This is a genomic window from Streptomyces vastus, assembly GCF_039532825.1.
Lineage (GTDB): Bacteria > Actinomycetota > Actinomycetes > Streptomycetales > Streptomycetaceae > Streptomyces > Streptomyces vastus.
In genome coordinates this window covers 325,090-382,215 of record NZ_BAAASJ010000125.1, presented here as the reverse complement: position 1 = coordinate 382,215, position 57,126 = coordinate 325,090, and the positions used below count along the sequence as shown (strand labels likewise).

The window sequence follows — 57,126 nt, the reverse complement described above, 5'->3', positions numbered from 1 at the left end:
CGTTCGCCGCCCGTCGCGGCGACGGCCGCCGGTGCGGCCAGGGCCAGGGCGCCGGCGCCCAGCAGTGCGGCCGAAGCGACGCATATCGCGCGCATGGTGAATCCTCCGGGTCCCGAGGAGCAGCCGCGGACCTTTTCCGCTTGCGCCGTACATGCACCTCGATGGTCGAAACGCTAAAAAGGTCCGCCCGCGGGCGCGATCGCAGTGGACCGAATGGGGCACCGGCCGCCGTCGCGACAGTGCGAGAACGGCGAGAACAAGCCATTCCGGCGATGGCGAGCTACGCGCGAGTCACATACGGCGACGGTGCACGGGCGTCACTCAAAGAATCTTGCGATCCGGTTGAACGCTCGCGGCGTTCTCACCCGTACCTAGGGCCATACGCGGCGCAGTGGTGCGCCGCAACATCTGAGTGATTAGCGGGGAGTTACCCAAATGAAGACCTCCTGGCGGAGCGCCTCCCTCGTAGCGGCCGCTGCGGCCCTGGCGCTGACGACTGCGTGCGGCTCGGACACCCCTCAGACGGGAAGTCAGAGCGTGGGGGCGGCGCCCGCCGCCAATGGGGTTGGCAATGACTACGGGGCCGGTACGAGCACGCCCACTCCCGGTGCGGGGCAGGCCGGCGCCGGTGCGCAGGCCCAGACCGCCGGCCAGCTTGCGGTGAAGAAGAACAAGGCCCTCGGCGAAGTGGTCACGGACAGCGCCGGTATGACGCTCTACCGCTTCGACAAGGACACCGCCTCACCGCCGAAGACGAACTGTGAAGGCGACTGCGCCACGGCCTGGCCCCCGGTCCCGGCCTCGGACGCCACCGCTCCGGCGGGCATGGACAAGACGCTGCTCGGTGAGGTCACCCGTGCCGACGGCACGAAGCAGCTGACGCTCGACGGCTGGCCGCTGTACCGGTACGCGAAGGACACCAAGGCCGGTGACACCAAGGGCCAGGGTGTGCAAGGGACTTGGTACGCGTCGGCCCCCGACGGCAAGAAGGCGGCAGCGGACGGCTCAGAGGCCGGAGCCGGTGACGAAGCCGGGGCGGGGGCGGAGGCCGGCGGCGACCTGCCCGGTCTTTCGACCCGTCAGGACCCCGAGCTGGGCGAGGTCGTCGTCGACAAGAACGGCATGACGGTCTACCGCTTCGAGAAGGACGTCCAGTGGCCGATGAAGTCGAACTGTGTCGGTGAGTGCCTGGAGAAGTGGCCGGTCGTCGAGCCGGTCGACGCCGCCGACACCAAGGGCATCGACACCGAGGTGGACGGCCGACGGGGCTACGTCATCAACAAGCGTGAAGACGGACTCAAGCAGCAGAGCATCGACTGCTGGCCGATGTACACCTTCGCGGGCGACAAGAAGCCCGGCGACACCAACGGCCAGGGCGTGGGCGGCACTTGGTACGCCATGGCCCCCGACGGCAGCGCGATCAAGAAGTAGACAGCAACCGAGCACGACAGACCACGCAGCACGCAACCCACGGAAGGGAGTGATCGCCAGGAAGCAGACAACTGACACGCCGCGAGGAACCGAGTAACCGCTCAACCCCCGGTCCACCCCCTCCGCACCGCACGGAGGGGGTTGGCCGTTTTTCACCGCTCTCAGGGCTTCGGAGCGATTTCGTACGAGTCATTGCGCATGTGCCCCGGGCAGTGACCGGGAACGGATGGTCAATTTCCGTTTCTGCTCGCCCCGTTGGCGGGCGATCAGTAGCCTCAGCTCGAACACCGGATCGCCTACGGTTGGAGAGACAGATGGAGCGTCCCGCCTGGGCCCCACGTGGCATCGACATCTCGGTGCCGAGCGTGAGCCGTATCTACGACTACTACCTGGGCGGATCGCACAACTTCGACGTCGACCGGGAGGCAGCCCGCAAGGCGATGGAGTTCATGCCGGGCCTTCCGAAGATCATGCAGGCGAACCGCGCTTTCCTGCGCCGGGCCGTCCGTTTCGCGGCGGACGAGGGCATCACCCAGTTTCTGGACATCGGCTCCGGCATCCCCACCTTCGGCAACGTCCACGAGGTCGCCCAGAGCGCCAGTCCCGGAGCGCGCGTTCTGTACGTCGACAACGACCCGGTCGCCGTCGCCCACAGCGAGGCCGTCCTGGAGGGCAAGGAGGACGCGGACGTCGTCGCCGCCGATCTGCGCAACCCCCGGGAGATCCTGGCGAGTTCTCAGTTTCAGCGCCTGATCGACCAGAATCGGCCAGTAGCACTCCTCCTCGTTGCCATACTTCACTTCGTGGAGGACGAGGACGACCCGTACGAGGCGGTGGCACAGCTGCGCGACGCGCTCGCGCCGGGCAGCCTGCTCATCGTCACGCACGCCTCCTACGAGGGCATCCCGCTTCCCCCAGAGCGGGCCGAAGGTGCGGTCGACGTCTACAAGGACATTCGCAATCCGCTGATCATGCGCTCGCGCGACGAGATCGCGCGGTTCTTCGAGGGGTACGACATGGTGGAACCCGGACTGGTGCCGATGCCGGAATGGCGGCCCGACACGGCACTCGAGGACGAGGATCCGTATGCCTATGCCGGGTTCGCCGGCGTGGGGCGCACGGCGTGACCGCGGAGCCGGACGGGCCGGAGGACAGACTCCGCAGATTCGCGACGATCTGGAGCCGGGCGGTCTTCCCGCACACGGCGACATCGCTGACCCGCCCCGAGCTCGAGCGGGAACTGCTGCCGCTCGCCCGGCGGTTGAGTGAGGCGTTGCGGGCCAGGACGTTCGACGCGGCCGAGGGCCGGGCGGTCGGCGCCGCGCTGATCGACGCCCACTGCACCGAGCCGGAGACGCTCAGCCGCGCACTCGACTGCGTGGACGCCTATCTGGTGCTCTACTGCGGCGGGGACGGACCCCAGGAGGACCTGCGCAGCCGTTCGGCGCGGTTGCAGCACGCCATGGCCGCCGGGTTCGCCGAGGCGCTGCGGGAGCGGACGCTGGCCGAACAGGAAGCCATCGCGCGAGCGGCCCTCCAGGCCCAGGGGGTGGTCGCTCAGGCGCTGCACGCGACCGAGGCGCGGCTGCGCGCCGTGTTCGAGGGCGCGGCCATCGGAATCGGCATCGCGGACCTCGACGGCAACATCCTGCAGGTGAACAAGGCCCTGCTGCGGATGTTCGGCGGCACCGAGGAATCGGTGCGCGGCCGTAACGTGGTCGACTGGACACACCCCGACGACGCTCCTCAAGTCTGGCATCTGTACGAGGAGTTGGTGCGCGGCGAGCGTGAGCACTACCACGTGGAGAAGGCCTTCTACCGACCTGACGGAACGGTTCTGTGGACCAATCTGACGGTCTCCCTGCTGCGTGACGCCGACGGCTGTCCCCAGTACCAGCTCGCCCTCATGGAGGACACCACCGAACGCCGACTGCTCAATCTGCGGCTGCGGTACGAGGCGACCCATGACGCCCTCACCGGACTGCCCAACCGCACCCTGTTCTTCGAGCGGCTCGAAAAGGCGCTCTCCGCGGGTGAAGGCATGCGCTTCGGGCTCTGCTATCTCGACATCGACGGCTTCAAGACCATCAACGACAGCCTCGGGCACGCCGCCGGTGACCGGCTGCTCGTCGAGGTCGCCGACCGGCTGCAGTCCTGCGCGACCGCGCCCGGCGAGATGGTCGCCCGGCTCGGCGGCGACGAGTTCGTGGCGCTGACCACCGGGCCCGACACCGAGACAGAGGTCGACGCGCTCGCCGACCGCATCATGAACGCCCTCGTCACCCCGATCCGTATCGACGGCCGGGAACTGACCGTCCGCGGCAGTATCGGCATCGTCGAGGGCCCGGCCGGAGAACGCGGCCCTGCGGAGGTGCTGCGCAGCGCCGACATCACGATGTACCGCGCCAAGTCGGCGGGCGGCAACCGCTACGAGCTCGCGGACCCAGAGGCCGACGCCCGGGCCATCACCCGCCACGGACTGACCACGGCGCTGCCCGCGGCCCTGGACCGCGGCGAGTTCTTCATCGAGTACCAGCCGCTCGTGCACCTCGGCGACGACAGCGTACGAGGCGCCGAGGCCCTCGTCCGCTGGCTGCACCCCCAGCACGGCGTGCTCGGCCCCGACCGGTTCATCCCGCTCGCCGAGCACACCGGCCTCATCGTCCCGCTCGGCCGCTGGGTGCTGGAGCAGTCGGTCCGCCAGGCCCGCGACTGGCAGGAACGTCACGGCGACCAGGCGGGCCCGTTCCGTATCAACGTGAACCTCTCGCCCTGCCAGCTGACCCACCCCGGCCTGGTCGCGGACACGGTCGACATCCTGGAGCGGGCCGGCCTCGAACCGGCCTCCCTCTGCCTGGAAGTCACCGAATCCGCCCTGATCGGCGCCGACGACGACCTCCTCAAGCCACTGCGCCGCCTGGCCGAGATGGGCGTCGACATCGCCCTCGACGACTTCGGCACCGGCTACTCCAACCTCGCCAACCTCCGCCGCCTCCCGGTCAGCATCCTCAAGCTGGACCGCTCCTTCACCCAGAGCATGCAGCAGTTCCCGGCGGACCCGGTCGACCTGAAGATCGTCGAGGGCATCGTCTCCCTGGCCCACAGCCTCGACCTCAAGGTCACGGTAGAGGGCGTGGAAACAGGCGCCCAGGCAGAACAACTGAAGCTCCTGGGCTGCGACACGGCCCAGGGCTGGTACTACGCCCGCCCGGGTCCGCCGGACCGCCTGCACGAGTTGGCGCTGGTGGACGCGACGGGCTGACAAGAGACGCGACCTCGTAGGGCCGCGGGGCCGTGTCGATTTGCGGCTCCGCCGCGTGGGCGCGACGGACTGACGGTTCCGTGAAACCGCGCGGCTCCCGGTGCCCCTTTAGGGGCGCGGGGAACTGCGCGACCAGCCACGACGGACCCGCAGCCCCCAACGGCGCGTTCCGTGCCACGGCGCCCCCGGAGGCGGCACGACCAGCGAAGGATCACCGTTCGAGCAGCATCCGCTGCAACTCCCGAGCCGCCCGAGGCGGAGCCACGTCGCTCCGGTGCGCCAGCGCGATCGTCCGATGCAACCCCGGCCGCGCCAACGGAGTCACCCGCAGCCCACGCCCCGCCCGAGTAGCCACCATCCGCGGCACCACAGCCACCCCGAGCCCCGCCCGCACAAACCCCAGCACCGCGTCCATCTCCCCACCCTCCACCGCGAAGTCCGGCTCGAACCCAGCGGAGCGACACGCGGCGACGGTCAGTTCCCGCAGGTCGTACCCGTGCCGGAACATGACCAGCCGCTCACCCTCCAGGTCGGGAATCCGCACCGTACGACCCCGCCCCGGCGAGGGTGCGTCCGGGGACGACACCACCACCAGGTCCTCCCGCAGCACCTCGACCGTGGTCAGCGCGGGCGACGGCGAAGGCAGAGGCAGCACCACGAGGGCGAGATCGAGCGCACCGCGAGCGAGCTCCCGTACGAGATCATGCGAGCCTCCCTCCTCGATCAGCAGCCGGATGCCCGGATACCGGTCGTGGAAGGCACGCAGCACATCGGGCAGCAGCCCCGTGCACACGCTCGGAGTGGCACCGAGACGAATCCGCCCGCTGCGCAGCTGCACGAGTTCCCCCACCTCGTGCCTAGCCGTCTCCGCGTCGGCCAGGATGCGGCGGGCCAGCGGCAGCAGTGCCTCGCCCGCGTCCGTGAGTGTGATGTTGCCGCGTGCGCGCAGGAACAGATCCGCCCCCAACTCCCGTTCCAGCGCCTTGATCTGCTGGGAGAGGGACGGCTGCGCGACATGGACGAGATCCGCGGCCCGGGTGAAGTGCCGGGTCTCGGCGACCGCCACGAAGTACTGGAGCTGCTGGAACTGCATCCCGCAATCATAGGTAGTGTCTATTGAAACCAGCCATTCCATGTCTTGGACCGATCGGGACCTCTGGCCCTAGCGTGCGTCCCATGGCGCTGCTAACGCGGACGGACCGAAAACCGTCCATGACCCGCACGATGTGGGACTCCTCCGTCGGCAAGAAGACGGTCATGGCCGTGAGCGGTCTGATCATGCTGGCGTACCTGGTCGTCCATATGCTGGGCAACCTGAAGATCTTCTTCGGATCCGACGAGTTCAACGAGTACGCGCACGCCCTGCGCACCCTCGGCGAGCCCTTCCTGCACTACGAATGGGCGCTGTGGATCATCCGCGTCGTCCTGGTCGCCGCCGTCGTCGGGCACGCCGTCTCCGCGTACCAGCTGAGCCGCCGCGACATCAAGGCGCGGCCCACCAAGTACGTGCACAAGAAACCGCGGGCCAGTTACGCGACACGGACGATGCGCTGGGGCGGGATCATCCTCGGACTGTTCATCGTCTGGCACATCCTCGACCTGACGACCGGCACCGTGCACTCTGGCGGCTTCGAGGCCGGACACCCGTGCCAGAACGTGATCGACACCTTCTCCACCTGGTACGGCAACGTCGTCTACATCGTCGCGGTGCTCGCGCTCGGCCTGCACATCCGGCACGGCTTCTGGAGCGCGGCGCAGACCCTCGGGGTCGGCAGCCGCACCCGCGACCGTGCCTTCAAGACCATCGCCAACGTGCTCGCGCTGGTGCTGACGGTGGGCTTCGTCTCCGTACCCGTGGGCGTGATGACCGGAGTGGTGAGCTGACATGACCGCTGAGTACGCCGACTACACGACCGGGGAGCCGGTCGTCGACGCCAAGGCCCCCGAAGGGCCGGTGAACGAGCGTTGGGACACCCGCCGCTTCGAGGCCAAGCTGGTCAACCCCGCCAACCGCCGCAAGCACACGGTGATCGTCGTCGGCACCGGCCTCGCGGGCGGTTCGGCGGGTGCCACGCTCGCCGAACAGGGCTACCACGTCGTGCAGTTCTGCTACCAGGACTCACCGCGCCGCGCCCACTCGATCGCCGCGCAGGGCGGCATCAACGCCGCGAAGAACTACCGCAACGACGGCGACTCCATCCACCGGCTGTTCTACGACACCGTCAAGGGCGGCGACTTCAGGGCCCGCGAGTCCAACGTCCACCGCCTGGCGCAGATCTCGGTGGAGATCATCGACCAGTGCGTGGCCCAGGGCGTGCCCTTCGCCCGCGAGTACGGCGGCCTCCTCGACACCCGGTCCTTCGGCGGCGTACAGGTCTCCCGGACCTTCTACGCCCGCGGGCAGACGGGCCAGCAGCTGCTGCTCGGCGCGTACCAGGCGCTGTCCCGGCAGATCGCCGCCGGCAACATCGAGATGCATCCGCGCACCGAGATGCTTGACCTGATCGTGGTCGACGGACGGGCGCGCGGGATCGTGGCCCGCGATCTGATCACGGGCCGTATCGACACGTATTTCGCGGACGCCGTCGTCCTGGCGAGCGGCGGCTACGGCAACGTCTTCTACCTGTCGACGAACGCCATGAACTCCAACGCCACCGCGATCTGGCGGGCGCACCGGCGCGGCGCGTACTTCGCGAACCCCTGCTTCACGCAGATCCACCCCACGTGCATTCCGCGCACCGGCGAGCATCAGTCGAAGCTCACGCTGATGAGCGAGTCGCTGCGCAACGACGGCCGGATCTGGGTGCCGAAGGCGAAGGGCGACCAGCGCCCCGCGAACGAGATCCCCGAGGACGAGCGCGACTACTACCTGGAGCGCATCTACCCGTCCTTCGGCAACCTCGTGCCCCGTGACATCGCCTCCCGGGCCGCCAAGAACGTCTGCGACGAGGGCAGGGGAGTGGGCCCAGGCGGCCAGGGCGTTTACCTGGACTTCGCGGACGCCATCAGGCGCATGGGCCGCAAGGCGGTCGAGGCCAAGTACGGCAACCTCTTCGACATGTACCAGCGGATCACCGACGAGGATCCGTACGAGGTGCCGATGCGGATCTATCCCGCCGTCCACTACACGATGGGCGGGCTGTGGGTCGACTACGACCTCCAGACCACCATCCCCGGCCTGTTCGCGATCGGCGAGGCCAACTTCTCGGACCACGGGGCGAACCGGCTCGGCGCCTCGGCGCTGATGCAGGGGCTCGCCGACGGCTATTTCGTACTGCCGTCGACGATCAACGACTACCTCGCCCGCAATCCGCACCACGAGAAGGTCACGGCCGAACACCCCGTCGTCCAGGAGGTGCTGGCCGAGACCGAGGACCGGCTGAGCCTGCTCCTCGCCGTCGACGGAGACCGCACCCCCGACTCCTTCCACCGTGAACTCGGCGAACTGATGTGGGAGTTCTGCGGAATGGCGCGTACGGAGACGGGGCTGCGCAAGGCCCTGGAGCGTATCCCGCAGATCCGCGAGGAGTTCTGGCGGCGCATCAAGGTCCCCGGCACCGGCGAGGAGTTCAACCAGTCGCTGGAGAAGGCGAACCGCGTCGTCGACTACCTGGAACTCGCCGAGCTGATGTGCCTCGACGCACTGCACCGCGAAGAGTCCTGCGGCGGCCACTTCCGGGAGGAGTCCCAGACCCCGGACGGTGAGGCGGAGCGCAAGGACGAGGAGTTCTCGTACGCGGCGGCCTGGGAGTTCACCGAGACCGGCCAAGCGCCCGTCCTGCACAAGGAAGACCTCGTCTTCGAGTACGTCCACCCCACTCAGCGGAGCTACGCATGAAGCTCACCCTGCGCGTCTGGCGGCAGCGGAACGCCGACGCCGACGGAGCGATGTCCACGTACGAAGTGGACGGCATCTCGCCCGACATGTCCTTCCTGGAGATGCTCGACACCCTCAACGAGGAGCTCATCCTCAAGGGCGAGGACCCCGTCGCCTTCGACCACGACTGCCGCGAGGGCATCTGCGGCGCCTGCTCGCTCGTCATCAACGGTGACGCGCACGGCCCGGAGCGCACGACCACCTGCCAGCTGCACATGCGGTCCTTCAGGGACGGCGACACGATCGACATCGAGCCGTGGCGGGCCTCGGCGTTCCCGGTGGTCAAGGACCTCGTCGTCGACCGGAGCGCCTTCGACCGGATCATCCAGGCCGGCGGCTACATCACCGCGCCGACCGGCGCCGCGCCCGAGGCCCACGCCACGCCCGTACCGAAGCCGGACGCGGACTTCGCGTTCGAGCACGCCGAGTGCATCGGCTGCGGGGCCTGCGTGGCGGCCTGCCCGAACGGGGCCGCGATGCTGTTCACCTCGGCGAAGATCAACCACCTGAACGTCCTGCCGCAGGGCGCCCCCGAGCGCGAGACCCGCGTGCTCGACATGGTGGCGCAGATGGACGAGGAGGGCTTCGGCGGCTGCACGCTCACCGGCGAATGCGCCACCGCCTGCCCCAAGGGCATCCCGCTGGTCTCCATCACCGGCATGAACAAGGAGTGGCTGCGCGCGACCCGCAAGTCGGGAAGGCGTTAGCCGTACGTCGTTCGCCGTCAAGGTGCGGACGGGCGGGGCCGGGAGTGGTGCTCTCCGGCCCCGCCAAGCTTTGTTCGGGCCGCCGCACCCGGGCATTCAACAAGCCCACATCCCACCTCTCTGCGTAGGTTACGCGCCGGTCAGCCGGCGTCGGGAGAACAGGAGCGAGCACGCCGTACCCAACCGGCCTGCTCACCTTCCGCTCCGCTCACCTCCCGCCGCACACCGGCCAACGTCCCCAGGAGAGAGCCAGCCATGACCGGCGTAACCACGCTCGACAGCCCGCCGCAGGCGACCGCACCCACCCGCTACACCGTCACCCTGGCCCGCGACGAGGCGGATGTGCGGGCCGCGCAGCGGCTGCGCCACGACGTCTTCGCGGGAGAGATGGGAGCCCTGCTGACCACCCCGCAGCCGGGCCTCGACATCGACGCCTTCGACGCCTACTGCGACCACCTGCTCGTCCGCGACACGGTGAGCGGGCAGGTCGTCGGCACCTACCGGCTGCTGCCGCCGGAGCGCGCCGCGGTCGCCGGACGGCTGTACTCGGAGAGCGAGTTCGGCCTCGGGCCGCTCGCCGGTATCCGCTCCGGGCTCGTCGAGGTCGGCCGCTCCTGCGTCCACCCCGACCACCGGGACGGCGCCGTCATCGGTCTCATCTGGGCCGGTATCGCGCGCTACATGGTCGAGGGCGGCCACGAGTGGCTCGCGGGCTGCTGCTCGATCCCGCTGGCCGACGGCGGCACGCTCGCCGCGGGCACCTGGGACCGCGTACAGGAGAAGTACCTGGCGCCCGAGGAGTACCGCGTACGCCCGCTGCTGCCCTGGAACCCTGAGGGCATCCAGCGCCCGGCCCGCACCGAACTCCCCGCGCTCCTGCGCGGCTACCTCCGCCTCGGCGCCTGGGTCTGCGCGGAACCCGCCCACGACCCCGACTTCGGCGTGGCCGACCTGTACGTGCTGCTGCCGATGCACCGCGTCAACTCCCGCTACCTGCGGCACTTCCTGTCGCTCGTCCCCGCCTGATGAACGCCTCCCGGGTGAATGTGACGAGTGCGCTGCGCCTCGCGGTGCTGGTCCGCCCGCGGCGCGGCGCGGCGGCGCTCGCGAGCCCCGGCGCGGGCACGGCCGCATTCCCGGGCCGTCGGCCGGCGCCCCGCGCAGTCCGTACGCGGACGCAGGTCGCGGACCGCCCCGGTGCCACGCCCTCCGGCGCCGCCCCGGCCAGTGCCTGGCTGCCCAGCGCCCCCTGTACCCCGGGGGCCTGCGTGGAGTCCATGGGGTCCCTGGCCGCCGTTCCGCGGGCCGTGCTGCGGCTGACCGTGGTCGTGGCCGTGCTCCTCGTCGGGATCGTGCTGATCCCGGTCGTCGGACGGCTCGCGGGTATGCGGCGCGACCGCGCCATCCGGCTCTGGTGCCGGACGATCGTGCGCGTGGTGGGCGTACGCGTACAGACCACCGGAGCCGCGCCGCCCACCGGCGGGCTGCTGCTGGTGGCCAACCACATCTCCTGGCTGGACATACCGCTGCTCGCGGCCGTCCGTCCCGGGCGGATGCTCGCCAAGGCCGAGATCCGGCAGTGGCCCGTCGCGGGCGCGCTGACCGCGAGCAGCGGGGCGCTGTTCATCGAGCGGGACCGGCTGCGCGCGCTGCCGACGACGGTCGCGCGGATCGCGGACACCCTGCGCGACGGCGCGGCGGTCGTGGTCTTCCCCGAAGGCAGCACCTGGTGCGGCCGGGCCCAGGGGCAGTTCCGCAGGGCCGTCTTCCAGGCCGCACTGGACGCCGCCGTACCCGTCCAGCCGATACGCCTGCACTACCGGCTCGACGGGGGAGAGGCGACCACGGCACCCGCGTTCGTCGGGAGCGACTCGCTGCTCGCCTCGGTGTGGCGGGTCGTTTCGGCGCGCCGCCTCGTGGCCGAGGTACGCGTACAGCCGGTGCTCGCGCCGGGCAGCGCACCCGACCGCCGGACCCTGGCCCGCGCCGCCGAGACGGCCGCCACCCACCGGAGCTGCGCGAACTCGGAAGGGGCCCACAGGCCGGCATCCTAGGTGGGGCCCGCGCCGTCCAGTCCCGCGATCCGGGCCAGCCTCTCGTACGAGTCCAGGAGGGCGTCGCGGTCGTACGTACTGGTCGTGACCAGGACCTCGTCCGCGTCGGTCTCCTTGAGCACCGTCTCCAGTTCGTGGGCGACCTGCTCCTCGGTGCCGGCGATATGACCCCTGAGCCCGGACTCGTAGAAACCGCGCTCCTTGTCGCTCATCCTCAGCGTCTCCACGCGCTCGGCGGGCGGCAGCGGCGGAAAGGTGCCGCGGGTGCGGGAGTGCGCCATCGACCAGGCCTCCGGGAGCAGCAGCCGGCGGGCCTCCTCGGGGCTGTCCGCGACCGCGATCGTGCCGGAGATGACGACGTACGGCTCGCTCGCCCAGGCCGAGGGTTGGAACGTCGCGCGGTAGTGATCGATGCCGCGCCGCATCTTCTCGCGGCCGCGGAGGTCGCCGATGACCATCGGCAGGCCCGCCCGGGCGGCGATGGTGGCGCCCTCACCCATGGCCAGCACGAACGGCGGCACGGTCAGCCCCTCGGCCGGACGCGCGTGCACTCCCGTCGGAGAGGTGCCGCGGAACCAGCCCAGCAACTCGTCGAGCTGCCCCGCGAAATCCTCGGCGACGTCCTTGTCCCGGCCCAGCGCCCTGCGTACGCCGTCGGTGAAGCCAACGGAGCGGCCCAGGCCCATGTCGACACGTCCCGGGAAGAGGGACTCAAGGACGCCGAACTGCTCGGCGACGACGAGGGGTTGATGATTCGGCAGCATCACCCCGCCTGTGCCGACCCGGATCGTGCGCGTCGCGGCGGCGACCGCGGCGGCCAGCACGGTCGGCGCGGAACCGGCGACTCCGGGCACGCCGTGGTGTTCCGAGACCCATATCCGGTGGTAGCCGAGCCGCTCCAGCTCCTGGGCCAGCCGCACTGTGTCACGCAGCGCCTCGGGTCCGTCGTGCCCCTCCCGGGTGCGCGAACGGTCGAGGACGGAGAAACGGGTCGCTGCTATCACTGGACTCACATGAACTTCAACGCCCGCGTCGCGCCAGGATTCCCGGCGCGGGGCGTGCGGACGTCCGCGTAAGCCGCGTACCTGTCCCCGCGAGCCTGAGCAGAATGGGAAGTCCCGTTGAGTACGCCCTCCCATGGGGCCATGCTGAGGGCATGGCCGCGGGGTGTGCCCGTGGTGGGCGAGAGACGTGTTCATGGACCCAGACGTGTTCGGCTCGGGGTGGGAAGCGACCGCCGTCGTGGACGGAGGCGGGAGGATCCTCGCCTGGAGCGAGGGCGCCCGGCGGCTGCTCGGCCACGACTCCGCGGACGCCGTGGGCCGTGACGCCCGGGAACTGCTGGCCGCCGAGCTTCCGTACGCGGTCCGCGGCGCCTGCGCGTCCCGTACGCCGTGGAGCGGGGGCGCCGTGGTCCGCACCCGCGAGGGGCGGCGCCTCGAGCTGCTCGCCCATCTCCGGCCGCTGACCGGCGCCGATGACGACCCGCTGTGGATCGTCGCGGCCACTGCGGCGGACGAACCCGCCCCCGAGACCCTGAATCGCTGGGCGATCGAGCAGCTGCCCATCGCCGTGGTCGTGTGCGACGACGACGTCAGAGTCGTACGTGCGAATGACGCCTTCACCGCCATGTCGGGAGCGACGGAGGACCAGCTTCGGGGCCTCGGCCTCGCCGAGCAGATCACCGGCGAGGTCCTCGACGGAGCCGAGGAGATCCCCCGCCTGGCCGAACAGGCCATGCGGACCGGAGACGTCGTCCGCCACCAGGCCTATCTGCGGACCCCGGGAACGAGACGTGAGCGCTCCTGGTCCTCCCTGCTGTACCCGCTCAAGGACCCGCAGGGCCGCGTCCGGGGCGTCGCCTCCGCCGTGTACGACACGACCGAGCAGTACTGGGCGCGGCGGCGGATGTCCGTGGTGAACGCGGCGAGCCTCAGCGTCGGAACCACCCTCGACGTCACCCGCACCGCCCAGGAACTCGCCGAGATCGGCACCGAGGGGTTCGCCGACTTCGTCATCGTCGATCTGCTCGACGACCTCTTCCAGAACGTCGAGCCGGACCCCGCGCCGAGCGCGGACCGGCCGGTCTTCCGCCGGTGCGCCCAGGCGTCCGTACTGCCGGGCTGCCCGGAGGCCACCGTCGAGATCGGCCAGCGGCACGTCTACGCCACCGACTCACCGCAGGCCTCAGCCCTCGCCGTCGGCCGCCCCGCCCAGTACCGACTCGACAGCGCGAGCTTCCCCGCGTGGCTGACCGCGGATCCGGACCGTGCGCGCAGCGTCCGCACCCACGGGATCCATGCTCTGCTGGTCGTTCCATTGCAGGCCCGGGGCGTGACGCTCGGGCTGGCCCAGTTCCATCGTCACCGCATCACCGAGCCCTTCGACGACGAGGATCTGCTGCTGGCGCGGGAGATCGCGACCAGGGCCGCGCTGAGCATCGACAACGCCCGCCGCTACAGCCGTGAGCGTGCCACCGCGGTGACCCTCCAGCGCAGTCTGCTGCAGCGCGGCACGCCGGAGCAGTCCGCCGTGGACGTGGCCACCCGCTATCTGCCGGCCGGTGCGCGGGCCGGGGTGGGCGGCGACTGGTTCGACGTGATCCCCCTGTCCGGTGCCCGGGTGGCGCTCGTGGTGGGCGACGTGGTCGGTCACGGGTTGCGAGCCTCGGCCACGATGGCGCAGTTGCGGACCGCGGTGCGTACGCTGGCCGATGTCGACCTGGCGCCGGACGAGTTGCTCACGCAGCTCGACGATGTGGTGATCCGGCTGGCCCGGGAGGGGCCCGACGTATCCGGCTCAGTCGCCGAGGTCCGGCCGGTCCCCGAGTTGAGCGCCACGTGTCTGTACGCGGTGTACGACCCGGTGTCCCGGATCTGCTCGCTCGCCAGCGCGGGCCATGTGCTGCCCGCCGTGGTGACGCCCGACGGCACGGTCGCCTTTCCGAATCTGCCCGTCGGCCCGCCGCTCGGCCTCGGTGGACTGCCCTTCGAAATCTCGGAGTTCGAGCTTCGGGAAGGCAGCCTGCTCGCCCTCTACACCGACGGCCTGATCGAGGCGAGGGACCGGGACGTCGACACCGGCATGGCTGTCATGGGCCGGGTGCTCGGCCAACCCGTCCGGTCCCTGGAGAAGTTGTGCGACGACCTGCTGGACGAACTGCTGCCCGGCCGTCCCATGGACGACGTCGCCCTCCTCCTGGCCAGGACTCGTGTCCTCGACGCCGCCCGGGTGGCGACCTGGGACCTGCCGAACAACCCTCAGATCGTCGCCGAGGCCCGCAAGTTCGCGTCCGCTCAACTCGCTGCCTGGGGGCTGGAAGAGGCCGTGTTCACCACGGAACTGGTGGTCAGCGAACTCGTCACCAACGCCATCCGTTACGGCGGCGACCCGATACGGCTCCGTCTGATCCGCGACGCGGTCCTGATCTGCGAGGTCTTCGACGGCAGTAACACGGCACCCCATCTGCGCCGTGCGCGCGCCTACGACGAGGGTGGCCGGGGCCTCCTCCTCGTCGCTCAGCTCACCGAGAGCTGGGGCACGCGTCAGACTCCGTCCGGCAAGATCATCTGGGCGGAGCTGAGTGTGGCTCCTGAGCTTTGATGGGGCTTGCGGGGGTTCCTTTCCCCAAGCCCGCCCCTTCCCGAAACTGGGGGCTGCGCCCCCAGGCCCCCCGCCAGGGGGTGGGGGGGTGACACTGCGTGTCGCGGCTGCGGGTGCGTTGTGGCTGGTCGCGCCCCGCGGCGGAGCCGCAAATCGACACAGCCCCGCGCCCCTGAATCGTAAATAGATGGCGTCCAAGGTCAACAAGGCTCTGTCGCCATCGATTTACAAGATCACAGGGTGGCCGTCAGGCGACCGGACTACTGAAAAGCCAAAGCCTGCGACTTTCCGGCGCCCTGAGCAACCCTGGGCCCCGGGGAAGCCCGTACCCCCGACTACCCGCAGCCTTCTACCGGGCCGCGGCCCCGCACCCACGCACGCACCCCAGGGGCGGGGCTGTGACATTAACGGCTCCGCCGCGGGACGTGACCAGCCACAACGCATCCGCAGCTTCAAACTGCCCCTCCCAGCGGAGCGCCTACGCTGGTCGGCGTGACAGACAACGACCACCAACCACTCGCCGTGTTCGACCTCGACAACACGCTCGCCGACACCGCACACCGGCAGCGGTTTCTGGAGCGCAGGCCGCGCGACTGGGACGCCTTCTTTGCGGCGGCGCCGCAAGATCCGCCGCTGACCGAGGGCGTGGCGCTGGCGCTGGCGCACGCCGAGGAGTGCGAGGTCGTCTACCTCACGGGGAGGCCGGAGCGGTGTCGTAAGGACACCGTGGAGTGGCTGGCAGCGCAGGGGCTGCCCGAGGGCCGCATCTGGATGCGCCGCGACAACGACCGCCGACCCGCCCGGCGCACCAAGCTGGAGATCCTCCGCGGGCTTGCCCGGAGTCGCGAGGTCCGGGTGCTTGTGGACGACGACGAGCTGGTGTGCGAGGACGCCGAGCGGGCCGGCTTCACGGTCGTACGGGCGCGGTGGGCGAGCCAGTCCGCTGTGCTGAAGGTGGCCCAGGAGCGGGAGGGGCGCACCTGAGTCGGTCCGGCTGCTGACTCCCTCTTCTACTCCCCGTCCTCCAGCCGGAACCCCACCTTCAGACCGACCTGGTAGTGCTCGATCTGGCCGTTCTCGATCTGGCCGCGGACCTCCGTGACCTCGAACCAGTCCAGGTGGCGCAGGGTTTGCGAGGCCCGGGCGATGCCGTTGCGGATTGCCTGGTCGACTCCCTCGGTCGAGCTGCCGACGATCTCGGTGACCCGGTATGTGTGGTCAGTCATGCGGGTGCTCCTCTCCGCGGGTGGCGGGTGTGCCACGCGTCATTTCCACGGTGCCGCACGAGGCAGCGGCACGCGACCCGTCACCGGGCCATGCTCAGCGACAGTGCGAACCGTCCCTCCTGGTCCGTCCACCAGTGCGTCATCTCCAGCCCGGCGGCCGCCATTTCACCCCGTACGCCTTCCTCGCGGAACTTCGCCGACACCTCCGTCCGCAACTCCTCACCGGCCGCGAAGTCGACGGCGAGATCGAGCGCGGGGATCTTCACGGTCAGCCGCGAGCGCGCGCGCAGCCGCATCTCGATCCACTCCTCCTCGGCGTCCCAGAGGGCGACATGGGCGAAGTCGTTCGGGTCGAAGTCGGCGCCGAGTTCGCGATTGACGACGGAGAGAACGTTCTTGTTGAACGCCGCCGTCACTCCCGCCGCGTCGTCGTAGGCGTCGACCAGTACTGATTCATCCTTCACCAGGTCGGTGCCCAGCAGCAGGGCGTCGCCGGGGGAGAGGAGGGTGCGTACGGAGGCCAGGAACGTGGCCCGTTCGGCGGGGAGCAGGTTTCCGATCGTGCCGCCCAGGAACGCGACGAGCCGCGGTCCGGGGGTGCCGGGCAGCGTGAGACCGCCGGTGAAGTCGGCGATCAGCGCGTGTACGGCGAGCGACGGGCGCTCGGCGATCAGCGCCTGCCCGGCCTGCGTGAGCGCGCTCTCGCTCACGTCGACCGGCACGTACGTGTGCAGAGCGGGCAGTGCGTCGAGCAGGTGCCGGGTCTTGTCCGAGGAGCCGGAGCCCAGTTCGACCAGGGTGCGCGCGCCGGTCGCCGCGGCGATCTCGGCGGCCCGGGCGAGGAGGATCTCGCGCTCCGCGCGCGTGGGGTAGTACTCGGGCAGTTCGGTGATCTTCTCGAAGAGCTCGCTGCCATGGGCGTCGTAGAACCACTTCGGCGGGAGCGTTTTGGGCATGCGGGTCAGGCCGTGCAGGACGTCGGCGCGCAGCGCGGCCTCGGTGGCGTCCTCGGGCAGGGTGCGGGTGACCAGGAACGGGCTCACGTACTGGGCTCCTTGTGCGATGGGGGTCCCCCCGCTCGAGCGGAGCCGAGAGTGGGGGAGGATGCCAGGCGTTCTGCCATGGGTTCGTCGACGTCCTTGAGCGGTGTGAGCAGGACGTCCGTGCGGCTCGCGGCCAGCAGGGTGCGGTCGGGCACTTCCTGCCAGTGCGGATCGTCGTCGTACGGCTCGGAGGCCACGACGGTGCGTCGGCCGGGTTCCGTGAGATACCAGAGGGTGTCGCCCCAGGTGGTCGCGGCGATCGTCTCGCCGTTGGTGAGCAGGAGGTTGAGCCGCGAGCCGGGGGCGGCGGCCGCGATGTCCAGGACCGTGTCGGCGAGCGCCTGTCCTTCCTCGTCGCCGGTGCGCAGCCGCTTCAGGATCAGGGCCCAGACGAGGGCCGAGTCGCAGCGCGCCTCCAGTGACAGCAGTTCGGCGGGCGGCAGGGTCTGTGCGAGCGGTGCCAGGGAGCGCGGCCAGCCGCTGATCGCGCCGTTGTGGCTGAACAGCCAGGGGCCCGCGGTGTACGGGGCTGCCGCGGCCTCCCCGTCGGCGCCCGCCACGGTCGCGTCGCGCACGGCGGCGAGCAGCGCGCCCGAGCGCACCACCCGCGCCAGGTCGGCGAAGGACTGGTCGCCCCAGATGGGGCCCGTACGCCGGTACCGCGCGGGTACGGGGTCCCCTTCGGCGTACCAACCGATCCCGAAACCATCGGCGTTGACGGTCCCGTGCCGCTGCCGGCGCGGCGCCCACGACTGGCGGAACAGGCTGTGCGCCGGTTCCACGAGGAGTCGGCCGAGCGGCTCCTCGGGGCCCAGGTAGGCGAGGTGACGGCACATCAGGTCATCTCCGTGGCAGCGTCGCGCGCCGTACGGAATCCGGAGAAGATCTGCCGCCGTATCGGATAGTCCCAGTTGCGGAACGTCCCCCGGCAGGCCACCGCGTCGACGGCGAACGAGCCGCCGCGCAGCACTTTGTGCTCCGGCCCGAAGAACACCTCCGAGTACTCCTTGTACGGGAAGGCCGTGAACCCCGGGTACGGCATGAAGTCGCTCGCCGTCCACTCCCAGACGTCGCCGATCAACTGCCGCACGCCCAGCGGTGATTCACCCGCCGGATAGCTCCCGGCGGGGGCGGGCCGAAGATGACGCTGACCGAGGTTGGCGTGCTCGGGCGTGGGGTCGGCGTCGCCCCACGGGTACCGCGTGGAGCGGTCGGCCGCCGGGTCGTGGCGGGCTGCCTTCTCCCACTCGGTCTCGGTGGGCAGCCGCCGCCCGGCCCAGCGTGCGTAGGCGTCCGCCTCGTACCAACTGACGTGCAGCACAGGCTCGTCGGGTGGTACGACCTCGGTGACGCCGAAGCGCCGCCGCAGCCACTGACCGCCCTCGCGGCGCCAGAACAGCGGTGCCTCGATGGAGTGCGACCGGATGTGGGTCCAGCCGTCGGGGGACCACCAGCGCGGGTCGCCGTAGCCGCCGTCCGCGATGAACGCCTGGTACGCGGCGTTCGTCACCGGCGTGGTGTCGATGAAGAACGGCGGGACGAGACGCTGGTGCGCGGGCCGCTCGTTGTCCAGCGCCCATGGCTCGGCCGAGGTGCCCATCGTGAACGGGCCGCCCGGTACCAGGACTTCGGCCGGTCCCGTGAACTGCGGCGCGGGCGCGGGATCCGGTGCCGTCAGGGCCGCGGGTCCCTTGCGCAGCTGATGGGTGATCAGCATCGTCTCGTCGTGCTGCTGTTCGTGCTGGGCGATCATGCCGAAGGCGAAGCCCGCCTCGGTCAGCGGCGTACCGCGGAAGCGGGTGCCCTCCAGGACGTCGAGCGCCCGGCCGCGCACCTCGGCGGCATAGCGGCGTGCCTCGTCCGGCGGCAGCAGCGGCAGGGAGGGCCGTTCGGCGCGTGGGTGCTCGAACGCGTCGTACAGTCCGTCGATCTCGGGGCGCATCGCGTCACGTCCCGCGACCTCCCGCAGCAGCCACATCTCCTCCTGGTTGCCGATGTGCGCGAGGTCCCAGACCAGCGGGGACATCAACGGCGAGTGCTGCGCGGTGAGATCGGGATCCTCCACGCACGAGGTCAGCAGCGCGGTGCGGTCGCGGGCGGTGGTCAGCGCCGCCAGCGCGCGCTCCCTGAGTGTCTCCGGGTCGGTGAGGTCGGGGGCGGTCATGTGCGGATGTCCTTCCCGTGGAGCGGGTGTTGCGTGCCGTGGGCGCGGTCGATCAGGCCGGCGATGTTCAGGTCGACGGCCTCCGGTTCGGTGGCGCCCAGGCCGACGGCGTCGAGCAGGTCGTCGGCGGGGCAGCGGCCCCGGGCCACGTAGCGGTCGGTGAACTGAGCGACGGCTTCCTGGACTTCGTCCGTGGCCCCAAGCCTGGGCAGGGCCTCGGCCGCCGCCGCGAAACAGGTGACCGCCGCCTCGCGCAGCTCGGGATCGGCGAGGCCCGACCGGGCGGCCGCGATCCACAGCGGATTACGCGGAGCGGTGAGCGAATCCGCCCGCTCCGCCAGGGGTTTGACGGTCCGGTAGGCGATCTCAGCGGCCTCCGCGTCGTCGAACAGCGCCGCCGTCACGGCGAGCGGAACGATCCATCCGTCGTCGCCCGGCTGCGCGTCGATCATGCGGAGTTCCAGATGGCCGCGCGGACGGACCGGCGGGAACAGGGTCGTCAGGTGGTAGTCGAGATCCTCCCGGTCCGGCGGCGCGCCGGACCGGGTCCACGCCCGGAAACTCATGTCCTCCGGTACGTCCCAGGCGTCGCCGCCCCGTGCCCGGACACACATCACCGGTGCGTCGAGCACGTGCCGTGCCCAGGCCGCCCGTGGATCGCCGTCCAGGGGCGGGGCACCCGAGCGCCCCGGGTCCATCGCGGTCCACAGGGACTGCCGGGTCGAGCGCCAGCCCGTGTGCCGCCCCCGGGCCAGCGGCGAGTGGGCGAAGGCGGCCACCAGGACCGCGCCCAACTGGTGCGCCAGCCACCAGCGCCGTCCGTGTCCGAGCGGCCCCGGCTCCTCGTACCCGGCGTCCAGGCACACCTGGACGGAGGCCGAGCTGCACATCATGGCGCGGCCTTCGGGGCCCGTACGGTCGAGGTATCTCTCCATGGCGTCATAGCGCGGCTCATGGAGGAAGCGGGTGGGTGGGTGCCAGGGATCCTGGCCTATTCCGGTGAGGCCGAGACCCGCCTCGCGCAGTACCGCGCGTACGGCGTCGAGGTCGGCGGAGACGGACCCGATGCACTCCATCAGGGAGGCGGCGGCGGGGGAGCTGAGCTCCAGCTGGCCGCCGGGTTCGACGGTGAGCGTCGACCGCAGGGACAGGGTCCGCAGTGCGGCGTACGCCGCTTCGAGTCGTTCCGGTCTTACGGGGAGCCGCGGTAAGCGCAGCTCGCGGATGAACCATTCCACTTCGACACCGAGGAAACGCGGTGGTCCGGTCTTGAAGCAGATACCCCTGACCAGGGCCTCCACCTCGGCCTCGGTGACAGCGGAGCGGCTCTCCGTACCGTCACTTTCCGAATCGGACATGTCGGGATCCTCCTGAGATTCCACCATGCCGCCGGCCCGGTGTCGGATGGGCCGGCCCGGCAATCACCCGTCCACCCAAGACGCTCGCGCCGCTTCGCACAAGGGTGCGTATCGACGCTCTTGGGGCCGGGTAACTCTGTTGCGGCGCAGTACAAGGATCGCTCACGATGCGTTCACGAGCACGACGGGAGGTTTTTGGGGCTTCGCCCCCAGAGCCCTACCAGGGGCTGCGCCCCTGGACCCGCTCGGGGCTTCGCCCCGGACCCCTTTTCCGGGGCCGGCCCCCGGACCCCCGCTCATCAAGCGCCGGAGGGGCTGATTTTTGTGTGGCCGAACTTTGTCAGCACAAACTTTGTCATTGTAGGCCCGCATCAATCAGCCCGTCTGGGGGCACCTCCCAGCGGTAGCTGGGGGAGGAGTTTGAGGACGAGGCCGTTCAGGCCGATGGGGGTCTGGGGGCGCAGCCGTCAGTGGGGTCCAGGGGCGGAGCCCCTGGTGGGGTTCGGGGCCGGCCCCGGGATGGGACGGGTAGGGGCGGCGGGGGCGAGAAAAACAGCCGAGCTCAGCGCCAGCCGTAGCGCTCTCGAAGCCGGTGCACCACGGAATTGAACCGCATCCGGTCCAGCGCGCACGCCTCCCGCCGCATCCCCGCCTCATGGAGCCGCAGCACCCGGTCCACGGAAACCCACGAGTCGCGCCCCGAGCGGTCCCACGGCCCGCTGCCGATCGGGACCCACTCGCGGTCGCCGTCGTGCCGCTTGCTCGACAGTTGCACGGCGAGGAACGTACCGGCGGCCTCGCGGGCGACCACGAGCACGGGGCGGTCCTTGCCCCGGCCGTCGTTCTCCTCGTAGGGCACCCAGGTCCAGACGATCTCGCCGGGATCGGGGTCGCCGTCGTGCGCGGGTGAGTACTCGGTGCGGACCCGGCCCACCTCGCGGGGCTCCGCCTCGGTGGTCGCCGACGGACCGTGGCGGCCGGGGACGTCGGAAGCGTGGGCGGCGTCATCGGTGAAGGCAGTCACGCGAGTCACGGTAGAGCCCCCACGTCCCCGCCCGCCGAGCGGGGCGCCTACGAAGCGGCGGGCGGCCTGAACTCCCGTAGAGCGCCGTCGGCCTCAACCGCCGGCCACCGCTCGTGCCAGCGCAGCTCCGCCTCCAGCTGCGCGGCCAGCGACACGAGGAGCGGTTCGCTGTTCGCCGGGCCGAGGAGCTGCGCACCCACGGGCAGAGCGTCGTCGACGAAGCCCGCGGGGACGTTCACACCGGGCCAGCCGAGCACGTTCCACGGCCAGGCATACGGGCAGGCGGCGATCATGGCACGGTCGGTGCCCAGGCCGTTCAGCTGCGCGAGGGCACCGATCCGCGGCGGGGGAGCGGCCGTCGTGGGCGCGAGCACCACGTCGTACGTTTCGAAGAGCGCGCCGATCCGCCGGTGCAGCATCGCCTCGGCGCGCCGCGCCATCCGCAGCGGAGTCCCGCCGAGCAGCCGTCCCACGCGGGCCGCGTCGCGCGTGCGCCGGTCGAGCAGATGGGGATGGGGCGCCTCGCGCACCCGTTCGGCGATCCCGGCGGTGGCACGCGGGACGAACGTCAACCCGATCTGCCCGTACGCCGGATCGGCCTCCTCGACGTCGTGGCCGAGCGCGGCCAGCCGCTCCGCGAGCGCGACGACCTGCGCCCGTACGTCGGGCCGCAGCCGCGCGGGCAACGCCGTGAACGGCGGCTTCAGCGAAAGCGCGATCCGCAGCCGGCCAGGCTCCCGGCCCACTGCGTCCGACACGCGCAGCGCGGGCGGCCGGTGCAGGTCACGTGCGTGGGAGCCGCTCGCTGCGTCCAGGAGCAGCGCGGCGTCCTCGACGGTGCGGGCCAGCGTCCCGTTCACCGTGATCCCCTGGAAGGCTTCCGCGCGCGGCCAGGTCGAGATCCGGCCGCGCTGCGGCTTGATCCCGATCAGGTGCGTCCACGAGGCCGGGATCCGTACCGAACCCGCCCCGTCCGAGCCCAGCGCGGCCGGCACCAGGCCCGCCGCGACCGCCGCCGCCGAACCGCCGGACGAGCCGCCCGGCGTGTGCCCGGTGTGCCACGGGTTGCGGGTCTCCCCGAAGGCGGGTCCCTCGGTGAACGGCCACTGCCCGAACTCGCAGGTGTTCGTCTTGCCCACGACGATCGCCCCGGCCGCCCGCAACCGCCGTACCGCCTCACCGTCCTCGGCCACCGGCTCGAACTCCCCGCGGCAGCCGAACGCCGTCGGCTCGCCCGCCACGTCCATGTCGTCCTTCACGGCCACCGGCACCCCGAGCAACGGCCGCCGCACCCCCGCCGCCAGCTCCTTGTCCGCCGCCTCGGACTCGACAAGCGCCGCCTCGGCCCGCACCAGCCGGAAGGTGTTCAGCGTGCCCTGCGTGGCCTCGATCCTGGCCAGCGCCTCCTCGACGAGCACCCGTGACGAAACCTCGCCGTCGGCCAGGGCGCGAGCGCACTCAGCCAGTCCTGGGGCACGGTCGGCAGCCATTCGAGACACCTCCGGAAGCACAACGAATACCGAACGGTAACCTCCGGGCGCGCGATCCGGTACAGGATGCGCAACTTCCCTCGTCCACAGGGGACTACGTACGCGCCACTGCGCCCCGGAGGCGAACCGAGACCCACGACAGGCGCCACGGAGGGCTTCTGCAAAGATGCGTTACGTCATGGTGCAGATACCGGAACAGCCCGCCCCGTCCCTGCCCGCGCAGCGCTCCGTGCCGACGAGCGCCGACGTTGCCCGCGTGGCGGGCGTCTCGCGCGCGACCGTCTCCTACGTCCTGAACAACACGGGCGCCGTACGGATCAGCGAGCCCACGCGGCGCCGCGTCCACCAGGCCGCCAGGGATCTCGGATACGTCCCGCACGCCGCCGCCCGCAGCCTGCGCGCCGGGCACAGCCGCATGGTGCTGATGCCCGCGCCGACCGTGCCGGCGGGCCCGCTCTACAGCCAGTTCTTCAACGAACTCCAGTGGGCGCTCAGCCGCCTCGACTACACCGTCGTGCAGTACGGCAGTGTCGGCCTCCAGGGCGACGAGGCGGCCCGCGCCTGGGCGGAGCTGCGACCGGTCGCCGTTCTGGTGCCCGGCAGCGGACTCGGCCCGCAGGGCGTGGCCGTCCTCAAACGCTCCGGTGCCCGCGCCGTCGTCACGCTCGGACCCGAGCGCGTCGAGGGCGCCCACGCACTGCTCATGGACCACAGCATCGTCGGCCGCTGCGCCGGCGCGCACCTGCTGGCCCGGGGCCGCCGCCGCGTCGGCGTCGTGATGCCCGAGGACCCCGAACTGGAACTCTTCTCCAAGCCCCGGCTCGAAGGCGTACGCCAGGCGCTGCACGGGCAGGACGCCACGGTCACCGAGGTGCCGCTGGCCTACGAGGAGGAGGCCGCGGCCCAACTCGCCAAGAGCTGGCGCACCTTGGGCCTGGACGCGGTGTTCGCGTACAACGACGAGTACGCCATGCTGCTGATGCGCGCCCTGAAGGACGAGGGCGTCCGCATCCCGGACGACACGGCCGTCATCGGCGCCGACGACCTGATGCTCGGCCGGCTGCTGCGCCCGCGTCTGAGCACCGTCCACATCGAGCTGCCTTCCGGGCAGGAGCTCGCCGAACTGGTCGACCGTGCGGTGCGTGCCGCCGGCGCCGTGCCCGAAACGCACGAGGTACTGGGAGCGACCGTCGTACACCGTGCGTCAACCTGACAACTCGCGTACGTGGGAGGCATGTTCATGCGAACCACGATCGGCATCATCGGCGGCGGCCCCGCCGGCCTGCTGCTCGCCCGGCTGCTGCACCGGGCAGGTCTTGACTGTGTCGTCCTGGAGAGCAGAACACGCGCATACGTCGAGCAGCGCCAGCGTGCCGGAATGCTGGAGCAGGGCACGGTGGACGCGCTGCGCGAGTGCGGAGCCGCCGACCGGCTGGAGGTCGACGGCCTGGTCCACAACGGCATCGAGCTGCGCTTCGACCGCGAGCGGCACCACATCGACTTCCCGGTCCTCACCGGCGGCCGCACCGTCACGATCTACGCCCAGACGGAGATCGTGAAGGATCTCATCGCGCTCCAACTCGCCGACGGGCCACAGCTGTTGTTCGAGGCGGAGGCAGTCGCGATCGAGCGGCCGGAGAGCGACACACCCGTCGTACGCTTCGTACACCAGGGCCGGGAACAGAGCCTCACCTGCGACTGGGTGATCGGCTGCGACGGCTTCCACGGCATCGCGCGCGACACGTTCCCGGACGCCGTGAGCCGCACGTACGAGCACGACTACCCGTACTCCTGGCTCGGCATCCTGGCCGATGTGCCGCCCTCCTGCGAGGAGTTGATTTATGCGCGCGGGGACGGAGGCTTCGCACTGCACAGCATGCGCTCCCCCTCAGTCTCACGCCTCTATCTGCAGGTCCCCAACGACACCTCCCCGGACGACTGGCCGGACGACCGCATCTGGGACGAGCTGTCCGCACGCTTCGCCATCGACGCCGACTGGCACCTGGAGCGCGGGCCGATCACCTCCAAGTCCGTTACCCCGATGAGGAGTTACGTCCACGAGCCGATGCGCCACGGACGGCTGCTGCTCGCCGGGGACGCCGCGCACATCGTGCCGCCGACCGGCGCCAAGGGGCTCAACCTCGCGGTGTCCGACGTACGCCTCCTCGCCCGCGGCCTGATCGAGCTGCACCGGACAGGGTCGGGTCAACTCCTCGACCGCTACTCGGACTTGTGCCTGGACCGGGTCTGGCAGGCGATGCGTTTCTCGTACGACATGACCCGGATGCTGCACGCCGATCCGGACGGGGACGCCTTTGAACACCGGCTGCAACTCGCCCGGTTGCGCCGGATCACGGCGTCCCGCCCAGCGGCCGCGGAGCTGGCCGCGAACTACACGGGGCTGCCACTGCCTCTGTGACCGGCTCGGTCACTGCTCCGGCTGGGCCTGCTGCTCCTCGATGGACTTGCGGACCTCGTCCATGTCCAGCTTCCGGGCCTGTCCGATGACGTCCGTCAGCGCGGCCTCGGGCAGCGCCCCGGGCTGGGCGAAGATCGCGACCTGGTCGCGGACGATCATCAGGGTCGGAATCGACTGGATGTCGAAGGCCTGGGCGAGCTCCGGCTGCGCCTCGGTGTCCACCTTGCCGAAGACCAGGTCGGGGTTGGCCTCCGCGGCCTTCTCGTAGACGGGCGCGAACTGCCGGCAGGGCCCGCACCAGGACGCCCAGAAGTCGATCAGGACGAATTCGTTGTCCGTGACCGTCTGGTCGAAGTTCTCCTTGGTGAGCTCCACGGTGCTGCTCATGGCGTTGATTCCCACTTCCTGGTTTCGGGGCGTGGCCGCTGTGCACAACGGTGCCTGTCGGTGGCGTATTCCGCGCGCGTACCCGTGTGGCTTCGGCGCACACCACCCAGCAGACTGAGGTCATGAACCAGACTGGGCCCATGACGGAAACGGAAACCATCGCGTACGACGTCGTGGTGCTCGGGGCCGGTCCCGTGGGGGAGAACGTCGCCGACCGCACGCGCGCGGCCGGCCTCTCCACGGCGGTCGTGGAGAGCGAACTGGTCGGCGGCGAATGCTCGTACTGGGCGTGCATGCCCAGCAAGGCCCTGCTGCGTCCGGTCATCGCCCGGGCCGACGCGCGCAGGGTGCCCGGCCTGCGGCAGTCCGTGCAGGGGCCCCTCGACGCCGCAGCGGTCCTCGCCCACCGGGACTACTACACCTCGAACTGGAAGGACGACGGCCAGATCGCATGGCTGGACAGCATCGGCGCCGACTTCTACCGCGGACACGGGCGGCTCTCCGGGCCGCGCCGGGTCACGGTCACCGGACCGGGGGGTGAGCAGCATGTGCTCACCGCCCGGCACGCCGTGGCCGTCTGCACGGGCAGCCGTGCCGTTGTGCCCGAGCTGCCGGGAATCGCCGAGATCAAGCCGTGGACGAGCCGCGAAGCCACCAGTGCGCAGGCGGTGCCGGGCTCTCTCGTGGTCGTCGGCGGCGGTGTCGTCGGCGTCGAGATGGCCACCGCCTGGCAGGCCCTCGGCGCCCGCGTCACGGTCCTCGTCCGCGGCAAGGGCCTGCTGCCCCGCATGGAACCCTTCGCCGGGGAACTCGTCGCCGAGGCACTCACGGAGGCGGGCGCGGACGTGCGGACCGGCACATCGGTGGAGTCGGTGACGCGCAACGGCTCGGCGGTCGTGGTCGTGACGGACAAGGGCGACCGTATCGAGGCCGACGAGATCCTCTTCGCCACCGGCCGGGCTCCGCGTACCGACGACGTCGGCCTGGACACGGTCGGTCTGGAGCCCGGCTCCTGGCTCACCGTCGACGACAGCTGCCGGGTGGCGGGCAGCGAGTGGCTCTACGGGGTGGGTGACGTCAACCGCCGTGCGCTGCTGACCCACCAGGGCAAGTACCAGGCCCGTATCGCGGGCGCCGCGATCACCGCGCGCGCCGCGGGCGTCCCCCTCCTGGAGTCCAACTCCTGGGGCGCCCACGCGGCGACCGCCGACCACGCCGCCGTCCCCCAGGTCGTCTTCACCGACCCGGAGGCCGCCGCGGTCGGCCTCTCCCTCGCCGAGGCCGAGCAGGCAGGCCACCGGGTCCGCGCGGTCGACATCGACCTCGCCTCGGTGGCGGGCGCCGGCCTCTACGCCGACGGCTACCGCGGCCGGGCCCGCATGATCGTCGACCTCGACACCGAAACCCTCCGCGGCGTCACCTTCGTCGGCCCCGGCGTCGGCGAACTCCTCCACTCGGCGACGATCGCGGTGGCCGGGGAGGTCCCGGTGGACCGGCTCTGGCATGCGGTGCCGGCTTATCCGACGGTGAGTGAGGTGTGGCTGCGGCTGCTGGAGGCTTATCGGGACGCGTAGTCGCGCCTTTGGGGGCCGTCGGTCCCGGTTGGGTCCGGTGACCGGCGGTCTCTGCGGTATGACCCACGCCACACGTGCGCGCGGGAACTCGCATCCCCCTCCGGCCGACTTCTGGACCGCCGCGACCGAACACGGCCGCACGGCCCGTCCCCGCACGACCGGAGAAGCCCGCCGATGACCACCGCTCCCTCGACCGAGACGGACGACTCCCCGGACCCGGAATCCCCGGACTCCCCGGAATCCGGCACCCCCGCACCGCGGCGCAGCATCTGGTCGCCGCTGCGCCCCCTGGTGCTGCGGCTGCACTTCTACGCCGGAGTGCTCGTCGCCCCGTTCCTGCTCGTCGCCGCCACGACCGGGCTGCTGTACGCGGCTTCGTTCCAGGCCGAGAAGATCGTGTACGCGCATGAGATGACCGTTCCCGTGGGCGAGGACAAGCTGCCGATCTCCGAGCAGGTGGCCGCCGCGCGCGAGGAGCACCCGCAGGGCACGGTCGCCGCCGTACGCCCCTCACCGGAGGCGGATGCGAGCACCAGGGTGCTGCTGTCCGGTGTCCTGGGCGTCGACCCGGAGCACAAGCTCGCCGTGTTCGTCGACCCGTACACCGGGGAGGTGCGCGGCGCGCTCGAGCAGTACGGCTCCACCGGGGCGCTGCCGCTGCGCACCTGGATCGACGAGTTCCACCGCGATCTGCACCTCGGCGAGACCGGCCGGCTCTACAGCGAACTGGCGGCCAGCTGGCTGTGGGTGATCGCGGGCGGCGGTCTGGTGCTGTGGTTCAGTCGCCGCCGTAAGCAGCGGAAGGTGCGCGGCACCAGCGGTCGCCGCCGCACACTGGGTCTGCACGGCACGGTCGGCGTCTGGGCGGCGGCCGGATTCTTCTTCCTGTCGGCCACGGGCCTGACCTGGTCCGCGTACGCCGGATCCCACATCGACGCCTTGCGCACATCCCTCAACCAGGCCACCCCGGCGGTGTCGGCGTCGTCGGGCGGCGAGCACGCCGAGCACGGGTCCGCCTCCGCCGAGTCGGGAGCCGACCACGGCGTCGGCCTCGACAAGGTCCTGGCCGCCGGCCGCGCCGAGGGCCTGGGCGACCCGGTGGAGATCGTGCCGCCGGCCGACCCCTCGTCTGCGTACGTGGTACAGCAGGTCCAGCGCAGCTGGCCCACCAAGCAGGACGCGGTCGCCGTGAACCCGACGAACGGCCAGGTCATGGATGTGGTGCGGTTCGCCGACTACCCGGTGCTTGCGAAGCTGAGCCGCTGGGGCATCGACGCGCACACCGGCGTCCTGTTCGGCATCGTCAACCAGATCGCACTGATGGGCCTCGCGCTCTGCCTGATCCTGCTGATCCTGTGGGGCTACCGCATGTGGTGGCAACGCGGCCGCACCTCCGCCTTCGGCCGCCCGATCCCACGCGGCGCCTGGCAACAGGTCCCGCCGTACGTCCTCGTCCCCCTGATGGCGACCGTCGCCGTGGTTGGCTACTTCGTCCCCCTCCTCGGCATCCCCCTGGCGGCCTTCATCGCCGTGGACGTGGTCCTGGGCGAGATCGCCTATCGGCGGGGAAAGCGGACGTACGCGCGGTAGTTGTGGCGAAGAATCCGGCCGTCGCCGAAGAAGGGCATGAGGAAGACAAGTCGCGCTGCCTGTTTGCTCGGGTGCTCGGGCCGGGTCCCGTCAGCCGGGACCCGGCCCGCTGTTCTCAGCGCGGAAGTCCGTCGCGTACGCGCCGTGCCGCCGCCGTCATCCGTTCCAACGTCGGCCCGGCCTCGGCCCAACTCCGGGTCTTCAGGCCGCAGTCGGGATTGATCCACAGTCGCTCTGCCGGTACGGCGAGCAGCGCCCGGTCGATCAGATCGGTCAGTTCCCGCTCTTCCGGGACACGGGGCGCGTGGATGTCGTACACGCCAGGTCCGACCGCCTGCGCATAGCCGGCCGCGGCGAGTTCGTCCGCGATCTGCATCCTCGAGCGGGCCGCCTCCAGGCTGATCACATCGGCGTCCAAATCCTCGACGGCGCCCAGGATTTCACCGAACTCCGCGTAACACATGTGCGTATGGACCTGGGTGTCCGCGCGTACGGCTGAGGTGGCCAGCCGGAACGCCTCGGTGGCCCAGGCCAGATACGCGGGCCGGGTGGCCTGGCGCAGCGGGAGCGCCTCGCGCAGCGCGGGTTCGTCGACCTGTACGACGGCGGTTCCGGCGGCCTCCAGGTCGGCCACCTCGTCGCGCAGCGCCAGCGCCACCTGGCGCGCGGTGTGGGCGAGCGGCTGGTCGTCGCGTACGAAGGACCAGGCCAGCAGCGTGACCGGCCCGGTGAGCATGCCTTTGACGGGGCGCTCGGTCAGCGACTGCGCGTACGCGGTCCACGCCACCGTCATCGGCGCGGGACGCGAGACGTCACCGGCCAGGATCGGCGGCCGCACGTAACGGGTGCCGTACGACTGGACCCAGCCGTGCCGCGTGGCGAGGTATCCGGTGAGCTGTTCGGCGAAGTACTGCACCATGTCGTTGCGTTCGGGTTCGCCGTGTACGAGGACGTCGAGCCCGGCCTTCTCCTGGAAGGCGATCGTGTCGTGGATCTCGGCGCGGATACGCTCCTCGTACGCCGCCTCGTTGATCCGTCCGGCCCTCAAGTCGGCCCGAGCCAGGCGCAGTTCGCGGGTCTGCGGGAATGAGCCGATGGACGTGGTGGGCAGCGGGGGCAGTTGGAGCCGGGCCTGCTGGGCGGCCGACCGTTCGGCGAACGGCTTGGACCGCCGGGCGTCCTCGGGTGTGACCGCCGCGCAGCGGGCCCGTACGGCGGGATCGCGGGTGAGCGAGGAGGCGGCACGGGAGGCCAACGCGGCGCGGTTGGCGGCGAGTTGAGGAGCGATGGATCCCTCGGTGAGACCGCGCGCCAGTGTCACCACCTCTGCCGTCTTCTGCCGCGCGAAGGCCAGCCAGCGGGCCACCTGCGGATCGAGGTCACGCTCGACCGCGACGTCGAGCGGTACGTGCAGCAGTGAGCAGGAAGGCGCCACATCCACCCGCTCGGCGAGCCCGAGGAGCGTGGCCAGGGTGGCCAGTGACCGCTCCAGGTCATTGATCCATACGTTGCGGCCGTCGACCACGCCCGCGACGAGCCGCTTGCCGGGCAGCCCGCCCACCGACGCGAGCGCGTCCAGGTTCGCGGCGGCCGGCCCGGTGGAGTCCATCGCCAGCCCCTCGACGGCGGACCGGGCGAGCACGGGCAGCGCCTCGCCCAGCCGGTCGAAATACGAGGCGACGAGCAGCTGCGGCCGGTCGGTGAGCGAGGTGAGATCGCGGTACGCGCGGGCCGTGGCGTTCAGGACGGCGGGGGACAGGTCCTGCACCAGCGCGGGCTCGTCCAGCTGTATCCAACTCGCGCCCGCCGCACGGAGATCGGCGAGCAGCTCGGCGTACACGGGAAGCAACCGGTCCAGGAGTGTGAGCGGCTGGAAGTCGGCCGGGGCGCCGGGCGCGGGCTTCGACAGGAGCAGGAAGGTGATCGGGCCGACAAGTACGGGCCGCGCGGTGTGGCCGAGTGCAACAGCCTCGCGCAGTTGGCCGACCGGCACGCGCGCGTCGGCCGTGAAGACCGTGTCGGGGCCCAACTCCGGTACGAGGTAGTGGTAGTTGGTGTCGAACCACTTGGTCATCTCCAGCGGCGCCACAGTGTCGGCACCGCGTGCCATGGCGAAGTAGCCGTCGAGCGGGTCCGCGTCGAAGGCGAGGCGATGGCGGGCGGGGACGGCACCCGTCATGACGACGGCATCGAGCACGTGGTCGTACAACGAGAAGTCCCCGGTGGGCACTTCGGAGATTCCGGCGTCGGCGAGCCATCGCCAGGCGTCGCGGCGCAAGTCGGCCGCGGTCGTGCGCAGCTGGTCGTCGGTGACTCGGCCGGCCCAGTAGCCCTCGATGGCTTTCTTCAGCTCACGGGACGGGCCCTGCCGGGGCCAGCCGTGCACGGTGGCACGGACCTGTGGGGTGGGGGAGGGGCCGGTCACGTTACTCTGCCCTTCGCGAGTCGCGGTGAGGATCCCGGGACGTCCGACGCGAAGGAACGGCAGATCGGCGAAGCCTGGTCACACGCTGCCCGCCTGCTCCGCCGGCCCTCCCACGAGGCCGCCGAGATCGCCGTACGCACCGGTGGCGCACGGGCAGTTGGCAGGTCTTCGGACTCGCGAGCTCGCCGTGCCCTCCGTACGAGGACACGACACCTACTGGCCGTCGCTTCCCGGATCCGTCGGGCGGATCCAGTGCGTATGACGACGTTCGTTCCCACTCACCGCTGCGGGGCAGTCCCGGATTCCCACCGGGTTCCCTCTTACGACGCCTCCCGCCTGGCGGACGGGGCGAACCAGCTGCTCGGACATCGTACGCACACAACGCGAGTGGAACGCGAGTCAGTTGTTGATGCAGCGTTGATGAAGAGACGCTCGCGAAGAAATGTTCGCGAACAAATCTTCCGGAAGGGTTGTTCGCGTTCTACGCTGCGCGTCATGGCGGACGACGGCACGACCGACATCACCCTCGACACGGCCGCGCTGCGCGTGCTCGCGCACCCCACGCGGCTCGCGTTGCTGAACCGGCTGCGACAGCAAGGACCCGCCACCGTGCGTCAGTTGGCCGCGCACTTCGAGCTGGACTCCGGCGCGGCCAGCTACCACCTGCGGCGGCTCGCGGCGGGCGGGCTGATCGAGGAGGACACGGAGCGGGGAACGAAGCGGGACCGGTGGTGGCGGGCCTTGCACCGGATCTCCGTGCACGATCCGGCCACGGCACCGGACTCCGCAGACAGCCGTGCGTACGCGCAGGCCTTGGCCCTGACTGACGGGGAGACCTTGCGCAGGGTGGCCGCCGAGGTTGTGCCGGTCATGCCCGACGAATGGTTCGGCGTCAGCGGCTTCATGAGCTACATGCTGCGTATGACACCCGGTGAACTTGACGCGATGAAGGGTGAGTTGTTGCGGGTGGTCGAGAGCTACCGGGAGCGCGAGCCCGCAGACGGGGCCGAACGAGTAGCCGTACAGCTGCAGTTGTTCCCGCTGCTCGCCGACGAGGCATGACTGCGCGGCCCGCCTTCCGCGACCCGAACGTCCTGCGCTGGCTGGGCGCCTACACCACGTCGGTCACCGGTGACGTCGCGTACTTCCTGATCCTTTCCTGGACCGCCATCCGCGCCGCCGGTCCCGCACAGGTCGGCGCCGTTCTCGCCGTCGGAGCAATACCCCGCGCCGTCCTCATGCTCGGCGGCGGCGTACTCGCCGACCGCTTCGGCCCACGCCGCGTTCTCCTTGCCAGCGACGTCGTACGGTGCGCGGCGGTACTGGGCGCCGCCGCGCTGACCGGGATCGACGGCCCTCGACTGTGGCCGCTGTACGTCGTGGCTCTGCTCTTCGGCGTCGTCGACGCGGTCTTCCTGCCGGCGGTGGGTGCCCTCCCACCAAGGCTCACGGAACAAGACCAGCTGGCCCGAGTGCAGGGGATGCGAGTGCTGGCGGTGCGCTTCAGCAACGCGATCGGGCCGCTGATCGCGTCCTTCCTGCTGGCGGCTCAGGGGGCAGCAGGCGCGTTCGCTTTGGTGGGGGTGCTGTTCGGGGTGTCGGTGGGGTTGCTGCGGGCGGTGCGGGTCGGGCCGGTGGAGGCAGCGGGGCGGGCGGGGACCGGCGAATGCGCGCCGCGCGGACGCCTGTTGGGCGAGCTGCGGGACGGCCTTCGGCACCTGCGTGGGCATCGGCGGCTGCGTCGTCTCGTCTGGGTCATCGGGCTCGGCGAGATGTGCTTCAGCGGGCCGCTCTTCGCCGGGCTCGTGCTGCTTGCTGACGAACGGGGCTGGGGCACTGCCGCGCTCGGCTGGATTCTGTCCGCATTCAGTGTCGGCGGAGCCGTGAGTGCGCTGACGATGGTGGTCGCGCGCCACGTGGCCGGAGCTGGGGCCGTACTGGCGGGATCGTTGCTCGCGACCGCCGTAGTGGTCACGGCGTTGGGCCGGATCGGCTCACCCGGAAGCGCCATCGCGCTGGGTGGGCTGCTCGGTGCCCTCAGTGGTGTCGCGATGGTGCTCGGCAATGCCCTGCTGCAAAAGGAGGCCGAGCCCCGGTACCTAGGGCGCCTCACCTCGGTGACGACGCTGTGCACGCTGGGGCTCAGCCCTCTTCTCTACCCGCTCACTGGCCTCGTCGCCGCGGCCTGGGGCGCCGCGACCTGCTTCGCGGCGTGCGGAGCGATCTGCGCACTCGCGGCGGCGGCCGCACTCACGGCATCCCTGCGCGGCGCACGCCTTTGAGCCGTGTGCCCCTTGACGGGCGGGCCGATGGCATGACGGAAAGTCGCCCACAGGGCTAGGTTGAGGGCCATGAGCAATCTTGATCGCGAGGCAGTTCCCGCTCTCTGCGGTGGCCGGGGTTTCGTGGTGGCCGAGCCGGTGCGTGAGCTCCTCAGCCCGCGCAAGGTCAAGCTCGGCGAGTCCAGTGAAGTTCGGCGGCTGCTGCCCAACCTGGGGCGACGGATGGTCGGCGCCTGGTGCTTTGTCGATCACTACGGCCCCGACGACATCGCCGACGAGCCCGGTATGCAGGTGCCGCCGCATCCGCACACGGGCCTGCAGACCGTCAGCTGGCTGCACGAGGGCGAGGTGCTGCACCGCGACTCCACCGGCAGTCTTCAGACGATCCGCCCGCGCGAACTCGGCCTGATGACGTCCGGGCGGGCCATCAGTCACTCCGAGGAGAGCCCGCGCTCGCACGCCCGCTTCCTGCACGGCGCGCAACTGTGGGTGGCTCTGCCCGACACCCACCGCCACACCGACCCGCTCTTCGAGCACCACGCCGAACTGCCCGTCGTCACCGCCCCAGGCCTCAGAGCCACGATGATCCTCGGCGCGGTCGACGGCGCCGCCTCACCCGGCACGACGTACACCCCGATCGTCGGCGCCGACCTCGCGCTCGACCACGGCACCGACGTACGCCTCCCGCTGGAACCGGACTTCGAGTACGCCGTCCTGTCCATGTCCGGCGAGGCCCACGTGGACGGCGTACCGCTGCTGCCCGGCTCCATGCTCTACCTCGGCTGCGGCCGCTCCGAACTGCCCCTGCGCGCCGAGTCGGACGCGGGCCTGATGCTCCTCGGCGGCGAGCCCTTCGAGGAGGAGCTGATCATGTGGTGGAACTTCATCGGGCGGACGCAGGACGAGATCGAGGCGGCTCGGAAGGACTGGATGGAGGGCTCCCGCTTCGGTGAGGTCAAGGGCTACGACGGGGCGCCCCTGCGTGCTCCGGAACTGCCGCCGGTGCCGCTGAAACCACGAGGTCGGGTGCGCTGACCTGGGATGATGTGTCCTGGGTGTATCACCGGCAGATGCCTTCTCCGTCCCCCTCGGTAGACCTGGCCGAGGGGGACGGACACGTCTGGGCACGGTTGGTCCCGGGGGGCTTCGCGACTTGCGCGCGGTGACCGCCCGAGGACCACTGCCACGGACCCCGGCTTTTCCAGGACGCCGACCGGCGCCCGACCTGAGGGCCTGCAGCCGTGAGCGAACCTGTCCGGGGCACCACACTTGTGGTGCGCCACGGGGGTAGACGGCGGTGACGACGGAGCCATGCCGCTGGTGGCGCGACCATCAGAACGAGTTGGGGCCGCAAGGTACTCGCAGCCGAGCAGCGGACCGTGGTGGTCGTCCACGCCTTTCGCGCCGTGACAGGGATGTCTCCCGAGTGCTGCGTTTGTCATGGGCGACCGATGACAGGCGTGACTGTACGAGGCCGCATCCCCGCCGGAGTCTGGTGATGACCCAGCAGAGGAGACACATGGAGAAGCGATACGAGGTCTTCTGTCTCGCCGATGACCACTTCTACGAGACACCGAACCGGCTCTTCGGCGGCGTCGACGGCACACCGCAGCTCTACGAGCCCGCCAACCGGCCCGCGCCGGACGGCTGGCGCCGGCACCGGTCCGGTGACTGGCTGCACCTGTCGCCGGCCAACGGGCAAACTCCCGCGCAGGGCTGGAAGATCCACGTATCGGCCTGCCTGGACAACGCGGAGAAGACGGCCGGTGTCGTCTGGGACTACTGCGTCTCCCAGACGATTCCGTTCAAGTTCGTGCCCGGACCGAACCACCTCTTCCTGAGGAACTCGAAGTATGCCGGGCGAGGCGCCAGCGGGAAGTTCGCCACCCTCTATCCGAGCGATGAGGAACAACTCCACCGTGCCCTCGAGAAGTTGGGCGAGTTACTGGACGGCGAGCCGGGACCGTACATCCTCACCGATCTGCGCTGGCGACAGGGGCCCCTGTATGTGAGGTACGGAGGCTTCACCCAGCGGTTCTGCCCGGACGCCGACGGAACACTCGTGCCGGCTGTCGAGGACGGCAGCGGCCGGTTGGTGCCGGACCGCAGGGATCCGGTGTTCCACGTCCCGGAGTGGGTGGTCCTGCCCGACTTCCTCGAGCCGGAGCTGGCCGCCCGCAACGCCACGACCACCAGCGGTCTGCCCTACCGGATCGAGCAGGCCCTGCACTTCTCCAACGGGGGCGGGGTCTACGCCGGCCACGACCTGCGGACCGGTGAGAAGGTCGTGCTCAAGGAGGCCCGGCCGCACGCGGGTCTGGCGGCGGACGGCGCGGACGCCGTCACCCGGCTGGAGCGCGAACGGGCGGTCCTGGAACGCCTTTCCGGGTCGGGCGTGGCGCCGGAGGTGCGGGACTGGTTCGTGCTGGACGACCATCGCTTCTTGGTGATGGAGTACTTGGAGGGGAGCACCCTCAACACATATTTCGGCCGACGCCATCCGCTGCTCGTCTCCGATCCCGATCCCGGCGTGCTCGCCGACTACACCGCCTGGGCGCTGCGCGTGCAGCGGTCCGTGGAGCACGCCCTCGCCGCCGTGCACGACCGCGAAATCGTCTTCAACGACCTGCACTTGTTCAACATCCTCATCGGCCCCGACGAGGAATCCGTGCGTCTGATCGACTTCGAGGCCGCCGCGCACGTCGACGAGGACCGCCGTCAGGTCGTCGCCCACCCCGGTTTCCTCGCGCCGGGCGACCGCCATGGCTTCGCCATCGACCGCTATGCCCTGGCGTGCCTGCGCCTCGCGCTCTTCCTCCCACTGACGACGCTGCTCGGCGTCGACCGCGGCAAGGCCGCCCACCTCGCCGACGCGGCTGCCGCGGAGTTCCCCGTGCCGCGCGCCTTCCTGGCCGACGCCGTACGCGAGATCACTGGGACGCCGCAGTCGCACCGGGGCGGAACACCGCAGGGGCGCCGTCGACGGGCCGAACGCTATCCGCCGGTCGACCCGGGCGACTGGCCGCGCAGCCGGGACTCGATGTACCGGGCGCTCATCGCGAGTGCCACACCTGAACGAGACGACCGCCTGTTCCCTGGGGACATCGAGCAGTTCAAGGACGGTGGCGGCACCAGCCTGGCGCACGGGGCGGCAGGCGTCCTGTACGCACTCGCCGAGACCGGCTGCCCACGCCATGAGCCGGCCGAGGAGTGGCTGCTGCGGCACACCTCGGCGCCCGGACCCGGCACTCCCCTCGGCCTGTTCGACGGGCTGCTCGGCACCGCCTGGGTCCTGGCGCGCCTCGGCCACACCGGACCCGCACTGGAATTGACCGAGAGGGTGCTGGGCGAGAGATGGCAGCGCCTGGGGCCCGATCTGTACGGAGGGCTGGCCGGCGTCGCGCTCGCCTTGGACGAACTGTCGCGCACCACGGGCGAGACGGTCCTGCACGACCGCGCCCTAGAAGCGGTCCAGTTGCTCGCGGACCGGGCGGAGCGCCTCCCCGGCGGTCCGGACCCGCTGCGGGCTCCGCCCGGCAGCGCGAACGGAGCAAACCGCGGTGAGCGGGCCCCCAGGGCGGACAAGGCCGGCCTGCTGTACGGATCCAGTGGCCCCGCACTGTGCTTTCTGCGGCTGCACGAGCGCACCGGGGCACCTGCCCTGCTCGAGCTGGCCGCCCGCCACCTCCGTGCCGACCTGGCGCACTGCGCGATGGACCGCTCGGGCGCGCTGGCCGTGGACGAAGGCCGCCGCTCCATGCCGTATCTCGGCCAGGGCAGCGTGGGCATCGCCATGGTGCTCGACGACTACCTCGCCCGCCACGACGACCAGGACCTCGCGTGTGCCCGCACGGCGGTCCTTCCCGCCGCCACGTCACGCTTCTACGCCCAGTCGGGGCTCTTCGGCGGGCGCGCGGGCATGGTGCTGCACCTCGCCCGCACCACCACCCCCGAGGTCGCTCCCCGTCATCTGGCCGACCAGGTCGCCCGCCTGTCCTGGCACGCCGTGCCCTACCGCGGGCAGCTGGCCTTCGCCGGCGACCAGGTGATGCGCCTGTCGATGGACCTCGCCACGGGAACGGCGGGCTGCCTGCTGGCGATCGGCGCCGCGCTCGACGAGCGCCCGGCCGCGTTCCCCTTCCTCCCGCCGCTCCGGCGGCCCCAGAGCCGGTCCCAGCACCAGGGGGCCGAAACGGAAGATCCACTCGCACGCGCCGAGTCCGTACGGACATCACCCGCGCACGTCACCGACGGAGATTCCGCGGGGCGATACCGAGGCGGGATGCGTACGGAGGCGGCACCGAGCCGAAAGGACGCACCATGACACTGCTCGACCTGCAGACACTCGAGACTCCCGAACCGCCGGAGTCGCCGGAGAACGCCGCTTCGACGGTGAGCAGCGCGAGCCTGCTGCTGTGCTCCGCGAGCACCTCCTCCACCACCCTGTGCCTGTGACAGCTCTGCCCCGGCGCATCCCCGCCCCTGTGACCGCCGGGCGTCGTTGACAGACCGAAGGGCGTGCCCCCGGACGGCAGCCGTCGTCCGGGGGCACGCCTGGTGACCGCCGGGTCCCGCGCCCCCTCCCGGGAAGGTCGAAGCGATGCGCCTGGGCGCCCCCCGCCGCCCCGAGCCCGGTCCCTCAACCCACCGCTTCCTGCGCGACGTCGTGCGGCACAGCGCCGGCCGCTGCACCGCGCTGTGCCTGATCGGCGTGGCAACCGCGGCTGCGGAGCTGGTCATGCCCAGCGTGCTCGGCCACGCCGTCGACGCACTGCTGACGGACCGGCAGGCACCGTGGGCCGGGCGCTGGACTGTGCTGGCGGCGGCACTGACGGGCACGCTCATCGCCGCCCAAGCGGGCGAGGCCCTGCTCACCGGAACGACCGCTGCCCGTACGGCGGCCTGGACGCGAGGGCGGCTGCTGCGTCACATACTGGCGGTCGGGCCGTCCGCCCAGAACCGCTTCTCCCCTGGAGACCTGTCCTCCCGGGTGGTCGGCAACGCCGCACACACCGGCGCGGCTCCGGCAGCCGTCGCCGGGCTGCTGGCCGCCGGGGTCACACCGCTGGGCGCGCTGCTCGTCCTCACGCTCCTCGATCCGTGGCTGGGAGCGGCTTTCATCCTCGGCATACCCCTACTCGTACTGTTGCTGCGGGCCTTCGTGCGCGACACCTCCGACAGCGTCTCGCGTTACCAGCGGATCCAGGGTGAGATGGCCGGCCGTCTGCTGGAGACGCTGCGCGGTGCACGCACGGTGGCCGCCGCGGGCACCACCCGGCGTGAAAGGTCCCGCATCCTGCGCCCGCTGCCCGAACTCGGCCGGCACGGACACCGGACCTGGCGAGTCCTGGGCCGTTCGACGGCTCGGGCCGCGGCGATCCTTCCGCTGCTGCAACTCCTCGTCCTCGCCGTCGGCGGCCTGCTTCTGACCGCTCACCGCCTGACGGTCGGCGAACTGCTCGCGGCCTCACGCTACGCCGCACTCGCCACAGGCATCGGCATGCTGGTTTCCCGGGTCAACGATGTCGTACACAGCCGTGCGGCCGCCGACAGGATCGCCGAGGTCCTCGCCGAGCCCGCCACCGCGCACGGTACACGGCGGCTCCCGGCAGGCGCCGGAACGCTGGAGTTCCGAGGCGTCGCCGCGGTGCGCGGCGGCCGCACGGTGCTCCGCGCCGTCGACGTGTCGGTTCCGGCCGGTTCCTCGCTGGCCGTGGTCGGGCGTTCCGGGACGGGCAAGTCGGTGTTCGCCGCGATCGCGGGACGGCTCGCCGATCCCGACGAGGGCGTCGTGCTTCTCGACGGGGTGCCCCTGCCGGAGCTGTGCCGCGACGAGCTGCGCCGCGCTGTCGGCTACGCCTTCGCACGACCCGCCCTCTTCGGTGGCACGGTCGGCAGTGCCATCGCCGTCGGCCCCACCACCGTTCCGCGACAGACGGTCGTCTCGGCGGCCCGCCAGGCGTGTGCCGATGACTTCGTACGCCTCCTGCCGGACGGCTACGAGACCGCCTGCCGGGCCACAGCCCTGTCCGGCGGTGAGGTGCAACGTCTGGGCCTGGCCCGGGCATTCGCGCACAGTGGCCGACTGCTCGTGCTGGACGACGCCACCTCCAGCCTCGACACGGTCACCGAGCACCGCATCGGCGCCGCATTGTGGCACGGGCTCGATGGCCGCACCCGTGTCGTCGTCGCCCACCGCGCGTCCACGGCGGCCCGCGCCGACCTGGTGGCCTGGCTCGACGGTGGGCAGGTGCGGGCGGTCGCCCCGCACGCCGCGCTGTGGTGCCTGCCGGAGTACCGGGCCGTCTTCGAGCCGCCGTGCATCGAGGACGATCGGCCGACTCCAGCCCCTTTGCTCGATCAGGGGGGAGGAGGGCCGGGTGGCTGACGCGGCCCGTGGCGTCGCGCCCGAGGAGACCGAGTGCGGTCTGCGGGACGCCGCCCTCGCATTTCTGCGCCGCCACAAGGCGCCAGTCGCCGCCCTGGCAGGGTGGTCCGTCCTCGAAGCCGGTCAGGCCTTCCTGCTGGGCATCGCCCTGGCCCGGGCGCTGGACGACGGTTTTCTCAGGGCCCGGCCGGACCTTGGCCTGGCATGGCTCGCGGCGGCCGCCGTGTCGGTGATCGCTGCGGCCTTCGGCACCGGACGTGCATATCGGGCGCTGGCCGGGCTGGTCGAACCGCTGCGTGACGCGCTGGTGCGCCGGGTGGTCTCCGGTGCCCTGGTGCGGGCCGTGGCCGGGCCGCACCAGACCGACGCGACCGCGGTCTCACGGCTCACTCAGCAGGTGGAGCTGGCCCGGGACACTTTTGCCGGGGTGACGATGGCCGCCCGTTCGTTCGTCTTCACCGCAGCCGGTGCCTTGGCGGGCCTGTTCGCGCTGGATCCGCTCCTGCTTGCGGTGGTGATGCCCCCGTTGGCCGCCGGACTGGGACTGTTCGTGGCGACCCTCGGCCCGCTGGCCCGGCGGCAGGAGGCGTACTTGGCGGTTGACGAGCACCTTGCGCGGCAATGCGGTGACCTCGCCTGTGGTCTGCGGGACGTCACCGCGACCGGTGCGGAGGACGTGATGGCCGAGGAGACGGACGCCCTGATCGCGGCCGAGTTCCGGGCCTCGCGGTCGCTGGCACGCTGGGAGGTGTCCCGTGTCCTCGCGATTGCTCTCGCGGGGCGGCTGCCGGTCATCCTGCTGCTGGGTGCCGCTCCGTGGTTGCTGCGCCACGGCGTGACGGCGGGTGCCCTGGCAGGCGCGCTCGTGTACGTCACGCAGTCGCTGCTGCCGGCGCTGCACAACCTGACGCAGGGCCTGGGCACGGCCGGTACGCGGCTGGGGGCCGTCCTGCGGCGGCTGTGGGCCGACCCGGTGAGCGCGCCGCCAGGCAGCCGCGCGGATCAGAGTGTGGACACCGGCGGTGCCGCAGGGGACGCCGACCCGGCCCGCCTGACGGCTCCGGGCGGTACGGGGCCGCAGGCCGGGCGGGCCTGCCGCCCGGCCGAACGGCAGGCCCGCGTACGGGCGGCTCACCCGGCACCGTACGGGCCGTCCCGGGCCTCCAGGCCTCCCGCGGTCGACCTGGACGGCGTCACCTTCGCCCATGGCGACCACACCCGGCCCGTCATCCGCGATCTGCACCTGACGCTGCCGGAGGGCGGGCATCTGGTCGTCGTCGGGCCCAGCGGTATCGGCAAGTCGACCCTCGTCGGCCTCATCGCCGGCCTGCTGAGCCCCCGCAGCGGGCAGGTGCGAATCGCCGGTGTGCCGGTCAGTGGCCGACCTGCGGAAGAGCTGGCAGCCCTGCGCGTACTCATCCCTCAGGAGGCGTACGTGTTCTCAGGCACCCTCCGTGACAACCTGCTGTACTTGTGCCCGAAACCGCTGCCCGATGGCACGGTGCAGGCCGCTGTCGCGTGTCTCGGACTCGACGCTCTGGCCGGCAGGCTCGGCGGACTCGACTCGTCCGTCGATCCCTCGACCCTCTCCACAGGCGAGGCCCAGCTGATCGCACTGGCCAGGGCCTACCTTTCGCCCGCACCACTGGCCCTGCTGGACGAGGCCACCTGCCACTTGGATCCGACAGCCGAGGCCCGTGCGGAGGTGGCCTTCGCTCGCAGACCAGGCACACTGGTGCTCATCGCCCATCGGATCACCTCCGCCCAACGGGCCGGCCGGATCCTGGTTATGGACGGCGCACACGTCCAGTGTGGGACCCACGACGAGTTGCTGACCCGCTCGCCCCTGTACCGCGACATGGTCGGCCACTGGGACGCAACGGCGTTCGCGGCCGGGGGTGGACATCGGTGAGAGGAAACGTGCGCGGGGGAGCGTCTCAACGTCTCAGACCCAGCCTGCCTTCTGGGAGATGCGGATGGCGTCGACGCGGTTGCGGGCCCCCGTCTTGCGGGTGATGGCCGACAGATAGTTGCGCACGGTTCCGTGCGTCAGGTGCAGGTCACCCGCTATCTCCGCAACGGAAGCTCCTTGCGAGGCCAGGGACAGAACACTCAACTCCCGCTCGGTCAGCGGGACTCGACTAGCCTGCAGAAAGTCCCATCCCAGTGAGGTGTCCACGAACTGCTCGCCCTGCGCCACGTGCCTGATGGCTCCCAGAAGCGCCTCGCACGGCTCGCCCTTGCTGACGTATCCCATCGCCCGCGCCTGCGAAACGCGATACAGCAGCCCCGGTCTGCTGGGTGGCGCCAGCACCAGCAGACCGCATTTCCGCTCAGCCGCCTGCTCGGCCAGCAGCGCCAACTGAGACATGGGCGCCGCCGGTTCCGGTGCGTCCACATCCAGCACGCACACCCGCGGCTGCCAGGAAACCAACCCGGTCACCGCGTCCGACCACGACGCCGTGTTCACCTCCAGGTCATGCTCCCGGCATAACAGGATGGCCAGCGCCTGCCGTAACAGACAGGTGTCATGCACAACAAGAACCTTGATCACAGCGGCCCCCAAAGTCTAATGAGCCACTTCCGGATACCCGCCCTCCTATTCGACTATCCCGTCCAGGGGACCTCGTTTCCGCCATCGCGCCATCCAGGGGTCCTGCACGTATTCCGGTGAACCGTGACGCAGTCGGCGATGGGGAATTTGCTCCTGCTCGCGTGTGTGGAGCCCATCTCCCGACATCGAGCAGGCCCGCTGGGACTGGATGGCGGGCTCGCGTTTCGGTGAGGTGAAGGGGTACGACGGTGATCCGCTGACCGCTCCCGAACTGCCGCCGGTGCCGCTGAAGCCGCGGGGAAGGGTGCGCTGAACCGGGAGGAACCGGCAGGCGCGTCAAGCCCGCCCATGCGCTTCCTGCGAGCGTCGTGACAGTGAGTCGAGGACCACCGCGGCGAAGAGCACCCCGCCCGTGATCATGAACTGGACGGCAGCGGGGGTGTCCGTGATGGCCATGCCCGAGGCGATCGACTGGATGACCAGCATGCCGAGCACCGCTGACCAGGTCGTACCTCGTCCTCCGAACAGGCTGGTGCCACCGATGACGGCGGCGGCGATGGCATTGAGCAGCAGGATGCTTGAGCCCGAACCCTGGCTCACCGAAGTGATGCGCGAGGCCAGGAACAGGCCGCCGACCGCGGCCATGGTGCCCGAGACGGCGAGCACCGCGGTCCGCACCCGCGCCACACTGAGGCTGGCGCGACGGGCCGCCTCGACACCGCCGCCGAGCGCGTAGACCTGCCGCCCGTAGTGCGTGCGGCGGAGAATGACGTCGAGGACGGCCACGACCACGAGGAAGATCAGGAGGGCTAGCGGCAGCCCTTGGAACCGGTTGAGCAGATAAGCGGAGGCGAACGCGATCACCGCGAGGCCTCCCGTGCGCACCGCTGTTTCCCGGAGTGAGCGGTGCGGCATGCCGACGGCCTTGCGGCGCCGCCTGTCCAGGTAGGACACGAGGAAGACGAGGCCCACGCCGACCGCCGCCAGGCCGTAGGCGGCGGCGTCGTTGGTGAAGTAATGGCTGGTCAGCTTGGCGACGAGCCCGTTCTCGTCGAGATTGACGGTGGCGCTGGTCCCGAGGACGTAGAGCATGAGGCCGTTCCAGGTGAGCAGCCCGGCGAGTGTGACGACGAACGCCGGCACGCGGGTCCTGGCGAAGGAGAAGCCCTGGACGGTTCCCGCCACGGTGCCCGCGAGGACTCCGATGATGAGGGCCAGCCATTCCGGCACGCCGTTGTTCACGTTCAGAACGGCGAAGACGGCCGCCGCGAGGCCGCTGATCGAGCCGACCGACAGATCGAGCTCACCGAGCAGCAGCACGAAGACGAGGCCGACCGCGATCAGACCCGTGCCCACGATGTCCACGCTGAGATTGGACAGGTTCCGGGGTGAGAGGAAGTTCTCGTTGAGGGACTGGAAGGTGATCCAGACCGCGGCGAGGACGAGGACGATGGGGAGCGAGCCCACTTCACCGGCGCTCAGCCTGTGCCGGAAGACGGCGACCCGGCTCTCCACGGCCCGCGCGACGGCCCGTCGGCGGTGTGGAGGACGGGCCTCGGAGGTGGGTGTGGCGGGTTCGGCCCGCGTGTCTTTGTCCGCCATGTTGCGCATCCCTTTCACCACCCCGCATCCCGGGTGGCCATCCGGCGCGGCACGCTTTCCGTGGCGCCGGTGATGGAAGAGAGGATCTGTTCCTGAGGTGCCGTATTCACGTCGAAGAAGCCGTTGTTGCGACCGAGCCGCAGCACGGCGGCCCGGTCCGCGAGAGCTTTGACATCGCCCAGGTTGTGGCTGATGAGCAGCACTCCCTTGCCGCGGTCACGCAGCTCGTCGACGAGGTCCATTACTTCGTTGGCCTGGTCGGTTCCCAGAGCCGCGGTCGGTTCGTCCAGGAGGAGGACCCGTGGGTCGCCGAGGAGCGAGCGGGCGATGGCGACCGTCTGCCGCTGGTCGCCGGACAGCGAGACGACGGGGGCGCGCAGATCGGGCACACCCCTGGTCAGGCGTTCCAACAGTTCTCTGGTGCGGCGCTCCATCTCCATCTCGTCGAGGAACCCGAACCTGCGGATCTCCCGTCCGAGGAACAGATTGCCCACGACGTCGAGATTCCCGCACAGTGCGAGGTCCTGGTAGACGGTGGCGATGCCGAGGTCCCGGGCGTCGTGCGGCCGCCTGATCTGGACCGTCCCGCCCTCCCACTCGATGGCGCCCTTGTCCGCGGGGGCGACGCCGGAGATCACTTTGACCAGGGTGGACTTGCCGGCTCCGGTGTCGCCGAGAAGAGCGACCACCTGGCCGGCGTGAATCTCCAGCTCGATGTCCGTGAGGACCTCGACGACGCCGAAGCGCTTGCACACGCCGTGCAGGGCCAGCAAGGGGGGAGCCGGCACGCGAACCATCTCCTTCCCGGGGCCCGGACCTCGTTGGACCGGCCTGTCAGATCAGCCCCGCCCTCCTGCAGGCGGCCTCGAGTTGGGGGGTGCAGATCTGCTGGATCGTGTACACGCGGTCCTTCACCACGGTGTCCCTGATGTTGCCGACGGTCACGGAGACAGGGGTCAGCAGGACGGCCGGGACGGCGTTCCCGGTGCTGGTCTCCACCGTGCCCGTGGCAACGGGGTCGAGGCTTTCACCGCGGGCCGCGGCCACGGCCATGGCGGCGCCGGCGGAAGCCTGGGGTCCGAAGGGCTTGTAGACGGTCATGTACTGATCGCCGGCGACGATGCGCCGCAAGGATCCGAGTTCGGCGTCCTGCCCGGTGACGGGTGGCAGCGGGTTGACCTTGTTCGCTTTGAGGGCGGAGATGCTGCCGGCGGCGAGGCCGTCGTTGGCTGCGTACACACCGTCGATGTTGTCGGCACCGAGGGCGGAGAGGGCGCCGGACATGTTCATGTTCGCGGTCTCCGTCCTCCAATGGAGGGTGTCGTACGCCTTGCCGATCTTCACCTTCCCCTCGAGCACGGACAGTGCGCCTTCCTTGAACGCCGCCGCGTTGGGGTCGCTGGGATCGCCGTTCATCATGACGATCTGGCCGCCGGGCACCTTGGCACCCATGGCCTTCAGCAGTGCCTGGCCCTGCAGCCTGCCGACCTCCTCGCCGTCGAAGGAGACATAGCCGGAGACCGGGCCCTCGGCGAGGCGGTCGTAGGCGATGACCGGGATATCCGCCTCATCCGCCTTCCTGACCGCGGCGCCGAGCGATCTGGCGTCCACGGCGACGACCACGATGACATCGACCCCCTTGGTGATCATCGAGTCCATCTGTTGCCGCTGGACGGCCACGGCGTTCTCGGCATTGCCATGCTCGACCGTGCAGTCGCCGCACAGCTCTTTGACCCTCTTCTCGAACAACGGCCTGTCCTGTGCCTCCCAACGATCCGTGGTGGCGGACGGCAGCAGCAGACCGATCGTCGGCGCGTTCCCCCCGCCGGAGTCGTTCCCGGCACCCGCGCCGCACGCCGCGAGAGCAACGGCCGTCGAGACGGCGGTCATGGCGATGGCCGCTGCCCGTATGCAGGCCTTCATGTGAGAGACCTCCCTTGTCCTGCACCTTGCGTGGTGAGGGGGCGCTCACGGAGTACGCGCGACCGGCCTTCAACGGGTACGCGTGGGGAAACGGCGCGCGTGCATCGCGGTGTCGGGGGTGCGTGTGCGGGGGGAGCGGAAGTGACAGACGATGACGACCACGTCGTCAGTTTGACACCGGCTGTGGTGATCCGCGATCGCAGCGGGGTCGCGTCCCGCGAAGTGGTGCGGCGACGCGGAGTGTCCGGCTCCGCAGGTCACCGCCCGCGCTGGGGTCGCGGCGCTTCGGCAGAGCGCCGCTTCCGCCGCTGCGGGCGGCGCCGACGTGGCCGAGCAACTCATGACGGCGTTCACCGCAGACGCGGCCACCGGAGCGCGGCGGTCCGGATTCCTGCACCACTCCGCGGGACGCGACCCGCAGCGGCGGCGGCCGTCGATGTCCGGCGCAAGTACCAATCAAGTAGATCTGTCCATTTAGTCCCCGTGTGCGATTCTGGTAGTGGGTGCCCCGATCTTGTCGGTACCTGCGGCATGGACGGGAGGTAGTTGCGGAGATGCCTCATGACGGCCGTGCCCGGGCCGGAGTCACGGAGCTGCGGGCATCCGAGGCCGGCGCCGCGGACACCGGTTCTCCGCCTCCGGTGCCAGAGGCCGCCGTGAGCGACCGGACCCTGACGTTCGCGGGAGCGGCGCTGGCAGCGGTCTATGTGCTCGGTGCCAGGGCCGAAGAGCTCCGGTTGTTGGAAGCGGCCGGATACGCCAGTTCCCGGTACGGGCTGCCGGAGCGGCTGCCCCTGTCCGGCGGCTCACCCGCGGCGCAGGCTTTCCGCAGCGACCGGCCTCTGTGGCTGAACCCCGGGGCACTCGCCTCCTACTCCGAGGGCGGGCCGACGCCGCCGCGAGCGGAGACGTCGCTGGGTGCGCTGCCACTGAGGGCTGCGGGCAGGCGACTGGGCTGCCTTGTCGTCGTGGGGCATCCCGCGGACGGCTTCGAGGCCGAGCAGCGGAGCTTCCTGGAGCGGTACGCCGACGCGATCGCCGGCCTGCTCCAGGCCGGGAGCGGCCGCCCCGCACCGTCGTCGCTCCTGAGTCCCGCCCTGCGGAGTCTGCGCGTCGGGACTTTCGTCCTGGTGCCGGACACCGGCCTGATCGAGGCGGACGAGACTCTGCTCGAGCTGGTCGGGATCGCGCCGGACGACTTCGACGGCAAGGCCGACACTCTGATCGCGCACACCCTCCCCGAGGACATGCACGCGCTGATGTCGGTCCTGGAGCCGTCCGGCCAGGCGTTCGGCCGTCGGGAGCTGGAGTTCCGTGTCCGCCGCCCTACCGGTGAAATGCGCTGGCTGAGCCTGATCTGCAGGGTGGCGGCCACCGGCGATGACCGGCCGGAGCAGGTGCTGGGCCTGGTGATGGCGACCTCGGTCCTGCGCCGGAGTGCCGACGACGTCTCCAGGATCCAGTGGCTGACCGCCGCACTCGACGATGCCGCAACGGTCGGTGACGTCGGCCGGGTGGTGGTCACCGCGCTGCGTGAGCCGCTGGGCGCCGACAGGGTGGCGCTCGCCGAGTTGCAGGACGACCGGCTCACGGTCAGCGTGCTCGACCCGCCGCAGCCCGACGCCTGGCCGGAGATATGGCGATCGGAGTGGCGCTCGGAGTGGCCCGACGCACCGGTCAGTGCCTTGCCCACTCTTCAGATGGCTCTGCGGGACGGACGTATGGATCTGTGGCCCGCCGGCACGGCCCTCGAACCGGGACTGGCAGGCATCGGCACCGGGGGTCTGGCCGTCCTGCCCCTCCCTGCCAAGGGCCGGGTCGCCGGCGTGTGCCTGGTCGGCTGGGACCGGCCGCACGAGTTCGTCCCCGAGGAGCGGTCCCTGCTGACCGCCACCGCGGCGCTGGTCGGGCAGGCCCTCAATCGTGCGCACGCGTACGACGCCGAGCAGGAGCTCGCGACGATGCTGCAGCGCAGTCTGCTGCCCCGGCGCCTCCCCGAGCTGCCCGGGGGGACGGCCGTCGCCCGCTACCTGCCCGCCAGGCGGGGGCTGCAGGTGGGCGGTGACTGGTACGACGTCATCGCCCTCTCCGAGGATCGTGTGGCGCTGGTCATCGGGGACGTACAAGGACACAGTGCCGGAGCCGCGACGATCATGGGCCAGATGCGTACCGCGGTCAGGGCCTACGCAGTGGAGGGCCACCCGCCCGACGTGGTCCTCTCACACGCCAACCGCCTCCTCGTCGGCATGGAGACCGACCTGTTCGCCACCTGCTGCTATGCCGAACTGGACATGGAGGAGGGCAACATCCTGTTCGTCCGGGCCGGGCACCTCTCACCGCTGGTGCGCAATCCCGACGGCAGTACCGAGGAAGTGCAGGTCGAGGGCGGGCCTCCACTGGGCATTCTCGCGGAGGCGGAGTTCCCCATGACCGCGGTCGCACTGGCCCCCGGCGCGGTACTCGCCCTGGTCACCGACGGTCTGGTCGAGGCCTCCGACCTGCCTCTGGACGAGGGCATGCTCCGGACGCGTGTCGCGCTCGCCGCAGCAGATCCGGTGGATCCCGGGCGGATGGCCGACGAACTGCTCGGCGACATCGGCCGTCGTGAGGACGACGTGGCCCTGTTGCTGCTGCGCTACGACGGCATGGAGATCAGGCCGATACGGGCCGGCTGGGCGGTGTGGCGGCTGCCCGACGCCGTCATGCACGCCCGCCGTTTCACGGCGCGCACTCTGCGTCGGTGGAAGGTGCAGGAAGCGGCCGACGCGGCGCTGCTGGTCGTGTCCGAGCTGGTCACCAATGCCCTGGTGCACACTCAGGGTGAGGTCCGCGTCGACCTGATGCTCCGCGGAGACCGGGTGCGAGTCAGCGTGAGCGACGCCTCGCCGCGTGCGCCCGCCAAGCCGGTGATCGTGGACTGGGAGGCCACCGGCGGCCGAGGCCTGGTTCTGGTCGAAGCAGTGTCGGAGTCCTTCGGCACGGTGCCGGTGGCCGGCGGCAAGCAGGTGTGGAGCGAGATCGCTGTGCCGCCGCAGGAGCCGGCTCCCGCGAACTCGGGGCCCGGAACGCAATGAGGGGGTCTGGTGTGAGAACCCGTAGGACACACATGTCCCGCAAGGCCCGTATGTCCCGTAAGTGGCGCATCGTCGCGGCGGTCGTAGCGGGATTCACGGCGATGTCCCTGGCCGCCTGCGGCGGGGACGGCGAGGCGGGCACCGACAGCTTCGCCGTCGGCCTGCTGCTGCCGAACCGAACGACCCCCCGCTGGGAGGAATGGGACAGGCCACTGATCGAGCAGCAGCTGAAGGAGCGGTGTCCCTCCTGCACCGTGGAGTACGCCAACGCAGAGAACGACGTGGCGAATCAGCGGCAGCAGATGGTTTCCATGATCACCAAGGGGGTCAGGGTCCTGATCCTCGACCCCGCCGACACCAAGGCGCTCCGCTCCTCGATCCAGGAGGCACGCGAGGCGGGAGTCCCGGTCGTCGCCTACGACCGGCTCGCCGAAGGCCCGATCTCGGGCTTTGTCAGCTTCAATGGCGCGCAGGTCGGCAGGCTCCAGGGCGAGGCGCTCCTGAAGGCCATGGCCGACAAGGGGAACGGCGGGAACGTCGTCATGATGAACGGCGATCCGACCACCTCCAACGCGGCGTGGTTCCGGAGGGGCGCGCTGTCGGTTCTCACCGGTGAGGTGAAGATCATCAGGTCGTACGACACCCAGGGCTGGAGGCCGGAGAACGCCCACGCCAACATGTCCGCCGCCATCGCGGCCCTTGGCCCGGACCGGATCGGCGGCGTCCTGGCGGCCAACGACGACATAGCCGCAGGAGTCATCTCCGCTCTCAAGAGGGCCCGCGTCAAAGAGCTGCCCCCCGTCACCGGCCAGGACGCCGATCTCGACGCCGTGCAGCGCATCGTCAAGGGCGAGCAGTACATGACGGTGTACAAACCCTTCGGGACTCAAGCCGCCGCGGTCGCCGCCATGGCCGTCGCCCTGGGGCGCGGCGAGGATGGCCGCGATGTCGCCACGACGACTTATGACAGTCCCACCACCAAGAACATCCCGTCCGTCCTGCTCGATCCGACGGCGGTGACGGTCGGCAACATCGAGCAGACACTCGTCGAGGACGGCGTGTACACCATCGACCAGATCTGCATCCGGGAACTCCGGCCCGCCTGCGACGCGGCCGGACTTACCCGCTGACTCACGCTCGGGAGGCCGGCTGACCGGTGCCCGTCCGTGGGCCAGTCGGCGTGGGAGTCGGTCATCGACAGGCTGGTGAAGCACACGCCTTCGCCGCCGCCCGATGTCGCCGGCGCGGCACGGCGGCCGTTGTTGCGGATCCGGTTGCCCAGGATCGCCACGTCCCGCACGGCGGCGTCCACGGTTGTGCTGCCACAGGCCGACGCCGTCGGTGACGTACAGGACCTGGTCGGCGACGATCCGCAGGGCCCACGCCGTCCACCCCGTGACCGCCGTGCAGAGCGAGTACTCCCTGTGGACCCGCGACCCCGAATCGGAGACGCCGGCGCGACACAGGTCGCCCTGTCCGCCGACGATGTGGCCGACCTCGATGCCACGGTGGCCCGCCTCGGCGTACACGGCGACCGCTACAACGACCAGCACATGCGCCTCGTCGGCAAGTGAGACGACCGCCGTTCCCACGAGCGCTCTGTGAGCGTCGCAGCAGGGAGCGGTGTCGGATCACTGTGGCAGGCGCCCATCCGGCGCCCGCCCGATGCCCGCGCGCCGCTGCGGTTACGCCTTGCGTGCCACCCCGCCGAAGCTGTCCACTTCCTGCGGCTCGTCCGGTGCCTGGGGCTCGTCCTCCTCAGCGGCGACGGCCTCGGACGGCCCGGGGCGCCACTGGGCGACGGAGACCAGGCCGGGATCGAGGAGTTCGAGGCCTCCGAAGAAGCGGGCGAGCTGGTCGGGGCTGCGGTTGGTGCGAGGGTTGTCGCTCGCCTGGTTCCACTGCTCGACCATGGCGCGCATCGCCTCGGGATGGAACACCTCGGTGCTGTCGCAGAACACGAGGTGGCTGCCGGACGGCAGGGCGTCCAGCAGGCGCTCGACGATGCCGTACACACTGTCGTCGGGTACGTGAGCCGCGATGCCCAGCAGCATCAGCGCCACCGGCTGCTCGAAGTCCAGCGTCCGCGCGGCCCCTTCCAGGATGGCCGCCGGGTCGCGCAGGTCCGCATCGATGTAGTCGGTGGCGCCCTCGGGCGTGCTGGTCAGCAGTGCCGTGGCGTGGGCCAGCACGATGGGGTCGTGGTCCACGTACACGATCCGCGCCTCGGGGGTGATCCGCTGGGCGACCTCATGGGTGTTGTCGAACGTGGGCAGTCCCGTGCCGACGTCGAGGAACTGGCGGATGCCGACCTCAGCGGCCAGATACGTGACGGTCCGCTTGAGGAACGCCCGCTGGGCCCGGGCGATCTGGACGATCTCCGGGTTCACCTCGCGGATCTGGTCACCGACCTCGCAGTCGATCTCGTAGCAGTCCTTGCCCCCGAGCCAGTAGTTCCAGATCCGCGCGGAGTGCGGCACGCTGCTGTTGATCAACGGAACGTCATGAGGCATGGGGCATCTCCGAGTTGGCCTGAAAGTACCGCCCAAGACTAAGCCGGTGAGCGGCGTACGTCATCGGTTGCGTGATCTTCCCGAGAACGTACGGTCGACCGAGGGAGTTCCGTATCCCAGTCACTGCCTGTCGCCGGCCCAGCGGCAGCTCAGCGACGCCGCCGCAAGGTGAAGGCGGCGCCTCCCGTGATGAGCAAGCCCGCCGCGCCGCCCGCCACGAGGGGCAGGGCGGTACTCGCACGGTCATCGACTACGGAGTCCTCGGAGGACACCGCTTCACCGCGCTCGCTCGTGACTCCCGCCGGGGACTCGGCGGTCGTGCTGGTGACGATCGTCGACGACTTCGCGGGTGCGGCGGCGCCGTCCTGCGCTCCTTGCGCTGCGACGGGCCAGGCGGCCCACAGCGTGAGCAGCAGCGGAGCCACTCCGACGAGGGCGGCGATGCGGCGGTGTGCGGTCATCCGTCGGGTCCTCCTTGGCACGGCAAACGGGTCGGCCCGCTGTGCCATGGCTGTCAGCCACGGCTGCCGGCCGCCCCGTTGTCTCCGTGAAGTACGAGGCCCGCGTGCGATCCGTTCAACTCCCGCCGACAGCACGATCGTTCACCAGCACCACCTCGAGGGTGCGCGGGCCGTGCACCCCCTCGACCCGGTCGAGTTCGATGTCACTGGTCGCCGAAGGGCCGGAGATCCAGGTCAGCGGGCGTGCCGGGTCGAGACGCGGGAGCGCCTGCGGCACCGAGGAGACGACCTGGTCCGGTACGCGTACGACACAGATGTGGTGATCCGGGACAAGCGTGATGCGGCGGCGACCCTGATCCGGGCCGCCGTCCAGCACGATCGTGCCGGTCTCGGCGATGGCCACCGCGCACGCCGTGATCACGCTGTCGACCTGGTCGAGTTCGTGCGGTGTGCTCTCGGAACGGTCGGGAACGCGCGTGACATCGGTCGCAGCCAGCCAGTCAGCATCCAGGCCCGGCGGCACGGCCACCGACGTCGAACCCCGCCCGGCGAGCAGCCCGGCGATCAGCGCCGCAAGGCCGTCGGCCTCGCAGCGGTGCACGATCGCCCGGTAGTCCGCCAGGTTCTCGGCCAGCAGATCCACCGTCTGCTCGACACTCCGGTCTCCGTGCTCGGGCAGATAACCCCGGTCAACGGCCTGCTCGTACGGCGTTGCGTCCCGTGGCACGTCCGCCAGCGCGCGCCGCACGCGGCCGAGGATCACATCCCTGGTACTCACTTGGCGTCCTTCCTGCCGTGCTTTCCGCCCTGCGTACGCTGCCACCAGTCGCGGAACGGTTCCGACGGCACCGTCGGCAGATCGCGGGTCGCGCTCCACGCGCTGCCGGGGCCCGGCAGCGTACGGGGATGGAAGCGGCGGCTCCGCGACGCCAGCCGCTGGCCGGTGCGCAGGGCACCGGGGTGGCTGAACGCCCAGCGTGCCGCACGCATCGCGGCCCGTTCGGCGGCGTGTCCCTTCGCGGGCTTGAGGACGACCTTGTTGCCGTCCCGGGTCACCGCGCCTCCCTCGACGACCCGTTCCCGCAGATGCACGAGCACCTCGGGGATGTCGATCGCCACCGGACACACCTCGTAGCAGGCGCCGCACAACGAGGAGGCGTACGGCAGGGAGGCGTCGATCTCGCTTTCGGTACCCCTCAGTTGAGGGCTGAGGATGGCGCCGATCGGGCCCGGGTACACCGAGCCGTACGCATGGCCGCCCGCCCGCTCGTACACCGGGCAGACATTGAGACACGCCGAGCAACGGATACAGCGCAGGGCCTGGCGGCCGACCTCGTCGGCGAGCGTGTCGGTTCGGCCGTTGTCGAGGAGCACCAGGTGGAAGGTGCTCGGTCCGTCACCGCCGGTGGTGCCGGTCCACATGGAGGTGTACGGGTTCATGCGCTCGGCCGTCGAGGAACGGGGGAGCGTCTGGAGGAAGACCTCCAGGTCCTGCCAGGTCGGCACGATCTTCTCGATGCCGACGACCGAGATCAGCGTCTCGGGGAGGGTCAGACACATACGGCCGTTACCCTCGGACTCGACGACCACCATCGTGCCGGTCTCGGCGACCATGAAGTTGGCGCCGGAGATGCCGACCTTGGCGCGCAGGAACTTCTCGCGCAGGTGCAGACGGGCGGCCTCGGCGAGTTCGGCGGGGGTGTCCGTGAGCCCTTCGGGTGCCGCGCGGCCCCACTCGCTCATCTCGCGTGCGAAGATCTCGCGGATCTCGCCGCGGTTGCGGTGGATCGCCGGGACGAGGATGTGGGACGGCCGGTCCTTGCCCAACTGCACGATGAGCTCGGCCAGATCGGTCTCGTACGCGTGGATGCCCTCGGCCTCCAGCGCCTCGTTGAGGCCGATCTCCTGGGTGGCCATGGACTTGACCTTCACGACCTCGCTCTCGCCGGTCATCTTCACCAGGTCGGCGACGATGCGGTTGGCCTCGTCCGCGTCGGCCGCCCAGTGCACGATGCCGCCCGCCGCAGTGACCGACTCCTCCAACTGCACGAGATACCGGTCGAGATGACGGAGCGTATGGTCCTTGATCTGTTTGCCCGCCTCGCGCAGCGCCGCCCAGTCGGACACTTCCGCGACCGCCTTGGCTCGCTTGGCACGGATCGTGTGCGTGGCGTGTCGCAGGTTGCCGCGCAGGGTCTGGTTGTGGACGGCTTCGTGCGCGGCCTTGGGGAAGGCCGGCATACCGACGAAGGTGCCGCTCATGTCAGGGGCTCCTCTTCCGTGCTCGCCAGGATCTCCGCGATGTGCACCGGCCGCATCTCCGTTCTGAGGCGGGCCATCGTGCCGCCGATGTGCATCAGACAGGAGTTGTCCGCGGCACACAGCGCGTCCGCGCCCGTCGACGCGGCGTTACGGACCTTGTCGGCGCCCATCGCCGATGAGACGTCGGAGTTCTTCACGGCGAAAGTGCCGCCGAAGCCGCAGCATTCGTCAGCGCCGGGAAGCTCCCTCAGCTCCAGGCCCTTGACCGCCTGGAGGAGCCGACGGGGACGGTCGCCGAGGCCCAGGCTGCGCAGACCGTGACAGGTCGGGTGATACGTGACGGTGTGCGGGTAGTACGCGCCGACGTCGGTCACGCCCAGGACATCCACGAGGAACTCCGTGAGCTCGTACGTCTTGGGCACGACCGGCGCGAGCGTGCGCGCGAGGGTGTCGCCACGCCCCTCCGCGCGGGCCCGCTCGCCCATGCGCGGATACAGCTCCCGGACCATGGCGCCACAGGAGCCGGAGGGCGTCACGATCGCCTCGTACTCCCCGAAGACATCGGAGAAATGCCGGGCCAGTGGCTCGGCCTCATGGCGATAGCCGGTGTTGTAGTGCGCCTGCCCGCAACAGGTCTGGCCCATCGGGAAATCGACGTCGACGCCCAGCCTGGTCAGCAGTTTCACCACGGCACGGCCGGTTTCCGGATACAGCGTGTCGTTGACACAGGTCAGGAACAGGGCGACACGCATCGCGGCTCCTTGGGATCGATCATCGGATGAGTCAGGTTACGACGTGGACGCGCCGACCGGGAGGGGGCCCGGCCCACCGGGCCCCGTTCGGCGGTTCCGGCTCAGCGGGTGGTGAGCCGGGCCTGAGCCGCACGCCACGCCGCCGTGTCACCCCGCGGTTCGTACCGCTCCAATGGCTGCGTACGGGCGAGGAGTTGCCGCATCGCCGTACGGTCGCCGACGATGCCGCCGGCCCGCGCCTGGACGAGGACGTTGCCCAGGGCGGCGGCCTCCGCCGGACCCGCCACAACCGGGAGCCCGCAGGCGTCCGCCGTCAGCTGGCACAGGAGGGCGTTGCGGGTGCCGCCGCCGACGATGTGGACGACGTCGACCGGGTGGTCGGCGAGGCCCTGGGCCTCGGTGATCGCCCGGTGGTGGGCGAGGGCGAGCGAGTCGAGGATGCAGCGCGTGATCTCGGCGGGGGACTCGGGCACGGGCTGGCCCGAGTCCCGGCAGGCGTCGGCGATCCGTGCGGGCATGCGGCCGGGGGCCAGGAACGCCGCGTCCCCGGCGTCCACGACGGACCTGAGCGGCGGGACGTCGGCCGCCGCGCGCAGCAACGCGGTCAACTCCGGGTCTCCCCAGGCCCGTAGACACTCCTGGAGCAGCCACAGCCCCATGATGTTCCGGAGATAACGGACCGTGCCGTCGAGGCCCAGCTCATTGGTGAAGTTGGCCGCCCGGCTCGCCTCGGTCAGCACGGGCGCGTCCAGCTCCAGGCCCGCGAGCGACCAGGTGCCGGTACAGATGTACGCGAAGCGCTCTCCGCCGGTGGCCGGGACGGCGGCCACCGCGGACGCCGTGTCGTGCGAACCGACCGTGGTCACCGGGACCGGACCGGTCAGCCCGGTCTCCTCCAGGACCTCGGGGCGCAGCAGGCCCGCCGGATCTCCGGGCCGCCGCAGCGGTGCGAACAGCCCGAGGTCGATGCCCAGGCGCGAGGCGACGTCATGGGCCCAGTCGCGGGTGCGTGGATCGATCAGCTGGGTCGTCGAGGCGTTGGTGAGCTCCGTGCCCGCCTCGCCCGTGAGCCAGTACGTCAGCAGGTCCGGGATGAGCAACAGCCGTTCGGCGTGCGCCAGTTGAGCCGACTCACGAGCCGCCGCCAACTGGTACAGCGTGTTGAACGGCGCGTACTGGAGGCCCGTCCGCGCATACAGCTCGTCCGCCGGAACCGTCGCCCACACCTTCTCCGCGACACCCTCGGTGCGTGTGTCGCGGTAGTGCACCGGGTTGCCGAGCAGCGCCCCGTCCGCGTCCAGCAGCCCGTAGTCCACGGCCCAGCTGTCGATGCCGACCGAGTCGACCTGCCCTGCCGTACGCAGACCGTCGAGGACGCCGCCGTACAGTGCGAGGATGTCCCACCGCAGCCCCTCGGGGGTGCGTACCGGCTGGTTCGGAAAGCGATGCGCCTCGGTGAGGCCGAGCGAGTCCGGACCGACGCGGCCGACCATGACGCGCCCGCTGGACGCGCCGAGATCGACCGCCGCGTACGACTTCACCGGAGCCGACATCGGAGCCGTCATCGCAGGAAGGCGGCGGCGACGCCGGCATCGACGGGAATGTGCAGGCCCGTGGTGTGGGTCAGGTCCCCACCGGTCAGGGCGAATACGGCGCCCGCCACATGCTCCGGCAGAACCTC

Annotated in this window: 47 protein-coding genes, 1 pseudogene and 1 riboswitch (2 of these 49 cut by a window edge); of the genes and pseudogenes, 25 read left to right on the top strand and 23 right to left on the bottom strand. The window is 70.7% G+C overall.

The annotated features are described in order from the left end of the window. Window positions 1–95 carry the 5' portion of a hypothetical protein gene (locus tag ABD357_RS44075; RefSeq protein WP_344397473.1) on the bottom strand. It extends 430 nt beyond the left edge of the window, so 95 of the gene's 525 nt are visible here — the first part of the coding sequence; the start codon lies at window positions 93–95; its stop codon lies beyond the left edge, outside the window. A 340-nt stretch (window positions 96–435) separates the two neighbouring features. Between ABD357_RS44075 and ABD357_RS44070 the strand changes: the two genes are divergently transcribed. From ABD357_RS44070 to ABD357_RS44060, 3 genes are all read left to right on the top strand, one after another. Then, window positions 436–1,431 (top strand): SCO0930 family lipoprotein, encoded by a 996-nt coding sequence (locus ABD357_RS44070; RefSeq protein ID WP_344397471.1) that lies wholly within the window; start codon window positions 436–438, stop codon window positions 1,429–1,431. A 314-nt stretch (window positions 1,432–1,745) separates the two neighbouring features. Beyond that, a complete protein-coding gene (locus ABD357_RS44065) occupies window positions 1,746–2,558 on the top strand; it encodes an SAM-dependent methyltransferase (protein ID WP_344397470.1) in 813 nt (270 codons plus the stop codon). After that, window positions 2,555–4,693, top strand: a complete 2,139-nt coding sequence (locus ABD357_RS44060; protein ID WP_344397468.1) for a putative bifunctional diguanylate cyclase/phosphodiesterase — start codon at window positions 2,555–2,557, stop codon at window positions 4,691–4,693. The genes ABD357_RS44065 and ABD357_RS44060 overlap by 4 nt, the downstream gene beginning before the upstream one ends. 211 nt (window positions 4,694–4,904) lie before the next feature. On the opposite strand, the gene ABD357_RS44055 is transcribed toward ABD357_RS44060, so the two are convergent. After that, on the bottom strand, window positions 4,905–5,786 hold the full coding sequence (locus tag ABD357_RS44055; RefSeq protein ID WP_344397466.1) for a LysR family transcriptional regulator: 882 nt from the start codon (window positions 5,784–5,786) through the stop codon (window positions 4,905–4,907). A gap of 83 nt (window positions 5,787–5,869) precedes the next feature. Between ABD357_RS44055 and ABD357_RS44050 the strand changes: the two genes are divergently transcribed. The 5 genes from ABD357_RS44050 (at window position 5,870) to ABD357_RS44030 (ending at window position 11,331) form a co-directional block, all read left to right on the top strand. Beyond that, on the top strand, window positions 5,870–6,577 hold the full coding sequence (locus tag ABD357_RS44050; RefSeq protein WP_344397464.1) for a succinate dehydrogenase: 708 nt from the start codon (window positions 5,870–5,872) through the stop codon (window positions 6,575–6,577). Between the two features lies 1 nt (window position 6,578). Beyond that, window positions 6,579–8,531, top strand: a complete 1,953-nt coding sequence (locus ABD357_RS44045) for a fumarate reductase/succinate dehydrogenase flavoprotein subunit (protein WP_344397462.1) — start codon at window positions 6,579–6,581, stop codon at window positions 8,529–8,531. Continuing rightward, window positions 8,528–9,277: a succinate dehydrogenase/fumarate reductase iron-sulfur subunit gene (locus ABD357_RS44040; protein WP_344397460.1), complete on the top strand. Its 750-nt coding sequence runs from the start codon at window positions 8,528–8,530 to the stop codon at window positions 9,275–9,277. Before ABD357_RS44045 ends, ABD357_RS44040 begins: the two co-directional genes overlap by 4 nt. A 255-nt stretch (window positions 9,278–9,532) precedes the next feature. Next, window positions 9,533–10,303: a GNAT family N-acetyltransferase gene (locus ABD357_RS44035; protein ID WP_344397458.1), complete on the top strand. Its 771-nt coding sequence runs from the start codon at window positions 9,533–9,535 to the stop codon at window positions 10,301–10,303. A gap of 251 nt (window positions 10,304–10,554) precedes the next feature. Further along, the gene (locus ABD357_RS44030; RefSeq protein WP_344397643.1) at window positions 10,555–11,331 is read left to right on the top strand and encodes a lysophospholipid acyltransferase family protein; all 777 of its coding nucleotides are present in this window, start codon (window positions 10,555–10,557) and stop codon (window positions 11,329–11,331) included. Here the strand turns inward: ABD357_RS44030 and ABD357_RS44025 are convergent. Then, window positions 11,328–12,344, bottom strand: coding sequence for an LLM class flavin-dependent oxidoreductase (locus ABD357_RS44025; protein WP_344397456.1), 1,017 nt, complete (start codon window positions 12,342–12,344; stop codon window positions 11,328–11,330). The genes ABD357_RS44030 and ABD357_RS44025 overlap by 4 nt on opposite strands. Window positions 12,345–12,528: 184 nt before the next feature. Here ABD357_RS44025 and ABD357_RS44020 point away from each other — a divergent pair, with 184 nt between their 5' ends. Continuing rightward, the gene (locus tag ABD357_RS44020; protein WP_344397454.1) at window positions 12,529–14,934 is read left to right on the top strand and encodes an ATP-binding SpoIIE family protein phosphatase; all 2,406 of its coding nucleotides are present in this window, start codon (window positions 12,529–12,531) and stop codon (window positions 14,932–14,934) included. 492 nt (window positions 14,935–15,426) lie between these two features. Then, a complete protein-coding gene (locus ABD357_RS44015) occupies window positions 15,427–15,918 on the top strand; it encodes a phosphatase domain-containing protein (RefSeq protein ID WP_344397452.1) in 492 nt (163 codons plus the stop codon). Between the two features lie 26 nt (window positions 15,919–15,944). Here ABD357_RS44015 and ABD357_RS44010 read toward each other — a convergent pair whose 3' ends face one another. The 7 genes from ABD357_RS44010 to ABD357_RS43980 all read right to left on the bottom strand — a co-directional run bounded on the left by ABD357_RS44010 (window position 15,945) and on the right by ABD357_RS43980 (window position 23,239). After that, window positions 15,945–16,160 (bottom strand): dodecin, encoded by a 216-nt coding sequence (locus ABD357_RS44010; RefSeq protein WP_344397450.1) that lies wholly within the window; start codon window positions 16,158–16,160, stop codon window positions 15,945–15,947. An 80-nt stretch (window positions 16,161–16,240) separates the two neighbouring features. Beyond that, window positions 16,241–17,203 (bottom strand): L-histidine N(alpha)-methyltransferase, encoded by a 963-nt coding sequence (gene egtD, locus ABD357_RS44005; RefSeq protein ID WP_344397448.1) that lies wholly within the window; start codon window positions 17,201–17,203, stop codon window positions 16,241–16,243. Next, window positions 17,200–18,039 carry an ergothioneine biosynthesis protein EgtC gene (gene egtC, locus ABD357_RS44000; protein WP_344397446.1) on the bottom strand — a complete coding sequence of 280 codons (840 nt, stop codon included), beginning with the start codon at window positions 18,037–18,039 and terminating at the stop codon, window positions 17,200–17,202. The genes egtD and egtC overlap by 4 nt, the downstream gene beginning before the upstream one ends. Next, window positions 18,039–19,367, bottom strand: coding sequence for an ergothioneine biosynthesis protein EgtB (egtB, locus tag ABD357_RS43995; RefSeq protein ID WP_344397444.1), 1,329 nt, complete (start codon window positions 19,365–19,367; stop codon window positions 18,039–18,041). The genes egtC and egtB overlap by 1 nt, the downstream gene beginning before the upstream one ends. Continuing rightward, window positions 19,364–20,725, bottom strand: coding sequence for an ergothioneine biosynthesis glutamate--cysteine ligase EgtA (egtA, locus tag ABD357_RS43990; protein ID WP_344397442.1), 1,362 nt, complete (start codon window positions 20,723–20,725; stop codon window positions 19,364–19,366). Before egtA ends, egtB begins: the two co-directional genes overlap by 4 nt. 562 nt (window positions 20,726–21,287) lie before the next feature. Continuing rightward, entirely contained in the window at window positions 21,288–21,749 is a 462-nt protein-coding gene (locus ABD357_RS43985) for a type II toxin-antitoxin system PemK/MazF family toxin (RefSeq protein ID WP_344397440.1), read from the bottom strand. Between the two features lie 47 nt (window positions 21,750–21,796). Then, on the bottom strand, window positions 21,797–23,239 hold the full coding sequence (locus tag ABD357_RS43980; RefSeq protein ID WP_344397438.1) for an amidase: 1,443 nt from the start codon (window positions 23,237–23,239) through the stop codon (window positions 21,797–21,799). Between the two features lie 178 nt (window positions 23,240–23,417). On the opposite strand from ABD357_RS43980, the gene ABD357_RS43975 reads away from it, so the two are divergent. Beyond that, a complete protein-coding gene (locus tag ABD357_RS43975) occupies window positions 23,418–24,452 on the top strand; it encodes a LacI family DNA-binding transcriptional regulator (RefSeq protein ID WP_344397436.1) in 1,035 nt (344 codons plus the stop codon). 27 nt (window positions 24,453–24,479) lie between these two features. Further along, on the top strand, window positions 24,480–25,658 hold the full coding sequence (locus tag ABD357_RS43970; protein ID WP_344397434.1) for a 4-hydroxybenzoate 3-monooxygenase: 1,179 nt from the start codon (window positions 24,480–24,482) through the stop codon (window positions 25,656–25,658). Window positions 25,659–25,667: 9 nt separating this feature from the next. Here ABD357_RS43970 and trxA read toward each other — a convergent pair whose 3' ends face one another. Next, window positions 25,668–26,045, bottom strand: a complete 378-nt coding sequence (gene trxA, locus ABD357_RS43965) for a thioredoxin (protein ID WP_344397432.1) — start codon at window positions 26,043–26,045, stop codon at window positions 25,668–25,670. 140 nt (window positions 26,046–26,185) lie between these two features. On the opposite strand from trxA, the gene ABD357_RS43960 reads away from it, so the two are divergent. After that, on the top strand, window positions 26,186–27,619 hold the full coding sequence (locus ABD357_RS43960; RefSeq protein WP_344397430.1) for a dihydrolipoyl dehydrogenase family protein: 1,434 nt from the start codon (window positions 26,186–26,188) through the stop codon (window positions 27,617–27,619). 174 nt (window positions 27,620–27,793) lie between these two features. After that, complete coding sequence (locus ABD357_RS43955) at window positions 27,794–29,209, top strand: PepSY-associated TM helix domain-containing protein (RefSeq protein ID WP_344397428.1); 1,416 nt, start codon at window positions 27,794–27,796, stop codon at window positions 29,207–29,209. A gap of 115 nt (window positions 29,210–29,324) precedes the next feature. On the opposite strand, the gene metE is transcribed toward ABD357_RS43955, so the two are convergent. Further along, window positions 29,325–31,634 (bottom strand): 5-methyltetrahydropteroyltriglutamate--homocysteine S-methyltransferase, encoded by a 2,310-nt coding sequence (metE, locus tag ABD357_RS43950; protein ID WP_344397426.1) that lies wholly within the window; start codon window positions 31,632–31,634, stop codon window positions 29,325–29,327. Between the two features lie 142 nt (window positions 31,635–31,776). After that, a riboswitch (cobalamin riboswitch) is annotated at window positions 31,777–32,007 on the bottom strand. Between the two features lie 122 nt (window positions 32,008–32,129). Here metE and ABD357_RS43945 point away from each other — a divergent pair. From ABD357_RS43945 to ABD357_RS43915, 7 genes are all read left to right on the top strand, one after another. Then, entirely contained in the window at window positions 32,130–32,696 is a 567-nt protein-coding gene (locus tag ABD357_RS43945; protein ID WP_344397424.1) for an ArsR/SmtB family transcription factor, read from the top strand. After that, entirely contained in the window at window positions 32,693–33,916 is a 1,224-nt protein-coding gene (locus tag ABD357_RS43940) for an MFS transporter (RefSeq protein WP_344397422.1), read from the top strand. Before ABD357_RS43945 ends, ABD357_RS43940 begins: the two co-directional genes overlap by 4 nt. A 69-nt stretch (window positions 33,917–33,985) precedes the next feature. After that, the gene (locus tag ABD357_RS43935; RefSeq protein ID WP_344397420.1) at window positions 33,986–34,951 is read left to right on the top strand and encodes a pirin family protein; all 966 of its coding nucleotides are present in this window, start codon (window positions 33,986–33,988) and stop codon (window positions 34,949–34,951) included. A 484-nt stretch (window positions 34,952–35,435) separates the two neighbouring features. After that, window positions 35,436–38,240, top strand: a complete 2,805-nt coding sequence (lanKC, locus tag ABD357_RS43930) for a class III lanthionine synthetase LanKC (RefSeq protein ID WP_344397418.1) — start codon at window positions 35,436–35,438, stop codon at window positions 38,238–38,240. After that, window positions 38,237–38,371: a SapB/AmfS family lanthipeptide gene (locus ABD357_RS43925; protein WP_189326111.1), complete on the top strand. Its 135-nt coding sequence runs from the start codon at window positions 38,237–38,239 to the stop codon at window positions 38,369–38,371. Before lanKC ends, ABD357_RS43925 begins: the two co-directional genes overlap by 4 nt. Before the next feature lie 145 nt (window positions 38,372–38,516). Beyond that, a complete protein-coding gene (locus ABD357_RS43920; RefSeq protein ID WP_344397414.1) occupies window positions 38,517–40,304 on the top strand; it encodes an ABC transporter ATP-binding protein in 1,788 nt (595 codons plus the stop codon). Beyond that, a complete protein-coding gene (locus ABD357_RS43915) occupies window positions 40,297–42,216 on the top strand; it encodes an ATP-binding cassette domain-containing protein (protein WP_344397412.1) in 1,920 nt (639 codons plus the stop codon). The genes ABD357_RS43920 and ABD357_RS43915 overlap by 8 nt, the downstream gene beginning before the upstream one ends. A gap of 33 nt (window positions 42,217–42,249) precedes the next feature. Here ABD357_RS43915 and ABD357_RS43910 read toward each other — a convergent pair whose 3' ends face one another. Then, a complete protein-coding gene (locus tag ABD357_RS43910) occupies window positions 42,250–42,858 on the bottom strand; it encodes a response regulator transcription factor (RefSeq protein ID WP_344397410.1) in 609 nt (202 codons plus the stop codon). Window positions 42,859–43,039: 181 nt separating this feature from the next. On the opposite strand from ABD357_RS43910, the pseudogene ABD357_RS43905 reads away from it, so the two are divergent. Next, window positions 43,040–43,171: pseudogene (locus tag ABD357_RS43905) on the top strand (pirin family protein); the annotation flags it as partial. Between the two features lie 23 nt (window positions 43,172–43,194). Here the strand turns inward: ABD357_RS43905 and ABD357_RS43900 are convergent. From ABD357_RS43900 to ABD357_RS43890, 3 genes are read right to left on the bottom strand one after another with little or no spacing between them, the layout of a single operon-like run. Beyond that, window positions 43,195–44,469, bottom strand: a complete 1,275-nt coding sequence (locus ABD357_RS43900) for a sugar ABC transporter permease (RefSeq protein ID WP_344397408.1) — start codon at window positions 44,467–44,469, stop codon at window positions 43,195–43,197. A gap of 5 nt (window positions 44,470–44,474) precedes the next feature. Next, complete coding sequence (locus ABD357_RS43895) at window positions 44,475–45,257, bottom strand: ATP-binding cassette domain-containing protein (RefSeq protein WP_344397406.1); 783 nt, start codon at window positions 45,255–45,257, stop codon at window positions 44,475–44,477. Between the two features lie 37 nt (window positions 45,258–45,294). Next, window positions 45,295–46,383 carry a substrate-binding domain-containing protein gene (locus ABD357_RS43890; protein WP_344397405.1) on the bottom strand — a complete coding sequence of 363 codons (1,089 nt, stop codon included), beginning with the start codon at window positions 46,381–46,383 and terminating at the stop codon, window positions 45,295–45,297. Window positions 46,384–46,937: 554 nt separating this feature from the next. On the opposite strand from ABD357_RS43890, the gene ABD357_RS43885 reads away from it, so the two are divergent. From ABD357_RS43885 to ABD357_RS43875, 3 genes are read left to right on the top strand one after another with little or no spacing between them, the layout of a single operon-like run. Continuing rightward, window positions 46,938–49,457, top strand: coding sequence for a SpoIIE family protein phosphatase (locus ABD357_RS43885; RefSeq protein ID WP_344397404.1), 2,520 nt, complete (start codon window positions 46,938–46,940; stop codon window positions 49,455–49,457). Between the two features lie 32 nt (window positions 49,458–49,489). Then, a complete protein-coding gene (locus tag ABD357_RS43880; protein ID WP_344397403.1) occupies window positions 49,490–50,587 on the top strand; it encodes a sugar ABC transporter substrate-binding protein in 1,098 nt (365 codons plus the stop codon). Between the two features lie 36 nt (window positions 50,588–50,623). Next, a complete protein-coding gene (locus ABD357_RS43875) occupies window positions 50,624–51,031 on the top strand; it encodes a hypothetical protein (RefSeq protein ID WP_344397653.1) in 408 nt (135 codons plus the stop codon). A 111-nt stretch (window positions 51,032–51,142) separates the two neighbouring features. Here the strand turns inward: ABD357_RS43875 and ABD357_RS43870 are convergent, their stop codons facing one another. The 7 genes from ABD357_RS43870 to ABD357_RS43840 all read right to left on the bottom strand — a co-directional run. Continuing rightward, a complete protein-coding gene (locus tag ABD357_RS43870) occupies window positions 51,143–51,970 on the bottom strand; it encodes an SAM-dependent methyltransferase (RefSeq protein WP_344397401.1) in 828 nt (275 codons plus the stop codon). A gap of 149 nt (window positions 51,971–52,119) precedes the next feature. Then, window positions 52,120–52,431, bottom strand: a complete 312-nt coding sequence (locus ABD357_RS43865; protein ID WP_344397399.1) for a hypothetical protein — start codon at window positions 52,429–52,431, stop codon at window positions 52,120–52,122. Window positions 52,432–52,546: 115 nt separating this feature from the next. Then, entirely contained in the window at window positions 52,547–53,209 is a 663-nt protein-coding gene (locus ABD357_RS43860) for a LutC/YkgG family protein (protein WP_344397397.1), read from the bottom strand. Continuing rightward, complete coding sequence (locus ABD357_RS43855; protein ID WP_344397395.1) at window positions 53,206–54,693, bottom strand: LutB/LldF family L-lactate oxidation iron-sulfur protein; 1,488 nt, start codon at window positions 54,691–54,693, stop codon at window positions 53,206–53,208. Before ABD357_RS43855 ends, ABD357_RS43860 begins: the two co-directional genes overlap by 4 nt. After that, complete coding sequence (locus tag ABD357_RS43850) at window positions 54,690–55,445, bottom strand: (Fe-S)-binding protein (RefSeq protein ID WP_344397393.1); 756 nt, start codon at window positions 55,443–55,445, stop codon at window positions 54,690–54,692. Before ABD357_RS43850 ends, ABD357_RS43855 begins: the two co-directional genes overlap by 4 nt. Window positions 55,446–55,546: 101 nt before the next feature. After that, window positions 55,547–56,998, bottom strand: coding sequence for a rhamnulokinase (locus ABD357_RS43845; protein WP_344397642.1), 1,452 nt, complete (start codon window positions 56,996–56,998; stop codon window positions 55,547–55,549). An 8-nt stretch (window positions 56,999–57,006) separates the two neighbouring features. Next, window positions 57,007–57,126 carry the 3' portion of a bifunctional aldolase/short-chain dehydrogenase gene (locus ABD357_RS43840; protein ID WP_344397390.1) on the bottom strand. It continues 1,920 nt past the right edge of the window, so 120 of the gene's 2,040 nt are visible here — the last part of the coding sequence; the start codon falls outside the window, past its right edge; it ends in the stop codon at window positions 57,007–57,009.

Excerpts from the sequence above, each read along its gene's own strand:
- ABD357_RS43945 (WP_344397424.1), top strand. The coding sequence starts at position 32,130 with ATGGCGGACGACGGCACGACCGACATCACCCTCGACACGGCCGCGCTG.
- ABD357_RS43855 (WP_344397395.1), bottom strand. The coding sequence starts at position 54,693 with ATGAGCGGCACCTTCGTCGGTATGCCGGCCTTCCCCAAGGCCGCGCAC.
- ABD357_RS44040 (WP_344397460.1), top strand. The coding sequence starts at position 8,528 with ATGAAGCTCACCCTGCGCGTCTGGCGGCAGCGGAACGCCGACGCCGAC.
- ABD357_RS43920 (WP_344397414.1), top strand. The coding sequence starts at position 38,517 with ATGCGCCTGGGCGCCCCCCGCCGCCCCGAGCCCGGTCCCTCAACCCAC.
- lanKC (WP_344397418.1), top strand. The coding sequence starts at position 35,436 with ATGGAGAAGCGATACGAGGTCTTCTGTCTCGCCGATGACCACTTCTAC.
- ABD357_RS43850 (WP_344397393.1), bottom strand. The coding sequence starts at position 55,445 with ATGCGTGTCGCCCTGTTCCTGACCTGTGTCAACGACACGCTGTATCCG.
- ABD357_RS43970 (WP_344397434.1), top strand. The coding sequence starts at position 24,480 with ATGCGAACCACGATCGGCATCATCGGCGGCGGCCCCGCCGGCCTGCTG.
- ABD357_RS43885 (WP_344397404.1), top strand. The coding sequence starts at position 46,938 with ATGCCTCATGACGGCCGTGCCCGGGCCGGAGTCACGGAGCTGCGGGCA.
- ABD357_RS43960 (WP_344397430.1), top strand. The coding sequence starts at position 26,186 with ATGACGGAAACGGAAACCATCGCGTACGACGTCGTGGTGCTCGGGGCC.
- egtC (WP_344397446.1), bottom strand. The coding sequence starts at position 18,039 with ATGTGCCGTCACCTCGCCTACCTGGGCCCCGAGGAGCCGCTCGGCCGA.
- ABD357_RS44050 (WP_344397464.1), top strand. The coding sequence starts at position 5,870 with ATGGCGCTGCTAACGCGGACGGACCGAAAACCGTCCATGACCCGCACG.
- ABD357_RS43980 (WP_344397438.1), bottom strand. The coding sequence starts at position 23,239 with ATGGCTGCCGACCGTGCCCCAGGACTGGCTGAGTGCGCTCGCGCCCTG.
- ABD357_RS43890 (WP_344397405.1), bottom strand. The coding sequence starts at position 46,383 with ATGAAGGCCTGCATACGGGCAGCGGCCATCGCCATGACCGCCGTCTCG.
- ABD357_RS44070 (WP_344397471.1), top strand. The coding sequence starts at position 436 with ATGAAGACCTCCTGGCGGAGCGCCTCCCTCGTAGCGGCCGCTGCGGCC.
- ABD357_RS43925 (WP_189326111.1), top strand. The coding sequence starts at position 38,237 with ATGACACTGCTCGACCTGCAGACACTCGAGACTCCCGAACCGCCGGAG.
- ABD357_RS44035 (WP_344397458.1), top strand. The coding sequence starts at position 9,533 with ATGACCGGCGTAACCACGCTCGACAGCCCGCCGCAGGCGACCGCACCC.
- ABD357_RS43880 (WP_344397403.1), top strand. The coding sequence starts at position 49,490 with ATGTCCCGCAAGGCCCGTATGTCCCGTAAGTGGCGCATCGTCGCGGCG.
- ABD357_RS44055 (WP_344397466.1), bottom strand. The coding sequence starts at position 5,786 with ATGCAGTTCCAGCAGCTCCAGTACTTCGTGGCGGTCGCCGAGACCCGG.
- ABD357_RS43975 (WP_344397436.1), top strand. The coding sequence starts at position 23,418 with ATGGTGCAGATACCGGAACAGCCCGCCCCGTCCCTGCCCGCGCAGCGC.
- ABD357_RS43870 (WP_344397401.1), bottom strand. The coding sequence starts at position 51,970 with ATGCCTCATGACGTTCCGTTGATCAACAGCAGCGTGCCGCACTCCGCG.
- ABD357_RS43845 (WP_344397642.1), bottom strand. The coding sequence starts at position 56,998 with ATGTCGGCTCCGGTGAAGTCGTACGCGGCGGTCGATCTCGGCGCGTCC.
- ABD357_RS43895 (WP_344397406.1), bottom strand. The coding sequence starts at position 45,257 with ATGGTTCGCGTGCCGGCTCCCCCCTTGCTGGCCCTGCACGGCGTGTGC.
- ABD357_RS44010 (WP_344397450.1), bottom strand. The coding sequence starts at position 16,160 with ATGACTGACCACACATACCGGGTCACCGAGATCGTCGGCAGCTCGACC.
- ABD357_RS44030 (WP_344397643.1), top strand. The coding sequence starts at position 10,555 with ATGGGGTCCCTGGCCGCCGTTCCGCGGGCCGTGCTGCGGCTGACCGTG.
- ABD357_RS43900 (WP_344397408.1), bottom strand. The coding sequence starts at position 44,469 with ATGCGCAACATGGCGGACAAAGACACGCGGGCCGAACCCGCCACACCC.
- ABD357_RS44045 (WP_344397462.1), top strand. The coding sequence starts at position 6,579 with ATGACCGCTGAGTACGCCGACTACACGACCGGGGAGCCGGTCGTCGAC.
- ABD357_RS44020 (WP_344397454.1), top strand. The coding sequence starts at position 12,529 with ATGGACCCAGACGTGTTCGGCTCGGGGTGGGAAGCGACCGCCGTCGTG.
- egtB (WP_344397444.1), bottom strand. The coding sequence starts at position 19,367 with ATGACCGCCCCCGACCTCACCGACCCGGAGACACTCAGGGAGCGCGCG.
- egtA (WP_344397442.1), bottom strand. The coding sequence starts at position 20,725 with ATGTCCGATTCGGAAAGTGACGGTACGGAGAGCCGCTCCGCTGTCACC.
- ABD357_RS43955 (WP_344397428.1), top strand. The coding sequence starts at position 27,794 with ATGACCACCGCTCCCTCGACCGAGACGGACGACTCCCCGGACCCGGAA.
- trxA (WP_344397432.1), bottom strand. The coding sequence starts at position 26,045 with ATGAGCAGCACCGTGGAGCTCACCAAGGAGAACTTCGACCAGACGGTC.
- ABD357_RS43935 (WP_344397420.1), top strand. The coding sequence starts at position 33,986 with ATGAGCAATCTTGATCGCGAGGCAGTTCCCGCTCTCTGCGGTGGCCGG.
- ABD357_RS43940 (WP_344397422.1), top strand. The coding sequence starts at position 32,693 with ATGACTGCGCGGCCCGCCTTCCGCGACCCGAACGTCCTGCGCTGGCTG.
- ABD357_RS43865 (WP_344397399.1), bottom strand. The coding sequence starts at position 52,431 with ATGACCGCACACCGCCGCATCGCCGCCCTCGTCGGAGTGGCTCCGCTG.
- ABD357_RS44065 (WP_344397470.1), top strand. The coding sequence starts at position 1,746 with ATGGAGCGTCCCGCCTGGGCCCCACGTGGCATCGACATCTCGGTGCCG.